This is a genomic window from Bradyrhizobium sp. NBAIM03, from assembly GCF_020194055.1.
Classification (GTDB): domain Bacteria; phylum Pseudomonadota; class Alphaproteobacteria; order Rhizobiales; family Xanthobacteraceae; genus Bradyrhizobium; species Bradyrhizobium yuanmingense.
This window is the reverse complement of sequence record NZ_JADYVS010000001.1, coordinates 339392-397062: the sequence shown is the minus strand read 5'-3', so window position 1 is coordinate 397062 and position 57671 is coordinate 339392. Positions and strand designations below refer to the sequence as shown.

The window sequence follows — 57671 nt, the reverse complement described above, 5'->3', positions numbered from 1 at the left end:
ACGTCTCCGGCTCGATGTCCGAGCACATGAAGGACCTGGCGAAACGCTTCTACATGCTGCTCTACGTGTTCCTGAAGCGGCGCTACAAGCACGTCGAGATCGTCTTCATCCGCCACACCGACCGCGCCGAGGAGGTCGATGAGCAGACCTTCTTCTACGGTCCGGCCTCGGGCGGCACGCTGGTCTCCAGTGCGCTGCAGGCGATGCACGAGATCGTGCGCGAGCGCTTCAACCCGTCGGATTGGAACATCTACGCCGCGCAGGCTTCCGACGGCGACAATTCCTATTCCGACGGCGAGCTCACGGGGCTCCTCTTGACCGAGAAGATCCTGCCGGTCTGCCAGTTCTTCGCCTATCTCGAGGTAGGCGAGGCCGGCGGCAGCGCCTTCGATCTCTCCGACTCCTCGCTCTGGAGCCTCTACGAACGCCTGCGCAACAGCGGCGCCCCGCTCTCGATGCGCAAGGTCTCGGAGCGCAGCGAGATCTTCCCGGTATTCCACGATCTGTTCCAGCGCCGCGACACTGCCCAGGAGAAGGCCGCTCCATGAAGGAACGTTTGTTCGAAGGCGCCGATTGGGATTTCCACACCTTGCAGCGCATCACCGATGCCTGCGAGGAGGTGGCGCTGAAGGATCTCGGCCTCGACGTCTATCCGAACCAGATCGAGGTCATCACCGCCGAGCAGATGCTGGACGCCTATTCGTCGGTCGGCATGCCCCTGTTCTACAAGCACTGGTCGTTCGGCAAGCACTTCGCTTTCCATGAGGCGTCCTACCGCAAGGGCCTGATGGGACTGGCCTACGAGATCGTCATCAACTCCTCGCCCTGCATCTCCTATCTGATGGAGGAGAACACGGCGACGATGCAGACGCTGGTGATCGCGCACGCCGCCTTCGGCCACAACCATTTCTTCAAGAACAATTATCTGTTCAAGCAGTGGACCGATGCCGACGGCATCCTGGACTATCTCGACTTCGCCAAGAACTACGTCATGCAGTGCGAGGATCGCTACGGCCGCATCGAGGTCGAGCGCACGCTCGACGCCGCGCACGCGCTGATGTCGCACGGCATCGACCGTTATCCCGGCAAGAAGAAGCTCGATCTGCGCGCCGAGGAGAAGCGGGCAGGGCGTCGCCGCCAGCACGAGGAGGAGGTCTTCAACGATCTCTGGCGCACCGTGCCGAAGGGCGCCGCCAAGAGCCGCTCCACGCTCAGCATCGAGCGCCGCCGCAAGCTGCTCGGCCTGCCGCAGGAGAATTTGCTCTATTTCCTGGAGAAGAGCGCGCCGCGGCTGGCGCCCTGGCAGCGCGAGCTGCTCCGCATCGTTCGCCACATCGCGCAATATTTCTATCCGCAGAGCCAGACCAAGGTCATGAACGAGGGGACGGCGACCTACGTCCATTATCGCATCATGACCAAGCTGCACGAGCAGGGTCGCATCAGCGACGGCAACTTCCTCGAATTTCTGGGGTCGCACACCAATGTGGTGTTCCAGCCCGAATTCGACGACCCGCGTTTCTCCGGCTTCAACCCCTACGCGCTCGGCTTCGCGGTGATGCAGGACATCGAGCGCATCGTCGCCAATCCGGAAGACGAGGACCGCGAGTGGTTCCCCGACATCGCCGGCAAGGGCGACGTCATGGGCGTGCTGCGCGACGTCTGGGCCAATTACCGCGACGAAAGCTTCATCGGGCAGTTCCTGAGCCCGAAGCTGATGCGGCACTTCCGCATGTTCCATCTGCACGACGATCCCGAGGAGCGCGCCGGCATCCGGGTCGACGCCATCCACGACGAGCGCGGCTTTCGCCGCGTCCGCCGCGAGCTGGCGCGGCAGCACGATGTCGGCTTCATCGACGCCAATATCGAGGTGGTCGACGTCGATCTCTCCGGCGACCGCCGCCTGATCCTGCATCACCACGTCATCAAGGGCTCGCAGCTCAACGAGACCGACGCCAAGCGCGTGCTCCAGCACCTGGCCGATCTCTGGACCTACGACGTCGCACTGATCGAGGTCGACGCCAACGACAAGGTCCTGCGCGAATACGTCGTCAGCCCGCGCCCGATCGCGGCGGCGGTGGCGTGACGGGGGCTGCCTACATGGGGCACCACGCGAGGTGCGCATTGATGTGCCCTCGCCCCTTGCGGGAGAGGGCAGCGACGCCGGCAGACATAAGCTCACTGGGGTGAGGGTATCTCTCCGCACTCTCCCGTGCCGATGGAGACCCCTCATCCGGCGCTTCGCGCCACCTTCTCCCGCAAGGGGAGAAGGAAGGCACTTGTGGCGGCCCATCGCGTCTACGAGGCTGATCGCTTCCCCGGCTTCTTCTTGCTCGCATTCAGCTCCACCGCCGCGCGGATCAGCGCCTTCAACGCATTCTCGTTGATCGTTTCGCCCTCGCGAATATCGATCGCGCGGCGCACATTGCCGTCGAGGCTGGAATTGAAGAGACCTGCGGGATCCGCCAGCGCGGCGCCCTTGGCGAAGGTCAGCTTCACGACCTCCTTGTAGGTCTCGCCGGTGCAGATGATGCCGTCGTGCTCCCAGACGGGAACACCGCGCCATTTCCACTCTTCGACGACATCAGGGTCGGCCTCCTTGATCAGCGCGCGAACCCGCCCCAGCATCTCGCCGCGCCAGTCGCCGAGCTCCTTGATCCTGCCGTCGATCAGCTTGGATGGCGAGGTGGTACCTGCTTGCTTCGCGCTGCTCGTCTTCGCCGCCACGGGCTTCTTCATCACCGCCTCGTTCACGTGTTGCTGCGGCCGCGATAAGGCAGCGCGAACAGATAGAGCCCGGTCGCGAGCAGCGGAATCAGCGGCACCAGCGCCAGGAAGCCGATCCACACGGCCTCGACCTGCATCGTCATCGCCACGATGTTGGCGATGACGGCAAGCGTGAAAGCCATCGACAGCCAGCGATGAATCTGCCGAATCCACATAGGCGTGCTCATTGGGACCTCCTTTGAGAATGATCGGAATGGGTGGTGGAGCTAGCTCGCCCGCGCCAGCAAATCGTCCAGCTTCGCCAAAAACTGCTTCCAGCCGGCATGCGCGCCGCCGAACGCCTGTTTCTGCGTCGGGCGGAAGCCCGCCTGCTCGACGCGCAGATGCGTGCCCGCGCTCGTCGGCGTCAGCGTGAAGGTGACGATGCTCTTGAGGTCGAAGGCGGCGTCCTCATGCGAGAAATTCCAGGTGTAGGCCAGCGTCCTCTGCGGCTCGATGGTGAGCACCTCGCAATCCAGCACGCCGCCCCATTCGCCGCGCAGATTGAAGCGATGGCCGACGACCGGCTTGAAGTCGTTCTTCATCAGCCATTCCTCGATCAGATGCGGCTGCGTCAGCGCGCGCCAGAGCCGCTCGGCGGGATAGGCAAATTCGCGCTCGATCACGACGGAGCGCGTCTCGGCGGGTTCGTTCATTGGTCCATCCTCTTCAGGAGATCGTCGAGGGCATCTAACCTTTTCTGCCAGAACCCGGCCATCTGGCCGGTCCAGTCGATCAGCGGATTGAGCGCACCGGGCTGCGCGCTGTAATGGGTCTGCCGACCTTCGTGCCGGTCGCGCACCAGGCCCGCCTGCTTCAGGGCGCCAAGATGTTTCGACACCGCCGGCTGCGACACGCCTGATCGCGCCGTCAGCGCCCCGACCGTCTGCTCCCCCTCACGGCACAGCCGCTCGAAGATCGCGCGCCGGGTGGGGTCGGCGAGCGTTCTGAACAGAAGGTCGGGGGTGGGAGTCATGAAAAATCCATAACCGGGAGGTTATGGGTAGACTCATAACTGTAGAGTTATGGGTGAGTCAAGTGGACTTGGAGGGAAATGGCTGTCGCTCGCGCAACGTCCTCCGCCGTCATTGCGAGCGCAGCGAAGCAATCCAGAATCCCTCCTCGGAGACAGTCTGGATTGCTTCGTCGCAAGGGCTCCTCGCAATGACGGAGAATGTGGAGGCGCCCCGCGAAACGCTACGGCCGCAAATACAGATACCCCTGCGACTGCAGCTCGGCGAGCCGCACCACGCCGCCGTTCTCGGCGTTGACGAAGCCTGGCAGCAGCTCGCTCAGCGTCACGTTCTGCGCCTTCATCGTGTTGCCGCAGGCGGCGAGCTCGACGCCGCCCTTGGAGAAATCACTGATCCGCTTGCTGACGTCGGGGTTGGCCTGCGCCGAGTGAAATGCCTTCAGCGCCGGGCCGTGGATCACCAGCGCGATCGTCACATGTTCTGGGCCGCCGACGCCGTCGAAGTGGTTCTGGATGTTGCCGAGCACGAAATGGACCTTCTCGGCGTCGCTGAGGTGATAGACCACCTTGAGCTTGTTCGACGGCGCGGTGGCGGTCGTGGCTTTCGCGCTGGAGGCGCCAAGCGCCGCACCCAAAGCCGAGACGGCGCTCCACAAGATGCTGCGGCGGTTCATGGCATTCTCCCTGGATTGCCTGACATTGCCTCAGGCATATCACTTGTGGCGCAGCGCCGCGAGTTCCTTGCGGTCGGTCACCAGCGAGGCGCACTCGCGATTGTCGGCCCGGTCGAGCCGGAAAATCTTGTCGTCGGCGCCGGCGGTCAGCGAATGCTCGGCGTCATCGTCCGGCTTGTTGTTCTGCCAGACCCTGACACGTTCGAGCCGCACGATCGCGGACTTGTCGTCCTTGGAGAGCGCAACGCCGATGCCGCCGCCATCGCAGTCGACGCCGCAGCCGAGGCGCACCTCGTCGCTGCTCTTTGTGAATACGGCGTGGTTGCACGAGCCGCTGGAGTCGAAATCGCCGCTGCGATGACGGTACCTGAAGCCGAGGCGGAAGGAATGGTGAAGCTCCTTGTCCTCCTTGTCGAATTCCGCGGAGATCAGCAGCTTCATCGCGGCGACCTTCTGCTTCGGATGCCGCGCCAGATGGTCGGCATCGTAGCGGCGGACGAAGCAGGCATAGGCCTTGTCGCCGGGAGGCTTCGCATACATCCGCGTATTGAAGGTCTCGGCCTCGGCCTTACCGGCCTCGCGGATATCGTCGACTTCCTCGGCGCGGCCGACGCTGGTCAGCGCAGCAAAAGTGAGGGCAGCAAGGATGACGAGCTTCATAAGGGCCTCGTGCACACGACAATTTCGTCGCAGCAGGACAGAGCTGCTGTCTGTTAGACGCAGAATTGGTGACCCGCGTTCAACCGTCGCAAGCCGCTCGAGCGGTGGTCGCGGTGCGGATTCGCGCAACTCGCTTCACGCTCCGCCTTAGTCACTGATGGGCTCGAGAAGGTTCAAGCGGTGAAGCGGGCGGCTCTTCGGAACTTGAAGCCTGCAATCGCTGCGACATTGTCTCGGTTCGTCAATGTGATAGCCTTCACAGACGATCGCCTTTGGCGGTCGTAGGCTGGGGCTGCCTTGTAAGTTTGTGGAGTCCCCCGCATGGGCGAAATTCGCAACTTCAGACCCGGAAATCCCGACGAGCCGCCGCCGCACAGCGGAATGCCTCGCCGTCTCGCCGCGATCATCGTCGGCGATATCGTCTCCTACAGCCGGTTGATGCAGGCCGACGAGGAAGGCACGCATGCCCGCGTCAAGCGGATCGAGCGCGACATCATCCAGCCCAGCATCATCGAGCACCATGGAAGTCTGGTGAAGACGACCGGCGACGGCTTCATCGCCATATTCGACAGTCCCGTGGAAGCCGTTCGATGCAGCATCGTCATCCAGCAGAATCTCGTCGGCCGCAACGCCTCCATTCCCAAGCATTCCCGGCTCGAATATCGGATCGGAGTCAATCTCGGTGACGTCATCGTGGAGCCGGACGACATCTACGGTGACGGCGTCAACATCGCCACGCGTATCGAGGGCATCGCGGAGCCGGGGCAGGTCTTCATATCCGGCGCGATCTACGAGCAGATCAAACACAAGATCGTATGCGGCTATGAGTCGCTCGGCGACCGCAAGGTCAAGAACATCACCGATCCGGTGCGCGTGTATCGTGTGCTGCCGGACGCTGATGCGGTCGGCAAGACAAGAAGCCGGCGTGAGAACGCGCTGATCTTTTTGCTGGCCATTACAGTGCTGATGATGGCCACCGGCGTGCTCTGGTATTTGCTGGCGCAGCCCGGCAGGATCGGCGAGCAGGCTGCCGCGCCGCCCACCGCTCCGGTCGTCTCACCGGTTCCTCAGCCATTGCCGAGCGAGGCGGCGAAGCAGACGCCGCAACCCTCTCCGTCATTGGCTTCGTCGCCTTCGGCCCCGACTCCGGCTCCGGCTCCCAGCCCATCGGCAACGCCGGTGCGCGAGCCCGAAATGATCGCCATTCGCGGCGGCAGCTTCGCCATGGGAAGCAACGACGATCCGACCGAGCGTCCCGTCCATCAGGTCACGATCAAGCCGTTCTCGATCGGAAAATATCCGGTAACGGTGCAGGAGTGGAACGAATGCGCTGCCGCCAAGGCGTGCGGATTCACGGCCACTGGCAAGGACGATGCCCCGGTCAGCAATGTGAGCTGGACCGATGCGCAGCAATATGTCGCCTGGCTCGCGCAAGCGACGAAGAAGCCCTACCGGCTTCCCAGCGAAGCCGAATGGGAATATGCGGCACGCGGCGGGACACAGACCAAATATTGGTGGGGCGACAAGCTCCAGCCGGGCATGGCGGGCTGCAAGGATTGCGGTGAACTTGCGGCCGAGCAGCCGGCCAAGGTCGGCAGTTTCAAGCCCAATCCATTCGGGCTTTACGACATGGGCGGCGGCATCGATCAGTGGGTCGCAGACTGCTGGCACCGGACGTATCAGGGCGCGCCCAGCGACGGCTCGGCGTGGACTAGCCCTGACTGCGGCTCTCATGTCCTGCGCTCAGGCTCCTGGAAGAACGATTCGAGATATGTGCGGCCGTCAAACCGCGGTGGATACGACACCGGCGTCCGTTACCCCACGCATGGATTCCGGATCGCGCTCAGTCCGTAGGTACTGGAGTCAATTTGATGAAGATCGTTTCCTGTATCGCGCTCGCGGCCGCCATCGCATTGCTCCCCGGCGCGGCCTATCCGCAAGGCAAAACTGCGCCAAAGGACGCCAAGCTTTATTTCATCTCGCCGTATGACGGCCAGAAGATCCGTGGTGGGTTTTGGGTCCGTTTCGGCCTGCGCAACATGGGCGTGACGCATGCCGGCGACGACTACCACAATGCCGGCCACCATCATCTGTTGATCGATGTGAAAGACCCCATTGATGCCAAGGAGCCGATTCCGCAGGACAAGTCCCATCTGCATTTCGGAGCCGGACAAACCGAAACGTTTCTCGAGCTTCCGCCGGGCACGCACACGCTGCAACTGGTGCTTGGCGACGCCAAGCACTATCCGTTCGAACCACCCGTCGTGTCGGAGAAGATCACGATACGCGTTAGGCCGGCGGCATCAGCGCGAAGATGATCACCGCAGGCTGGCGTTGATCTTGTCCAGCACCGCCGAGCCCGGGCAGAGCGTGTCCGCCTCCAGCGCGTTGAGCGGCGTCTCGACCGTGTTGAGATGCTCGTGCAGGTCTTCGGCCTCAGGGTCGACGTACAGAAGACCGGTGACGATCTGGCCCTTGGCGGCGTGCCTTGCGAGGAAGGTCTGGGCGCCCAGGCGGTCGTGCGGATCGTAATCCGCATCGATCTTGCGCAGCGCGATCTTGCTGCCGTCGTGCTGCTCGACCACCTGCACCGTGCCGGGCGCGTAGTCCACCGCAATCGGGTCGCGGCCGACCAGCACGTCGAGCCGGTTCACGGCGTCATTGTGCTCGCGGACATAGTCGAAGCTCTTGGTCGAGCCGGCATGGTTGTTGAAGGCGATGCAGGGGCTGATCACGTCGATGAAGGACGCGCCCTTGTGGCCGATCGCGGCGGCGATCAGCGGCACCAGCTGGCTCTTGTCGCCGGAGAACGAGCGCGCCACGAAGGTGGCCCCTAACTGCAGCGCGATGGCGACGAGGTCGATGGCGTTGTCGGTGTTGGTGACGCCCTTCTTGCTCTTCGAGCCGCGATCGGCGGTCGCCGAGAACTGGCCCTTGGTCAGGCCGTAAACGCCGTTGTTCTCGACGATATAGGTCATGTTGACGCCGCGCCGGATCGAATGCGCGAACTGCCCGAAACCGATCGAGGCGGAATCGCCATCGCCGGAGACGCCGAGATAGATCAGCTCGCGGTTGGCGAGGTTGGCGCCTGTCAGCACGGATGGCATGCGGCCGTGCACGGAATTGAAGCCGTGCGAATTGCCGAGGAAATAGTCCGGCGTCTTCGACGAGCAGCCGATGCCGGAGATCTTCGCCACCCGATGCGGCTCGATCGAGAGCTCGTAGCAGGCTTCGATGATCGAGGCCGTGATCGAATCGTGGCCGCAGCCCGCGCACAGCGTCGAGATCTTGCCCTCGTAGTCCCGATGCGTGTAGCCGAGCGCGTTCTTCTTCAGGCCTGGATGATGGAATTTGGGCTTTGCGATGTAGGTCATGACACGGCCTTGCGGAGCGGGGTCACCTTGAGGTGGTCCTGGTGGTCGCCAATGGCTTTGGCGATGAAGCGGGCGGTGATCGGCGTGCCGTCGTAATGCACGATCGGCACCAGCCGGACGGGATCGATGCCGTTCTCGTTGACGATGAGCTGGCGCAGCTGGCTGTCGCGGTTCTGCTCGACGACGTATACGAAATCGTGCTCGGCGAGGAAGCTGGCCACGCTGGAATGGAACGGGAAGGCGCGGATGCGCAGACGGTCGAGCTGATGCCCGCGCGCTTCCAGCAGGCCGATCGCCTCGTCCATCGCCGGCGAGGTCGAGCCGAAATATATCACGCCATATTTGGTCGGCCGTTCCGCATTGGCCTGCAGCGGACGCGGCACCAGGTCCTGCGCGGTCTCGAACTTGCGCATCAGGCGCTGCATGTTGTCGGCGTAGACCGTGCCTTCCTCGGAGTAGCGCGCATAGCGGTCCCGCGACGTGCCGCGGGTGAAGTAGGAGCCCTTGGTCGGATGCGTGCCGGGATAGGTGCGGTAGGGAATGCCGTCGCCGTCGACGTCGAGATAGCGGCCGAAGTCGCGGCCTTCCTCCAGCATCGCCGCCGTCATCACCTTGCCGCGGTCATATTGCCTGGCATCGTCCCACTTCAGCGGGCGGCAGAGCCGGTGGTTCATGCCGATGTCGAGATCGAGCATCAGGAAGATCGTCGTCTGCAGCCGCTCGGCGAGATCGAAGGCGGCGGCCGCGAACTCGAAGGCCTCGGCCGGGTCCTCGGGGAACAGCAGCACATGCTTGGTGTCGCCATGCGAGGCATAGGCGCAGGCGATGATGTCGCATTGCTGGGTGCGGGTCGGCATGCCCGTGGAGGGGCCGGCGCGCTGGATGTTCATGATCACGGCCGGAATCTCGGCAAAGTACGAGAGGCCGATGAACTCCGTCATCAGTGAGATGCCGGGGCCGGAGGTCGCCGTGAAGGCGCGGGCGCCGTTCCAGGACGCGCCGATCACGATGCCGATCGACGCGAGCTCGTCCTCGCCCTGCACGATCGCGTATTTCGCCTTGCCCGTTTCAGGATCGTGCCGGTACTTCTTGCAATGGGCGGTGAAAGCCTCGGCCACCGACGAGGACGGCGTGATCGGATACCAGGCACACACGGTGGCGCCACCATAGACCGCGCCGAGCGCGGCGGCGCTGTTGCCCTCGATGAAGATGCGGTCGCCGACCTTGTCGGACTTCTTCACGCGCAGCCCAATCGGACATTTCAGGTTCTGCAGCGCCCAGTCGCGGCCGAGATGCAGCGCATGGACGTTGGAGGAGAGCAGCTTCTCCTTGCCTTTGTACTGCTCGCCGATCAGCTGCTCGATCAGCTTGGGGTCCATGTCGAGCAACGCGCTGAGCGCGCCCAAATAGATGATGTTCTTGAACAGCTGTCGCTGACGCGGATCGGTATAGGTCGAGTTGGTGATCGCGGTCAGCGGCACGCCGATCACGGTGATGTCGTCGCGGAATTTGGTCGACGGCATCGGCTTGGTGGAATCGTAGAACAAATAGCCGCCGGGCTCGATGCCGGCGACGTCCTTGTCCCAGGTCTGCGGATTCATCGCCACCATCATGTCGACGCCGCCGCGTGCGCCGAGATGGCCGGCTTCCGTCACGCGCACCTCGTACCAGGTCGGCAGGCCCTGGATGTTGGAGGGGAAGATGTTGCGTGGGCTGACAGGCACGCCGTGGCGCAGGATCGCGCGCGCGAACATCTCGTTGGCGCTGGCCGAGCCCGAGCCGTTGACGTTGGCGAAGCGGACGACGAAGTCGTTTACGCTGCTGATCGGCTTTTTGTCGGACATGTCGAACCTGCGTGGGTCATCTCGATGAAATATTTCTGCATGTCCCAGGCGCCGGTGGGACAGCGCTCGGCGCACAGCCCGCAATGCAGGCAGACATCCTCGTCCTTCACCATCACCCGCCCGGTCTTCAGGTCCGAGGAGACGTAGAGGTCCTGGTCCGGATGCGCGGAGGGCGCCTTCAGGCGCTGGCGCAGATCGCTTTCCTCGCCGTTGGCGGTGAAGGTGATGCAATCCATCGGGCAGATGTCGGCGCAGGCGTCGCACTCGATGCAGAGCGAGGTCGAGAACACGGTCTGCACGTCGCAGTTCAGGCAGCGATGCGCTTCGCCGAGCGCCAGCTTGACATCATAGCCGAGCTCGACCTCGGCGCGGATGTCCTTCAGCGCAACGACCTTGTCGCGATGCGGCACCTTGTAGCGCTTGTCGGGCGAGATGTCGTTGTCATAGCTCCATTCGTGGATGCCCATCTTCTGCGAGGAGATCTGCACCTCCGGCAGCGGCCGCTCGTCGACCGCTTCGCCCGAGAGCATCTTGTGGATCGACAGCGCGGCGTCATGGCCGTGCGCGACCGCCCAGATGATGTTCTTCGGGCCGAACGCGGCATCGCCGCCGAAGAACACTTTCGGGTTGGTCGAGGCGAAGGTCTTCGGATCGACCTTCGGCATGTGCCATTTGTCGAACTCGATGCCGCAATCCTGCTCGATCCAGGGGAAGGCGTTCTCCTGACCGACCGCGACCAGCACGTCGTCGCAGGGAATGGTCTGATCGGGATCGCCCGAAGGCACGAGGTTGCGGCGGCCTTTGGCGTCGTATTCGGCTTTGACGTGCTGGAAGGTGACGCCGATCAGCTTGCCGGCGACATGCTTGAAGGCCACCGGGACCATGTAGTTGAGGATCGGGATATCCTCGTGGATCGCGTCCTCCTTCTCCCAGGGCGAGGCCTTCATCTCGTCGAAGCCGGAACGCACGACCACCGTGACTTTCTCGCCGCCGAGCCGGCGTGCGGTGCGGCAGCAATCCATCGCGGTGTTGCCGCCGCCGAGCACGATGACGCGCTTGCCGATTTTGTCGACATGGCCGAACGACACGTTGGCCAGCCATTCGATGCCGATATGGATGTTGGCGGCGGCCTCTTTCCGGCCGGGAAGCTCGAGCTCGCGGCCGCGCGGCGCGCCGGAGCCGACGAAGATGGCGTCGTATTTCTCGGCAAGCAGCGCCTTCATGCTGTCGATGCGGTGGCCGCCTTTGAACTCGACGCCGAGACCCAGGATGTAGCCGGTCTCCTCGTCGATCACCGAATTGGGCAGGCGGAATTTCGGGATCTGCGTGCGCATCATGCCGCCGGCTTCCGGGTCGGCATCGAACACGGTGCAGTGATAGCCGAGCGGCGCGAGATCGCGCGCCACCGTCAGCGAAGCGGGACCGCCGCCGACCAGCGCGACGCGCTTGCCGTTCTTCGGCCCGGGCTTCGGCAGCCGCTGCCTGATGTCGTCCTTGAAATCCGCGGCGACGCGCTTGAGGCGGCAGATCGCGACAGGGTTTTCCTCGACGCGTCCGCGCCGGCACGCCGGCTCGCAGGGACGATCGCAGGTGCGTCCCAGAATGCCGGGAAACACGTTCGATTTCCAATTGATCATGTAGGCATCGCTGTAGCGGCCTTGGGCGATCAATCGGATGTATTCGGGAACCGGGGTGTGCGCAGGACAGGCCCATTGACAATCGACCACTTTGTGAAAGTAGTCGGGGGCCGCGATGTCGGTCGGTTTCATTCCTACCCTGTCCGCGCAGGTCCGAAGACCCCGCGGCCTTTTTTGTTTGAGCTTGGCGAGCGCTTAATGCGCTTTGATCTGGTTTCTGAATGACGTCATTGGGTTAGCTTATTAGAACCGTTCCGAAGTACAACGGCAAATTTGCGCGCGTCACCGCTTTCATGGGAGCTACGCGTGCACGGCATTAACGCGCGGCGCACGAGATGCGTGCGGTGCAATATGCTGCGATGCGGATGCCGTTCAGCCGCGCGCGACATCGCTCTTGGCGAGGTCCCACATCAGGCAGTAGGTGCCGACGGAGATGGGGAGCGGGAAGGGCGCCGCAGCCGGGCCGGTGAAGCGCTCGGCGATAACGGCGGAGACGGCATTGACGTGCGTGCCGTCGATCAGCACGAACCAGTCGCGCGCGCCCTCGTTGCGCACCGCCGGAATTCCCGCCGTTGCGCCCGACAATTCCGGCTCGCTTTCGAGCAGGTGCATCGAGATGATGCCGTCGCGGTCCTGCGGCGCCAGCTTTTCTTGCAGCGCATCACGCCACGCACCGGCGTTGTCGGGCGTCGGCCGCAGCCGCACCAGGCCGAGCGACGCGCCGCGGCCAGTACCCTTGCTGATTGTGATGCGCGCGACCACGCGCAGCATGTCCCTGAAGCGCGCCATGGATCGCCGCGACCATTCGGTCTGGTCGGCGAGGCGCGCCCGGTAGGCGGGGCTGTCGAGCACGCCGAGCGTTTCGGTCGAGTACAGCGAGAGATATTTGGGGTTGGCGGCATGCGCGACATAGCGCCGCGCTTCGAGAAATCCGTCGATTGCGACACGCTCTTCCAGATGCTCGCGATCGTACCAGCGGTTGAAATCGGCCTCGTCCGCAGCGTCGATGTTCATCGACGTCAGCAGCATGCCCTTTCCGGCGAGCGGCATTCTTCTTGTCCTCTCATCGCCCGATCTTCGACGCAAGGTCCGCGATCGACTTCATGACGGCGTCCCTCACGCCGCCATCATAGAGCGAATGCCCGGCTTCTTCCACGATGCGAAGCTCGGAACCGGGCCATACTTTCGCAAGGGCCTGCGCTGTCGCGGGAGCACACAACAGATCATAGCGCCCCTGCACGATCATGCCGGGAATGCCGTCGAGCCGGCCCGCGTTCCGCAGCAGCTGGTCCTCGTTCATGAAGCTGTCGTTGGTGAAATAATGCGCTTCCATGAACGGCGTCGCCGGCAATGTGCGCCAGACGTTCAGCCCGGCGAGGTCGAGCCGCGTCCGTGCCGGCTTGTGCTCGGACAAGACGCGCTCGGTGTCGTGCCAGGCCTTCGCCGCCGGGCCATGCACGGCAGGGTCGGCATCGAGGATGCGGCGCCAATAGGCATCCACCGGCCGGTCACGCTCCTCTGGCGGCAGCACGCTGAGGAAATCCTCGTACAGCGCCGGATGGAATTGCGACAGGCGCGAGGTGAAGGCCGTCTCGACCTCGTCCCGCGTGCCGAGAAACGTCGCGCGCAGCGCTATGCCGGAGACGTGCTCGGGATGCGCCTCTGCATAAGCCAGCGCCAGCGTCGCGCCCCAGGAACCGCCGACCACCATCCAGCGTTCGAAGCCGAACTTTTCGCGGATCGTCTCCATGTCCGCGATCAGATGCTGTGTGGTGTTGTGCTCGCGCGATCCCTTGGGCCGGCTGCGGCCGCAGCCGCGCTGGTCGAACAGCACGGCGCAGAAGCGGTCGGGATCGAACAGCCGGCGATGGTCGGGCTGGCAGCCGCTGCCGGGCCCGCCGTGCAGATAGACCGCGGGGATGCCGTCGCTGCGGCCGACGCTCTCGACATAGAGCTCATGGCCATCGCCGACGTCGAGCATATCGGAGGTCAGCGGCGCAAAGGGATCAGTGCGTTTGGCCGCTGAGCCCGCGTCGGCGTCAGGCGTCATTCTCGGATTCCAGGGTGCCGCCGGCAAAGTTGCGATAGAGGAAGCGGCTGGTCTCGCCCTCGGCTTCGGCTTCCGCCTGCTTGAAGATGGTCTCGTGCAGCGGCGACAGCGCGCAGGCCGGGTCGGTGTTGGCGGCGTCCCCGGTCAGCGCGAAGGCCTGACAGCGGCAGCCGCCGAAATCGATCTCGCGGAACTCGCAACTCTTGCACGGCTCCTTCATCCAGCCGGTGCCGCGATAGCGGTTGAAGGCCTCCGAGTTCTGCCAGATCCAGGCGATCGAATGGTTGGAGCGCACCGATTCGAAATCGAGCCCGGTGATGCTCTCGGCGGCATGGCAGGGCAGCACCTTGCCGGCGGGCGAGATGTTGAAGAACTGCCGGCCCCAGCCGCCCATGCATTTCTTCGGCCGCAGCGCGTAATAATCCGGCACCACGTAGTCGATGGTCAGTCGGCCCTTCAGCCGCTCGCGCGCCTCCTCAACGAGGCGGGTACACTCATCGAGCTGCGCCACGGTTGGCATCAGCGCGGCGCGGTTCTTCAGCGCCCAGCCGTAATATTGCACATTGGCGACCTCGAGCCGGTCGGCGTCGAGATCGAGCGCCATCTGGATGATGTCGGGAAACTGGTGCAGGTTCTGCCGGTGCATCACCGCGTTCACGGTGAGCGGCAGGTCGAGCTCGCGCGTCCATTTCGCGACCTCGAGCTTCTTGCGGTGGCCGCCCTTGTAGCCGGCGACGCGATCGGCGAGGCCGTCTTCGATGCCCTGGAACGAGATCTGCACATGGCAGAGCCCGGCATCTGCGAGATCGCTGAGCCTCTCGCGCGTCAGCAGCACGGCCGAGGTGATGAGATTGGTGTAGAGCCCGGCGTCGCTGGCATGCTTGACCAGCTCGACCAGATCCTTTCGTGCCGTCGGCTCGCCGCCGGAGAAATGCACCTGGAGCACGCCGATCTCGGAGAGCTCGCTCAGCACCTTCTTCCACTCGTCCGTCGTCAGCTCCTTGCCGGAGCGGTCGAGCTCGACCGGGTTGGAGCAATAGGGACATTGCAGCGGGCAGCGATGGGTGATCTCGAGCAGCACGGCCAGCGGAATGCCGAAGGTCTCCGCCGTCGAGCGTTGCTTCTCAAGCACCGCGAGGCTGTCGCTGGGCGGGATGGTCACGTCGCTCATGACGTCTTCTCCCTGATCTCGGTGAGAAAGCCCTTGTCGGCGAGATCCTGCAGCATGGCGATGACGTCGGCCAGGATCGCCTCGCGCGGCGCTGCGTACTTTGCGGCGAGCTGATCGGCGACGTCGCCGACATTGCGCTCGCCGTTGCAGAGTTGCAAGACCTCGACCGCAATCTCGTCCGGCGCCAGCACCCGCTCCGGCGCCAGGATCACCCAGACCTTGCGCGTCTCGTCATATTTCAGCTTGGCATGCCGCGGCAGCACGGGGCGGCTCGCCTCGCTGACGCTGATGTTCCGCGGCCCGGCCATCGCTTTAATCCTCAGCTCGCTTTGGGCACGAACGCGCCCGGCGGAATGTGGCCCTCGACATAGGCATGCTGGAGCGCATCCAGCTGCACCCACAGCACGTTGGTCTTGAAGATCAGCGCGTTGCAGACCTGCGCGCGCTGCTCCGGCGTCGTGGCCTGCCTCTTGACATAATCGAGCGCAAAATTGGCGTCGCGCGGCGCCTGGGTCAGGCGGCGCTTGAAGTAGCTCATGATATCGGGGTTGACGAAGTCGTAGTGCTCCAGCATGCCCGAGATGCGTTCTTCATGCAGGTTCGGCGCGAACAACTCGGTGAGCGAGGAGGCGATCGCCTCCAGCGGGCTTTTTTCGCGGCAGAAGTGCACATAGGCTTCGACCGCGAAGCGCGTCGCCGGCAAGATGCCTTCGGTGGATTCGACGTAAGCGGTGTCGAGCCCGAGCCCTTCGGTCAGCTTGATCCAGCGCTCGATGCCGCCTTCGCTGCCGACGTCGCCGTCATGGTCCTCGATGCGATGGCGCCATTCCAGCCGCGTGGCGCGGTCGCGGAAGCGCGAGATCACCACCGCGTCCTTGATCGGGATCGTGCTCTGGTAATAGTAGCGGTTGAGCGCCCAGGCCTGCACCTGGCCCTTGTTCAGCTTGCCGCCATGCAGCAGCTTATGGAACGGATGCAGGCTGTGATAGCGCGTGGCGCCGATGTGGCGCAGCGTTGCCTCCAGCTCCTCGGCGGAGTTGAGCTTCAAGTCCTTGCCGATCGAGAGCGCGGTCATTCCAGTCAGTGATGCGGCGTTCACAGCACGATCTCCGTTCCATCCGCGGGTATCTGCCAGCCCGCCTCCTCAGTGAGCTTGCGCTCGGGCGAGCCGGGCAGCAGCGCCGGATTCGAGTTGTTGATATGCAGAAACAGCTTCCTGTCGATATTGAGATCGGCCAGCCGGGCGATGGCGCCGTCCTCGCCGGACATGGCGACATGGCCCATGCTCTTGCCGGTCTTGTGGCCGAGGCCGGCCCTGATCATCTCGTCGTCGCGCCAGACGGTGCCGTCGAAGAACACCAGTGAAGCGCCGTCGATCTCGGCCTTGAGCGCGTCGGTCACTTCGGCGCAGGCCGCGATGAAGTAGAAGAACTTGCCCGTGGCCTTGTCGGTGATCTTCAGGCCCAGCGTGTCGCCGTCGCCGCTCTCGCCGCCCGGATGCACCTTGCCTTCGAGATACCAGGCCGACTTGCCCGGCACGGCAAAGGGCAGCACCTCGAGCCCCGAGCGCGCACCGTCGGGCAGCCGCGGCTCGAACGGCTCGCGGAGAGCAATCGGCTGGCGCCGCACGTTCTTCTCGTTCAGCACGTTGAAGATGCTGTTGGAGCTGAGGATCGCCAGCACCTTCTCGTGCGCATAGATCGTGAAGGGCGAGCCTTCGCGCATCGACAGCAGGCCGGCCACCGCATCGACTTCGCTGTTGGTCAAGATCACGCCCGCAATCGGCGTGTGGCGCAGCGCGCCCGCCTTTGGGTGCAGCTGCGGCGTGGCGTTCAATTGCTGGCGAAGATCGGGTGAGGCGTTGATCAGGAACCAGTGCTCGCCGTCGCCGCTGAAGGCGACCGAAGCCTGGGTTCGAAACAGCTCATGTCCCTTCGCACGAGCCGCGCGGCAGCCTTCGCAGCCGCAATTCCACTGCGGAACTCCGCCGCCGGCCCCGGCGCCCAGGACGACGACGCGAAGCATGATCCGTCTCCTGGAGGCGAATTGGCGAGGTGGATCTCAGGCCGAGACAGTTTCGGACAAGGTTTCTCTCTGCCGGAAACGTATCGTGACCGAAAGAACCACCTGCGCAGAACGCGTTTCCACCAGCCGCTTACTTGCGGGTGGCGCTCACATACATATTGATTTCCATGCCGCAGGGCACTTCGACGATCTTAGGGGCTTTCCAGGCCATTTGGCTCTCCATTTTCGCGAATTCGGACGTATCCGCCCATTGGACAAATTAGTGCGGACGGCAAAGTTCGCCAGTGAAATTTTCCCGACCTAGGTAGTAGGCTGCGGGAATTGTTGCACTGCAAAGATGGCGTATTGCGGCCGCAAAGATGAGCGGATCAGATACGCAAAATTGCCGATAGGTCGTGATCCCTGTCGGGATAAACCAGTTGTGAGTATGGACCGGCTTCTCATCGGCGACAGACGACCCCAATGGATCAGGCATGCCCAGATATTTCTTCAACACCCGCATCGGAGACGAACTGATCGTGGATCCTGACGGCGAGGACCTGCGCAACCCCGATCGCGCCTGGGAGGTCGCGCGCCAGATGATCCTTGAGGTCGTGAAGTCGGAAGGAACCCAGCCGGCGCTGCTGGAGGCCGTCATCGAGGTCACCGACGCCGACGGCGAGATCGTGCTGGAGTTTCCCTTCACCGAAGCGCTGCTCGACATGCCGGACCAGTCCGCGACGAGGCATTAGCCGGACGCGATAGGTAAGGGGCTCACCGCTCTCTCCACGTCATTGCGAGCGTAGCGAATCAATCCAGAATCCCTCCCCCCGGAGGCAGCCTGGATTGCTTCGTCGCAAGGGCTCCTCGCAATGACGGAGAATGAGGCAACGCCCGGCGCAAAACCCGCCTTTCACCCCCGCGAAATCCGCATGGCTTTGCCGCGTTCCCGGCGCTAAAAGACGCCTGTCATACGGAGCAAGCCATGCAAGATCTCTGGCGCCTGTCGGCCGCCGACCTCGCCACCCTCGTCAGGTCCAAAAAAGTCTCCGCCAGGGAGGCCGCCAAGGCCGGTCTCGCGCGGCTCGATGCCGTCAATCCCCAGCTCAACGCGGTGATCGACCACCGGCCGGATGACGTGCTCAAGCAGGCCGATGCCGTCGATGCCGCAATTAGCCGGGGCGAGGACCCCGGCGTCCTCGCGGGCGTGCCCGTCACCATCAAGGCCAATGTCGACCAGGAAGGCTTTGCCACCACCAACGGCCTCAAGCTGCAGCGCGACCTGATCGCGCGCGAGGACAATCCGGTGGTCGCCAATTTCCGGAAATCGGGCGCCATCCTGCTCGGCCGCACCAATTGCCCGGCCTTCTCCTACCGCTGGTTCACCACCAATCTCATCCACGGCGACACCAAGAACCCCCGCGACGCTTCGCTGACGCCGGGCGGCTCGTCCGGCGGCGCCGGCTCGGCGGTCGCGGCCGGCATCGGCCACATCGCGCACGGCACCGACATCGCCGGCTCGATCCGTTATCCCGCCTATGCCTGCGGCGTGCACGGTCTGCGCCCGACGCTCGGACGCATTCCCGCCTTCAACCCGGCGCTGCCGGAGCGCCCGATCGGTCCGCAGATCATGGCGGTCTCGGGCCCGCTGGCGCGCACGGTCAACGATTTGCGCATCTCGCTTGAAGCGATGTCGGCCCGCGACATCCGCGATCCCTGGTTCGCGCCGGTGCCGCTGCAAGGACCCGCACGGGACAAGCGCGCTGCGCTGTGCCTCAATCCGGGTGGCCTTGCCACCGCACCGGAGGTGAAGGCCGCGGTGAGCGATGCCGGCAAGCGGCTGGAGCGCGCGGGCTGGACCGTCGATGTGATCGAGGACACGCCGCCGATGCGCGAAGCGGTGGAATGGCAGATCAAGCTCTGGCTCGGTGACGGCTATGAGGCGCAGCTGGAGATGGCCGAGCGCGAGGGCGATCCCGGCGCACTGGCCTGCCTGCGCGGCAACCGCGCCAGGGTCACGCCGATGGATCAGGCCAATTACGCCAAGGCGCTGACCCGGCGAGCCACGCTGACCCGCGACTGGATGCTGTTCTTCGAAAAATACGCCGTGCTGCTGACGCCGGTCTCCGGCGAATTGCCGTTCCCCGACCATCTCGATCGCAAGGACGAGGATTCCTTCAAGCGGGTCTGGGAAGCGCAGCTGCCGCAGATCGCGATTCCCTTCATGGGATTGCCGGGCCTCGTGGTCTCCACAGGTCTCGTCGGCAGGGCGCCGGTCGGCGTGCACATCGTCTCTGGCCGCTATCGCGAGGATCTGTGCCTGCTCGCGGGCGAAGCGATCGAGGCCGGCGGCGTGCCGCCATCGCCGATCGATCCCGTGGGCTAGCGATGACCGCCATCTACGACTTCAAGGCCAACTCGCTGGCCGGCGAGGAGGTCGCCCTGCGGCGTTTCGAGGGGCAGGTGCTCTTGATCGTCAACACCGCGAGCAAATGCGGTTTCACGCCGCAATATCGCGGCCTCGAGGATCTCCATCGCGACCTCTCTCCGCGCGGCTTCTCGGTGCTCGGCTTTCCCTGCAACCAGTTCGGCGCGCAGGAACCGGGGCAGGCGAGCGAGATCCAGGAATTCTGCTCCTCGAACTACGACGTCACGTTTCCCTTGTTCGAGAAGATCGACGTCAACGGGCCGAAGGCGCATCCACTGTATGAGTACCTGAAACGCCAGCAATCCGGCCTGTTAGGGGCCGCCATCAAATGGAATTTCACCAAATTCCTGGTGGACCGTAAGGGCCGCGTGGTCGCGCGCTACGCGCCGACCGCCCGGCCCGAAGGATTGCGCAATCAAATCGAAACACTATTGTGAGCGAGACAATCATGAGCGACGAATTTCCGGACCGCCTGTCGGTCGACCCGAACAGCCCCTATTACAACGCGGAGATCCTGTCGCGCGACGTCGGCATCCGCTTCAAGGGCATCGAGAAGACCAATGTCGAGGAGTACTGCATCAGCGAAGGCTGGGTCCGCGTCACCGCAGGGAACGCCAAGGACCGCCACGGCAACCCGCTGACAATCAAGGTGCACGGTCCGGTGGAGCCGTATTTCAGGGATAAGAAATAGGCTTGACCTGAGCGCGCGCCGTTCGCTTCTCGTCATTGCGAGGAGCGCGCACTCTCTCCTCGTCATTGCGAGCGCAGCGAAGCAATCCAGGATCTTTCCGCCGAGGCAGTCTGGATTGCTTCGTCGCTTCGCTCCTCGCAAAACCACTGAAGGCCCACCCCATGTCCGTCCGCATCGTCGACGTCCGCGAAATTACAAAGCCGATCTCTTCGCCGATCCGCAACGCCTATATCGACTTCACGAAGATGACGACCAGCCTCGTCGCCGTCGTCACCGATGTCGTCCGTGACGGCAAGCGCGTCGTCGGCTACGGCTTCAACTCCAACGGCCGTTACGGGCAGGGCGGCCTGATCCGCGAGCGTTTTGCTCCGCGCATCGTCGAGGCCGATCCAAAGTCGCTGCTCGACGCGGCCGGCGACAATCTCGACCCCGACAAGGTCTGGGCCGCGATGATGACCAACGAGAAGCCGGGCGGCCATGGCGAGCGCTCGGTCGCGGTCGGCACCATCGACATGGCGGTGTGGGACGCGGTGGCGAAGATCGCGGGCAAGCCGCTGTTCCGTCTGCTCGCCGAACGCCACGGCGTCAAAGCCAATCCGCGCGTCTTCGTCTACGCCGCGGGCGGCTACTATTATCCCGGCAAGGATCTCTCGATGCTGCGGGCCGAGATGCGCGGCTATCTCGATCGTGGCTACAATGTCGTCAAGATGAAGATCGGCGGCGCTGATATCGACGAGGACCGCAGGCGCATCGAGGCAGTGCTGAAGGAAATCGGCAAGGACGCGCAGCTCGCCGTCGATGCTAACGGCCGCTTCAACCTGGAGACCGCCATCGCCTACGCCAAGATGCTGCGTGACTATCCCTTGTTCTGGTACGAGGAAGCCGGCGATCCTCTCGACTACGCGCTGCAGGCCGCGCTCGCCGAATTCTATCCGGGCCCGATGGCGACGGGCGAGAACCTGTTCAGCCATCAGGACGCCCGCAATCTGATCCGCTACGGCGGCATGCGCCCCGACCGCGACTGGCTGCAATTCGATTGCGCCTTGTCCTATGGCCTGTGCGAATACCAGCGCACGCTGGAGGTGCTGAAGACCCACGGCTGGTCGCCGAGCCGCTGCATCCCGCACGGCGGCCACCAGATGTCGCTCAACATCGCCGCCGGCCTCGGCTTAGGCGGCAACGAAAGCTATCCCGACCTGTTCCAGCCCTATGGCGGCTTCCCCGACGGCGTCCGCGTCGAGAACGGCCACATCACCATGCCCGAGCTTGCAGGCATCGGCTTCGAAGGCAAGTCCGATCTCTACAAGGAGATGCAGGCGCTGGCGGAGTAGGAGTATCGTTGGAGCGCGACGTCCGCGCCACACACTCCGTCATTGCGAGCGCAGCGAGGCAATCCAGAATCTTTCCGCGGAGGCAGTCTGGATTGCTTCGTCGCAAGAGCTCCTCGCAATGACGGTGGAGGGGCCACTGCCGCTCGCGGGCGTCTGGCCCGCAGCCCAATGTGCCGAATTGCGCGAGCTGTCGCCACACACTCCGTCATTGCGAGCGCAGCGAAGCAATCCAGAATCTTTCCGTGGAGGCAGTCTGGATTGCTTCGTCGCAAGAGCTCCTCGCAATGACGGTGGAGGAGCCACTGGCCGCTCGCGGGCGTCTGGCCCGCAGCCCAATGTGCCGAATTGCGCGAGCTGTCGCCACACACTCCGTCATTGCGAGCGCAGCGAAGCAATCCAGGGTCTTTCCGCTTCGGCAGTCTGGATTGCTTCGTCGCAACGGCTCCTCGCAATGACGCTGGCGAAAGCCTCGTAGTCATCTCCTGGTTGTGCTATTGTAGAAGCTGTCCTCAGCCGAGTACGATTATGAAGCAACCCTGCGTGTACATGTTCGCCAATCGTCGCAACGGAACGATCTACACGGGCGTCACCTCCAATCCGCCGCGCCGCGTTCGAGCATCGCGAAGGACTGGTAAAGGGTTTTTCATCGAAGTACGGCTGCAAGCTCCTCGTCTGGTACGAGCTGCACGCGACCATGTCCGACGCGATTGTGCGCGAGAAGCAGATCAAAGGTGGCAGCCGGGCGAAGAAGCTTGCGCTCATTGAGAGCCTCAATCCGAATTGGGACGATTTGTACGAGACGCTGATCTGACCGGCAGGAGATCTGCGGCTACTCGGCGAGCCGCTGCCACGTCCTCCGTCATTGCGAGCGTAGCGAAGCAATCCAGGATCTCTCCCCGGAGGCAGTCTGGATTGCTTCGTCGCAAGGGCTCCTCGCAACGACGGGGAGGGAGCGGAAGTCATCCGGTCGTCGTCCGAGCCTGCAGCGGGCGGTCGTTGGGTTTCGCAAGCTGTCACCACATACTCCGTCATTGCGAGCGCAGCGAAGCAATCCAGAATCTTTCCACGGCGGCATTGCTTCGCTGTGCTCGCAATGACGATGTGGTAAGCGTCCGCCCCCTACGACAGCCGCATATCCAGCAGCCTTCGCCCTTCGCCCTTCAGCAGCTTCTTCACCGCGCTCGACGCCACGACCTCGCCGTCATTGGCATAGGCCTCGTGGTTCTTCTCGATGTCGTCGAGGCGGTAGAGGTAGTTGACCATGACGCCGGCGGACTCGCGCATTCCCTTGGGCGAGAGGTCGCCCAGCCAGTTGATGCGCTCCAGCCGAGCGCCGTTGCCGAGATGGAAGCGGGCGACGGAATCGATCAGCTTGCCCTTCGGCGTGCGCGCCTTGAGGAAATAGTGCGCCGCGAGCGGCTCCAGCACGGCGCGGAGCAGCGCCGCCGTCTCCGGGCTCTCGAACCATCTGGGATCGTCGAGGCGCCTCAGCACCTCGCGGTCCTCGTCCGACAGCGGCAGATCCTTGTCCTGCTTCACCCAGGCCATGAAGCCCGGCACCGGCGACAGCGTGACGAAGGTGTCGAGCTTCGGCAACTCGCGGCGCAGCTCTTCCACCACCTGCTTGATCAGGAAGCTGCCGAAGGAGATGCCGCCCAGGCCGCGCTGGGTGTTGGAGATCGAATAGAACACGGCGGTGCGCGCGCGCTCGATCGGCAGGTGCTGGCGGTCGACTGCGAGCAGGGGCTGGATCGCGCCGGGGATCGTCTCGGTCAGCGCCACCTCGACGAAGATCAAGGGCTCGTCCACCATCGCAGGATGGAAGAAGGCGTAGCAGCGCCGGTCGACCGGATCGATGCGGCGGCGCAGATCATCCCAGTCCGAGATCTCGTGCACGGCCTCATAACGGATGATCTTTTCGAGGATGTTGGCCGGCGTCGACCAGTCGATCCTGCGCAGCACGAGAAACCCCCTATTGAACCACGAAGAAAGAAGATGCGAGACGTCGCGGTCGAGCGCGGCGAGATCGGTGTGCCCGTTCATCATGCCGAGCAGATCGGCGCGCATGTTGACGAGATCACCAGTACCGCCGGGCGCGCGATTGAGCCGGCGGATCAATTCCTGCCGCCGCGGCTCGGAAGCGAAATGCAGCGAGCTTGCGTCTTCGTCGCTGGGCGCGGCCCGCCATGTCTCGATCGCCTTGGACAGGCGCTCCCGGTCGGGACCGAAATCGCGCACCAAGCCCTCGAAGAAGGCGCGGCGTGCCGCCGCGTCCAGCTCCCGGTAGATGTCGAGCACCTCGCGCGCCATCGCGGTGCCCGAGGCTTCGCCCCGGCCCGACAGCAGCGCATCGCAGAGCTCGAGCAGTCCGTCGGCATCATGCTTGGTATCGGCGGCGTCCCCCCGGCGAAGCAAGGTGCGGCCGCGCTCGGAGATGGTGGCAAGCAGGTCGGAGAAGAAGGCGTTGGCCATCGGGACTTTCGTATCAGGTCTGTGCGATGCGGCAAGCTTACACGGGATTTGGGTGCAAGCCGATCACAATCAAGCAGGCGAATGCGGCATCTTTCGCTCCGCCGTGCGTTTGGAGAATGAGGGCATGCCGGAACGGGTCGATGATATGCCGGGCAGTGCTCATTCCAACGCGCTTTCATGCCCCGGCTTGACCGGGGCATCCAGTACGCCGCAGCTTCTCGATCCTAGCCGAGCCGTCTCGGCGTACTGGGTCGCCCGGTCAAGCCGGGCGACGACACCGCGTGTGCTGCAAACTCCGTCGGCGTCCGACCCGTCACCTGGCGGAATGCGGCCGAGAACGCCGGCACGCTGGCATAGCCGAGCTGGGTCGCGAGCTGCTTCACCGACACGCTCGCATCCGTCGATATCCGCTCGATCGCCGCCGCAATCCTCGCGCGCTGGCACCAGCTCTTGAAGCTCAGCTGCGTCTCGCTCGAAAACAGCCGCGACAGCGTACGCGCGGAGGTTCCGACCGCGCGCGCCAGCGTGTCGATGTCGTGCAGGCCGGTGGGATCGTCGAGCACGATCATCGCCGCGCGGCGGCAGCGCGCTTCGCTCGGCAGCGGCACGAAGGTCGCGGAATCCTCGGCCTGGTGCAATTCCAGCATCACCAGGCGCACCAGGAGCTCGGTGCGCTCTTCGGTGTTGCGCCCGTCGAACAGCGCGAGAATCGCCTGATTGAGCAGCGGCGACACCCGCACCACGAATTCCCTGGTCAGGCCGTCATAGCGCTGCTCGCGCTTCAGCCAGGACAGGTCGAAATACAGCGTGCGCATCTCGATGTCGGCCAGCAGGTCGATGGCATGCTCGAGCCCGGCCGGCACCCAGACCGCGCGGTCCGGCGGCACCAGCCAGCGTCCGGCGGGCGTCGTCACCTGCATCGTGCCCTTTGCCGCATAGATCAGCTGCGCCTCGCGGTGCATGTGCAGATCGATCCGCATCCCCTTGGGATAGTCGCGGGCGACCAGGTGCACGCCCGCGGGCGAGCGGTGGTTGCTCCGGACCTCCCGCAGGATTGGCGTTTCCAAGACAGTCATTGGCAGCATCCCGTCATGGGGAGGACATATAACTCATTTCGGAGCAGGAGAGGATTCGGGAATGAACAGCCCCAGTCGGGTCATCGGTTTCGTCAACGCAGGTCATTTCATCGACCATTATTCGATGCTGATCTTCGCCGCCGCTGTCATCATCATGGGCCCGGCGCTCGGCATGGCCTATTCGGAACTCTTGCCCTACGCGACGCCGGGCTTCGTTGCCTTCGGCGCCGGCTCGCTGCTCACCGGCTGGCTGGGCGATCGCTGGAGCCGCCGCCACATGATGCTGATCTTCTTCGTCGGCATCGGCCTTTCGATGATCGCGGTCGGCTTCGTGCAGACCCCCGTGCAGCTCGGCGCGGCGCTGCTTGCGATCGGCATCTTTGCGTCGATCTATCATCCCGTCGGCACCGCCATGATCGTGTCCTACGCCGACCGGCTCGGCCGCGAGATGGGCATCAATGGCGTCTGGGGCAATCTCGGCGTGGCGTCGTCGGCCCTGGTCACCGGCGTGATCGGCCAATATCTCGGCTGGCGTTTTGCGTTCATCGTTCCTGGCGCGGTTACGGTCCTGATCGGCATCGCCTTCGCGCTGAGCGTCGTGCATGAGGACCGCAAGGGCTCGAAGCAAGCGGCGGCGCAGGCGCGGGTGGCCAGGCAGGACATGTGGCGCGTGATCCTGGCGCTGCTGATCGTGGTGATCGCGATCTCCACGACCTTCAACGCCGTCACCGTGGCGCTGCCAAAGCTGTTCGCCGAGCGCCTTGCGGACCTGACCAAGAGCCCGGCTCTGTTAGGTGTCATCGCCGCCGGCGTCTACGTGTTCGGCGCGATGACGCAGTACACGATCGGCCGGCTGCTCGACCGCTACTCCCTGAAGACGGTGGCGCTGCCACTTTCCTTCATGCTGGCGCCATTCCTGTATCTGGCCGCGAGCCTGTCCAACCTGCCGCTGATCGTCGTTTCGATCGGCATCGTCATGGGTGCGTTCGGGCAGGTGACGGTCAACGACGCCATGGTCGGCAAATACACCACGGAAGAGTGGCGTTCGCGCGCCTATGCCGTGCGCTATTTCGTCGGTTTCACCGCGGCCGGCGCCTCCGTCGGTCTGGTCGCCTGGCTCTATGAGCGGGGCGGATTCGTCACCATGCTGCACGCCTTCGCCGCCCTCTGCCTGCTCGCCATCGCCGCCGCGCTGATCCTGCCGCGCGAGATCCGCACGCCGCAGGTGGTGTGAGGGAGACTCTCTCCACCGCATTGCGAGGAGCCCTTGCGACGAAGCAATCCAAATTGCCGCCGCGGAAAAATTCTGGATTGCTTCCGCCTTCGCCAAGGCTTCGGCGGACAAGTCGCTGCGCTCGGAATGACGGAGAATGAGGAGGCACCCTCGCCATGCCACCCACGATGCCATTCTGCCAGTGTTTTGCCCGACGGAGCAAGCCGTTTCGGCAAAGCCGAACTTTTTTTGAACGTTTTCAACGGCATCCCTACTGTGCATGGGGTTGTTTTCGCGTTTGGCGTTTTTGCCCCCTCCGTCCCGTCGTGCGCGGCAGGAACTCCCGCCACCTCCCGCGGGTTGTATCCCCGTGGCCCCGACAGCGGGGCCGGGTAAAGGGGAAATGACGCCTGCATGCTGTGGACCTTGCTCCGGCCGGTCGGCCTCGTCCCCGCGGCGCTCATCCTCACCACGATTGCGGCCGGCGCCGAAGCGGGCAAATCGGCCGGCCCGTCCGAATTCCTGCTGGTGGCGCAGATCGTCCTGCTGATCGCGGTTGGTCGCGGCCTCGGCGAGATCATGATGCGCATCGGCCAACCCTCGGTGATCGGCGAGCTGCTCGCCGGCATCATCCTGGGGCCGTCATTGCTCGGCTGGATTTGGCCCGAGGCGCAAGCCGCGATCTTTCCCAACACGCCCGAGCAGAAGGCGATGATCGCCGGCATCGCCCAGTTCGGCATCCTGCTGCTTTTGCTGCTGACCGGCATGGAAACCGACCTCAAGCTGGTCCGGAAGGTGGGCAGGGCCGCGATCGCGATCTCGATCGCTGGCATCGTCCTGCCGTTCGCCTGCGGCTTCGCACTCGGCGAGTTCCTGCCGGATGCGCTGCTGCCCAATCCGCAGGAGCGCCTGGTGGCGTCGCTGTTCATGGGCACGGCGCTGTCGATCTCCTCGGTGAAGATCGTCGCGGTCGTCGTGCGCGAGATGAACTTCATGCGCCGCAACGTTGGGCAGATCATCGTCGCGACCGCCGTGATCGACGACACCATCGGCTGGATCATCATCGCCGTCATTTTCAGCCTCGCTTCGCAAGGCTCGCTCGACATCGCTTCCGTGACCAAGTCGGTGCTGGGAACGCTCGCCTTCCTCGCGGTCAGCTTCACCATCGGCCGCCGCCTGGTGTTCCAGCTGATCCGCTGGGCTAACGACAATCTCGTCAGCGCGGCCGCGGTCATCTCCGTGATCCTGCTGCTGATGAGCGTCATGGCGATGATCACGCATCTGATCGGCGTCCACACCGTATTAGGTGCCTTCGTCGCCGGCATCCTGGTCGGGGAATCGCCGATCCTGACGCGGCAGATCGACGAGCGCCTGCGCGGGCTGATCTCAAGCTTCTTCATGCCGGTGTTCTTCGGTCTCGCCGGGCTCAGCGCCGATCTCTCTGTGCTGCGCGATCCCAACCTCCTGATGCTCACCGGCCTGCTCGTCGTGATCGCCAGCGTCGGCAAGTTCGGTGGCGCGTTCGTCGGCGGCACCGTGGGCGGGTTGAACGGGAGGGAGTCGCTGGCCCTCGCCAGCGGCATGAACGCGCGCGGCTCGACCGAGGTCATCATCGCGACCATTGGCCTGTCGATCGGCGTGCTCAGCCAGAACCTGTTCACGATGATCGTGACGATGGCGATCGTGACCACGATGGCAATGCCGCCGATGCTGCGCGCGGCGTTGGCCAGGCTGCCGATGAGCGCGGAGGAGAAGGAGCGGTTGGAGCGCGAGGAGTTCGAGAGGCGCGGCTTCGTCGCCAATCTCGAACGTCCCTTGCTCGCCGTGGACGAGAGCGTCAACGCCACCTTCGCCGCGCATGTCGCCGGACTGATCGCCGGCATGCGCGGCCTGCCGATCACGGTGCTGCATATCGGCAAGCGCGCCGAGGAACAAGAGAAGGGGCGCGGCGAGGAAGTGAGCCACGAAGCCGTGGTGAAGAAGGCGGCCGAAACCGTCTCCGCCAACAGCGACAACGATGCCGGCAGCGTCGATGTCATCAGCCGCACCAGGCGCGCGGAGCTTGGCGAGACCATTGCCGACGAGGCGCGCAAGGGCTTCGATCTCCTGGTCGTCGGCATCGCCAAGGTCGCCGCCACCAAGGACCGTTTCGATCGCAAGGTCGACGATATTGCCGCGAAGTTCGAAGGACCGCTTGCGATCGTGGCCGCCAAGGGCAAGCACCTGAAACAGCCGATGCCCGAGGCGCTCAACATCCTCGTTCCCGTGTCCGGCAGCGCCGTCTCCAAGCGCGGTGCCGAGGTCGCCGTGGCGCTGGCGCAGGCCGGCTCAGGTTCGCTCCGGGTGGTCTATGTAGCGACGACGCGCGACAAGGGCGCGCAGCGCGGTAGCTCGCGCGGGTTGAGCCAGGAGACAGGCATCCTCAAGGACACCAGCGATCTCGCCGCCCGCTACGACGTCGACATCACCACGACCCTGCGCGTGAACCGCGCGCCGGAGGCGGCGATTCTGCGCGAGATCGACACCACCGACGTCGACCTCGTCGTCATGGGCGTTGACCGGATCCAGGCCGACCATCTCTCCTTCGGCGGCGTCGCCGATGCAGTGCTGCGACAGTCGAAGGTCTCGGTGCTCCTGGTCTCGAGCGGCGAGGCGCGGCAGGCGCCGGCGGAGCAGGGTTAGGGCTTCACCTCCGCCACCGCCTGCGGCTTCTTCTTCGACGCCCGCCAGTTCTCGAAGCGCTGCACCACCACGAAGAAGGCCGGCACGAACAGCACCGCAAGGCAGGTCGAGGCCAGCATGCCCGAGAATACCGTGATGCCGATCGACTTGCGCGCGCTGGCGCCGGCGCCGGTGGCGAGCACCAGCGGGACGACGCCGAGGATGAAGGCGAACGAGGTCATCAGGATCGGCCGGAAGCGGGCGCGCGCGGCCTCGATCGCGGATTCGATGATCGGCTTGCCGTCGCGGCCGTGCAGCTCGAGCCCCACCTCGACGATCAGGATGGCGTTCTTGGCCGAGAGCGCGATCAGGAGGATCAGGCCGATCTGGCAATAGAGGTTGTTGTCGATCTTGAGGGCGGAGAGGATCAGCATCGGCCCGAGCAGCGACAGCGGCACGGCGAGAATCACCGAGATCGGCGCGTACCAGCTCTCGTACTGGCCGGCGAGCACGAGATAGACCAGCAGCATGGCGAGCCCGAACACCCAGTAGATCTGGTTCGAGACCGCCTTCTCCTGATACGACATCGCGGTCCATTCATAGCCGGTGCCCGGCGGCAACGTCTTGTCCGCGATCTCCTCCATCAGCTTCAGCGATTGGCCCGACGAATAGCCCTGCGCCGGCAGGCCGATCACGGTCGACGACGGATAGAGATTGTAGAGGCTGATCAGCGACGGCCCCGTAGCCGGCGTGATCTTGGCGACGGTGCCGAGCGGGATCATGTCGCCGTTCGAGTTGCGCACCTGCATGTTGGCGATGTCGCGCTCGGTGACGCGGAAGGCGGGATCGGCCTGGGTGTAGACCTGGAACACGCGGCCGAACTTGTTGAACTGGTTGACGTAGGACGAGCCGAGATAGGTCGACAGCGCCGAGAACACCTGATCCGTCGTCACGTGCAGCGTCTGGGTCTTGATGCGGTCGATCTCGACGTTGAATTGCGGCACCGAGGAGCGGAACGAGGACTGCACGCGCTGCAGCGCGCTCTGGCTCTGTGCGTTGGACACCATCGCGCCGGTGATGGCCTGCAGCTTGGCGAAATCGCTGTTGCCGTCGCGCAGCTCGACCTGCATCGAGAAGCCGGCGGCGTTGCCGATGCCCTGGATCGGGGGCGGCGGCAACACGATGGTGCGCGCCTCCATGATATCAGCGAGCTTGTCGTTCAGGCCAAAGACCAGCGAGCGCAGATCCTCACCGGGCCCTTTACGCGCGTCCCAGTCCTTCAGGATGATGTAGGCGACGCCGGCATTGGCGAGGCTGGCGCTGTTGTCGAGCGCGGAGATGCCGGCGATGGTGATGACCTGCGCCACGCCGGGCGTGTCCTTGATCAGCCCGCTCGCTTTGTCGAGCACGGCCTGCGTCCGCTCCAGCGCGGCGCCGTCGGGCAGCTGCACCGCGGCGATCAGATAGCCCTGGTCCTCGATCGGCAGGAAGCCGGTCGGCACCCGCGACAGGCCGTAGCCGCTGGCGGCGATGATCAGCAGTGCGAACGCGACCGAGATGGTGGCGTGCTTCACGAGGAACGTGATCAGCCTTGTGTAGCCGCGCTCGACGCGGTTGTAGACCGCATTGAAGCCCCGATAGAAGAAATTGCGCTGCTCCGGCGGCACCGCCGGTCGCAGCCACAGCGCGCATTGCGTCGGCTTCAAGGTCGCCGCGTTGATGGCGGAGAGCAGGGCGGTCGCGGCGATCACCAGCGCGAATTGCGAATAGATGCGCCCGGTCAGTCCGGCGAGGAACGAAGCCGGCAGGAACACCGAGATCAGCACCAGCGTGATGCCGACGATCGGCGCGAACAGCTGGTCCATCGCGCGGATCGCGGCGTCGTGGCCGTTCATGCCCTGCTCGATGTTGTGGGCGGCGCCCTCGACCACGACGATGGCGTCGTCGACCACGATGCCGATCGCGAGCACGATCGCGAACAGCGTCGACATGTTGATGGTGAAGCCGAGCGCCGCCATCGCGGCGAAGGCGCCGATGATGGTCACGGGCACGGTCGTCGCCGGCACCAGCATCGCGCGCCAGTCCTGCAGGAAGATGAGGATCACGACCAGCACCAGCAGGCCGGCCTCGATCAAGGTCATGTAGACCTCGTGCACCGAGGCCTCGACGAACTTGGTGGTGTCGAACGGCGTGTCGTACTTGATGCCTTCGGGGAAGCGCTTGGCGAGCTCCGCCATCTTCTTCTCGACGGCCTGCTCGACCTGCAGCGCGTTGGCGCCCGGCGACTGGAACACGCCGATGCCGACCGCGGGTTGCTTGTTGAGCGAGAAGATTTGGCTGTAGGTCTGCGCGCCGAGTTCGACCCAGCCGACGTCGCGCACCCGCGTGACGTCGCCGCTCGTGCCCGTCTTGACGATGATGTTCTCGAACTGGCCGGAATCGTCGAGCCGTCCGTTGACGTTCAGCGTGTACTGGAACGCTTGTCCCGGCGGCGTCGGCGGCGCGCCGACCTGACCGGCGGCGACCTGCTGGCTCTGCTGCTGGATTGCCTGGATCACGTCCTGCGGCACCAGGCCACGCACCTGCAGCTTGTTGGGATCGAGCCAGATCCGCATCGAGTATTGCCCGGCGCCGAATACGGTGACGTTGCCGACGCCGGGCAGGCGCGAGAGCTCGTCGCGGATGTTGATGGTGGCGTAGTTGCTCAAGTAGAGGCTGTCGTATCGCGAATCGGGCGAGGTCAGCGTCACGAACAACAGGATCGAGGTCGACCGCTTCTGCACGGTGACGCCCTGGTTCTGCACCGCTTGCGGCAATTGCGACAATGCGCTGGAGACGCGGTTCTGCACCAGCACCTGCGCGAAGTTGAGGTCGGTGCCGATCTTGAAGGTCACGGTCAGCGTGTAGGTGCCGTCGGAGCCGCTGTAGGACTGCATGTAGAGCATGTCCTCGACGCCGTTGACCTGCTGCTCGATCGGCAGCGCCACGGTGTCGATCACGGTCTTGGCGCTGGCGCCGGGATAGCGCGTGGTGACCTGCACGGTCGGCGGCACCACGTCGGGGTATTGCGCGATGGCGAGATTGAACAGCGCGACGCCGCCGATCAGGATCATCAGCAGCGCAATGACGTTCGAGAGGACCGGCCGCTCGATGAAGAACCGTGAGATCATGGCTGGCAGCCCCTACTTGCTCGAGGCCTGCGTCTGCTCGATCTTCGTCACCTGCGGGTCGATCTTCTGGCCCGGGATGACGCGCAAGAGCCCCGCGGTCACGACGCGATCCTCTGGCTTCAGGCCGCTCTCGATCACGCGCAGGCCGTTGTCGACCGGGCCGATCTGTACCTTGCGCTGCTCGACGACGTTGTCGCTGTTGACGACGAGGAGATAGCGGCCGCCCTGGTCGCTGCCGAGCGCGGTGTCGGGAACGAGCAGGGCGCTCTTCTCCTGGTCGAAGGGCACGCGGACCCGGACGAAATAGCCAGGCAGCAGCACCCGCTTGTCGTTGGGAACGAGGCCGCGCACGGCCAGCGTGCCGGTCGACTGGTTGAGGGTCGGCGAGACGTAGTCGAGCTTGCCCTCATGAGGGTAGCCGGTATCGGTCTGCAGCCCCACTTGAATCGGGAAGTGCTTCATGTCCGCGGGCGTCAGTCCGCGACGGGTCGCCTCGGCGCGGATGCGCAGCACGTCCTGCTCGTTGACGGTGAAGTTCACATAGATCGGGTCCATCGCCACGATGGTGGCGAGCTGGGTCGGCGAGGAGACGCCGACGAGCTCGCCGATCGAGACCATGTGCGCGCTGACGATGCCGTCGAACGGTGCCGTGACCTTGGTGTAGCCGTAATTGACCTCGGCCAGCTTGGTGTTGGCCTGGGCCTGCTGCAGATTGGCCTGGGCGTTGTCGCGGCTCGAGGTCGAGGTGTCGAGCGTGGCTTGCGAGACGGCCTGGCGCTGCACCAGCTCGGCCTGCCGCTTGTAGTCGGCCTCCGCCTGCCGGAGCGAAGCCTGCGCGCCAACTTCGGCCGCCTGCGCCTGCTCGAGCTTGAGCTTGTAGGTCTCAGGCTCGATCGTGAACAGCTGGGTGCCCTGCTTCACGAACGTGCCGTCCTGATAATCGATCGTTTGCAGAAAGCCCTGCACGCGCGCGACGAGATCGACGCTCTTGATCGGCGCCGTGTTGCCGGTGGCCTCGATGTAGCGCGTCACCGGACGCTGCACCGGCGTCGCGACGTCGACCTTGGGCGGCGGCGGCGCCACGAACGTGTTCTTGTCCTCGCAGCCGGCGAGCGCAGCCAATGCCGCGGTTGCGGCGAGTGCCCGACCGATATGTTTCCTCGCTGCTCCATTGCGTTGTGCGGGAGATGCGGGATTGGCGCGCGTCATTCGGTGGTCCCCGATTGCTGTCTGTCGGTGCGGCAGGCTACCAACAAACGGGCAGTCGTGGAACACCATAGCCATGGCGGTCACGGGTCTTGCACCGAAAACGGCAGTGTGGCCTTTGACAGATTTGTCACGACAAGGCGCTTTTCACCGGCGAACGATTGGCCCGTCCGCACCTAGAGCTGGCGCGCATGCCACGCCGCGAGCACATCCTTCTCGTCTTCGGCAGTGAGACCGACGACGGGCCCGTTGACGGCGTTGAGCCAATCAAGCGTATCGCGCGCGGTGTCTCCCGGCGGTCGCGAGGTCAGGCCGGCCGCGCGTGCCGGCGAGGTATCGCGCGTCAGGAAGCCGGCGTAATCAGGCAATGGCAGCCACGTCGGTAAGGACCGCGGGCCCGCCCAACGCCTGACGTCATGCGCTTCCAGAAAGGCGCGATCGATCCAGGTGAAGGTGCAGGACGCGTTCAGCGCGGATGCGCATTCGCTCAGGAATCCGCCGCGCGTGCGGATCGGCCCAATCCCATCATAGATGCCCGTGAGATCGGTCTCTGCCGCATGCACGATCCATTGCGCGAGATCGCGTACGTCGATGAACTGGACCGCATCCTCCGGCGATCCCGGCGCCAGCACCTCGCCGCCGCGCGCAAGCCGTGCCGGCCAGTAGGCGAACCGTCCGGTCGGGTCCTCGGGACCAGCGATCAGTCCGGCGCGGCAGATGAAGGCATCATCGCCGACGGCCTGCTCGCAGGCCACCTTGGCGGCGCCGTAGATCGCGTCGGTGCTGTGCTCGACATCTGCCCCAATGGGCTCGCGCAGCGGCGCCGTGTCGGCCCGTTGGCCCGGCACGCGGTTGTCCGCATAGACACTGACGGTGGACACGAAGGTCCAATGCACGCCCGGCCGCTTCAGCGCGGCGACCGCACGGCGGACCTGGCCGGGATGACGCGAGACGTCGACCACGGCGTCGAACGTCTCACCCGTGAGTGGCCCAAGTCCGTCGGCCAGGTCGCGGTCGATCTGCATGAAGCGCGCACCCGTAGCGATCGGCCCCGCGAGTCCGCGCGCGGCGCAGGTCACGTCGTGACCGACCGCGCAAGCATGGCTTGCTATCGCGCGCCCAAGAAACTGGCTGCCGCCGAGGATGAGAATGCGCATGAAACAGTCCAGTGTTGCCGATGAGGCCGCGAGACTACAACCTCCACCGGCGGTTGCAACGATCCCTCAGCGCGGCTTGATCTCGGCGTATTTCGCTATCGCTTTCTCGAACTTCCGGTTGAACAGCCACATCGCGGCGAAGATCTCGCGGTAGCTCGCCGAGGTCTTTGCCCGGTCGGCCTGTCCGAAGGCAAAAATGCTGTTGTTGCGCAGGTACCTCATGATTCTGGGGCTCGACACCCGATAGTTCAGGAGATCGCCCGATTTGAGCGCGGACCGCGTCGGGGTAGGAACGATCTGGATCAGCTGGAAAAGCTTCATCTGGTCGATCGTATCAGGCAGCGTCTTGACGATTCCCGGAATCTCGCGGAACAGATCGGCGTGCGCGTTCATCAACCCGTTGCGGACGTTGGTCCAATGGTTGAAGCGCTGGTCGGTGCCACGGGCGCGCGCCTCTTCCCTGTCGTTGCGCGCGCTCAGGTGCGGATCGATCGCAGCGACGTCGGCCTTGATCTTCTCCCATTTCCGACGGCCGTTGCGGTCCTCGGAGGGGCCGGTCTGGAAGCTGCCCATATAGGTGTTGGAGCGCGCATTGCGGACATTCTGCTTGCCGTTGGTCTCGGCAAAGAAGAGCCCGAGGCTGATGCGCCCCGCCGTCTCGGCATGTTCAGGCGCGAGCCCCTTGGCGCGCGCGATCGCAACCGCGAGGTCGACGACGTCCTTGAACGGCGTCGGCGAGCTCTGCGCGCCGGCAGGCGGCGCCTCCATGATGTCGAACAGCCTGCCGTATTCCTCGACCAGCGGCTCGATGTCGGCGTCGAAATAGGCCGGGGGAATCTCGAACTTGTTGGGCCGGCCGATCCGCGACGGCGTGACGTCGGTCAAGTCCTTGTAGCTGCTGATGACGGCGACGCGTGCGAGATACAGCGCCTGCCCCGGCAGGTTCGGCAGCGGCTGCTTCGCCTCGATCTGGCGCCGCCGCTCGGCGAGCACGGATTTGAAGTCGCCGAGCGCGCGCTCGTAAGTGGCGAGCGCCGCCGATTGCTGCGGCGACGGTGCCTTCTGCGCATCGACCGGCGCCGCCACGAAGAAGGCAACGGCCGCAAGCGCCGCGGCGGCAAGTCGTCTCGATCCCATGACCGATCCTGTGGCTGGTTCCCGTCGATTCGATGGCCAGCGAGATCGTAGACTCCGGAGGCGAGCTGCCGCAATTCTCCTCTCACGCCGCCCGATAGTCCGGCGCCGTCGCGAGGAATTTGCCGTAAGCATCCGCATCCGGAGGTTGGAAGCGTCCTTTGAGCCCGCCGGTCTTCTGGTTCTTCGCGCCGATATCGGCCATCAGCTCGTCGAAATGGCGGTAGTGATAGGGTGCGACGCACAGCCCGCCATAGACGCCTGCGGCCGGCCGTTCGACGCGCTTGAAGTGCAGCATCATCTCGATGTTGTCGCGCATCGCCTGTGCCGTCGGCTGGTTGGCGAGTTGGCCGTCGGCATAGCGCACCAGCCAGTTGGCGGCGAGGTCGGCACAGAGCACGGTGCAGAACGACGAGTTGAATCCGACGAAGCCCATGTCGGGCAGGTCGGGGTTGGCGATCAGGCGATAGAGCCGGTATTGCCCGTCGGCGTCGACCAATTTCGCTTGATAGGCCTCGGGCAGGAACGGCACGCCGAGCTTGTAGCCGATCGCGAGCACCGCGACGTCGGCGCCGACGCGCTCGCCGCCGCTCATCACGATGCTGTCGCCTTCATAATGGTCGAACGTGCCGAACACGGCCTTGATGCGGCCGTCGGCGACCATCGGGTAGAAGCCCGGCGTTGCGATGGGCACCGAGCAGTTGACGCCGTCCTCGATGCGCTCCTTCGGCACCATGTTGCAACGGCCGAGCTTGAGCTGCGCCTTGAGCAGACTCTCCAGCCCGCGCCAGTTCGCCCAGACCAGCGGCGCGGCGATGCGGTGCGCGAGCCGTCCCATCGCGCCGATGCCCCAACCCGGAAACATCTCCTCCTGGGCGCGGATGTAGAGGATGCGCTTGAAGTTCACGAGACCGCCGATGAAATAGGGAATGCGCCAGACCGGCTCGCGCATCACGATGGTGACCTCGCGCGCGCCTGACTTCACCGCATTCACGGCGATGTCGGTTGCGGACTTCGAGCCGCCGAGCACGACGACGCGGCGTTCCTTGGCCAGGGTCGGATCGCCGTATTTCGACGAGTGCAGGATCTGGCCGCCCTGCGCCAGAAAGCCGTCCTCGCCGGGGCAATGCAGCTCGCGTGGCTCGTTGAATTGCCCGGTGCAGACCGCGACGAAATCGAAATCCTCGCTCGTGGTCGTGCCGTTCCTCTCCTTCAAGGCAAGCGTCCATCCCGGCCTGCCGTCGCCACGGCGCGCCATGCCGGCGACTTCGGTGTTGAGCCGCAGCATGCGCTCGAGGCCAAAACTCTTGGCATAGTCGGCGAGGTAGGCGTGGACCTGCGGCCCGGTCGGCCATTCCGGATAGGCATCCGGCATGGCGCGGTCGGTGTAGCGGTAGAGCTCCTTCGGGCTCTGGGTCTGCACCTCGGGGTAGGAGCGCGCCGGCTCCCAGACGCCGCCGAGATCCGAGCTGCGCTCGACGATCGTGACGCGGTGGCCTCGGGTGGAGAATGCTTTCGCGGCGGCAAGGCCGGAGACGCCGGCGCCGATCACGCAGACATGTTTTGGGCTGACCATGGGTTTGCTCGATGTGTTGCGCGCAAGCGGCCGCGTTCGGCCGCAAGGCGCGGCCGGCCGGACTGCAAGCCGATGGAAGCGGAGGAAGCGGCGACGGCTAGTCGTTGGCCTCGGGCGGCAGGAAGTCGACCTCATGCAGCGCCGAGATGCGCACGACCTCGGCCGGGTCGGTCAGATTGTGCAGCTGGTTGAACAGCGCCTCCAGCTTCTGCATCGGTGAGACCCAGAACAGCGCGCGGCACGGCTTGTCGGACTTGTTGAAATAGCCGTGCGGGATGCCGCGTGGCATGCGCACGAGGTCGCCGGCATTGGCCTTGACCCATTGACCGTCGAGCTTGAGATCGAGCGTGCCTTCCTGCACCAGGATGAACTCGTCCTGGGTCGGATGGATATGCACCGGCACGAACTGGCCGGGATCGCTGTTGGTCTCGAACGCGAAAGTGGAGTCGGTGACGGCCTTGGGGAAATAGACCTGGCCAAGGATGTTCCAGCTCTTGCCGCCGTAGCCTTTCCCGTTTGCGGTGATGCCTTTTTCGAGTGCAGTCATGGCTTGCTCCTCATGGATTCCGGCGGGGACGGAGCATCGGCCGGGGACGGACCGCCTGTCTATCCGCTAAACGAATCCGGATGAACCTATTGCCATGCAGCACGACGAATTTGCGAGCTACGGCCCTTTTCGCTCCCGCGGAACTATTATAGGCTTAAAGGAATTCCGGGCGCGAAGCATGGTCGACGATGTCCGCAGCCGAGCTGGAAATGAGCGCAACAGCCTCTGCAGCCGAACGGCTTGCGGCCTTCGCCCGCGTCACCACTGATGACGTCGACGAGGCGGCCGAGCAGATCGGGCGCATCTTCTGCCCGCATGATCTCAAGCCGACGCAGGCGCGGGCGGCCGGCTTCTCGGCCCGGCACAATTGCGCGGCCTTCGATGGCTTCTCCATCAACTACGTCGCCTATGGCGGATCGGTCAGCATCGATCCGGGCTGCCTCGAGCGCTTCTTCCTGGTGCAGGTCCCGCTCGCGGGCAGCGCCCGCATTCGTGCCGGTGGTCGCGAGCTCGATGCAGCGCCGGGCCGGGTCGCCTCGCTGCTGTCGCCGACGATTCCGACCCGGATGACGTGGAGCGATTGCGCGCAGGCGATCCTGCTGCTCGATCGCCGCATGGTCGAGCAGCGCGCCGCGGCCTTGTCGGGCAGGGCGGCCGGCGTGGTCGAGTTCGATCCGGTGATCGAGCTGGATGCGCCGTCCGGGCGGGCCCTGCAGACGAGGCTCGCCGAGCTGATGACACTCGCCGAGCGTCTCGGACCATCAGGCCGGCTGTCGCCGGCCGCAATGGCCGATTGGCGCGAAGCGCTGCTCGATCATCTGCTCAACCGGCAGCGGCATGGCCTGTCGGATGCGATTGAAACTTTCTCAGGACAGGCCGAGCGTTTGCCGCGTGCCCTTCGCGCCGCGCGCGACCACCTTGCCGACCATGCCGGCGAGCCGCTCGACCTCGCGCAGCTCGCCTGCGCCTCCGGCATCGGCATCCGCGCGCTGCAGCTCGGCTTCCGCCGTCACTTCGGCGTGTCGATCTCGCAGATGCTGCTCGACATGCGCCTCGCCGGCCTCAATGCGCGCCTCGCGCAAGCCGCACCCGATGTTTCCATCACCGAGATGGCCTTCGATCTCGGCTTCACCCATCTCGGCCGCATGGCCGGCGCCTACCGCGAGAAATTCGGCGAGACGCCGTCAGCCACGCTGCGGCGAAGGATGAGCTAGATCCGTCTCGCCAGACCTTGATGCCGGACTCAACCCGCCGGCGAGTCGGTCTGGCGCAGCGTCGTCACCCAGATCACGCGCGCCACCTGCTGGGTCGGGTTGTCGAACATGTGCGGCACGATGCTCGGAAAACGAAAGCTGTCGCCGGCTTCCAGCACATGGGCCTGGTTGTCGAGCCACAGCCGCAGGCTGCCCGAGAGAATGTAGCCCGCCTTCTCGCCGGTGTGCTGCAGGAAGTCGGTGCCGGAGGAGGCGCCGGGGTTGAGCGTGAGCTCGTAGAGCTCGAGCTGGCCTTTGCCTTCCGGCGTCAGCGCTTCCTTGACGACGCCGCTGGCGGTGAGCCGCAGCAGCCGCCTGGCGTTCTTGCGCACGGTGTAGCGCGGCGCTTCGGCAGGATCGCTGCTCTCGAAGAAATAGGAGATGGGAACGTCGAGCGCGATTGAGAGCAGGCGCAGCGTGCGGATCGACGGCATGGCGCGCGCACGTTCGAGCTGGCTGATCATGCCGGTCGACAGGCCGGTCTTGTTGGCGACGTCCTGGATCGACAGGCCGGCGCGCTGCCGCAGCAGCCGCACGGTTTCACCCAGGCGCTGGTCGACCGCATCTTCGGCCTCGGTCGTCGGAGCGTCCTTCAGACTGTTCGTGTCGCCGCGACCATCCATGTCGCTCTCCCATGCATCATCTCAGCGTCGGGGATCGAGCCCCGCGCCTTCAGTCAGAGTGAAAAGCTGGCGCATTCTAGCAATGCGATTGACAGCTGTATTTAGTCGTGATGAACTTTTGGGAGAAAAATTTAGAAGCACTAAAGCCCACTCCTGTCCCTTTGCCGGGGTCTCGGGGGCGCGGGAGACGGTGCCGCGTGCGGAAACGGAGAGTGGGTCATGGCGGACGACACCGGCAAGTTCGGCGTTGGGGCAGGACATCTCGGCATCCCGAATCGCCGTCAATTCTTCCAGCTCGGCGCGGGCGCGGCCGCAGGCTGGACGCTTTCAGGGAACGCTTCCGCGCAGACCGAACGTCCCTCCAATCCGCCGGACAAGCCGCGCGGCCAGGTGATCGCGGCGCTGTCGCAGGAGCCGACCGTCTTTCATCCCTTGATGCCGGGCATCGAGGTCGATCAGGGCATCTGGTGGCAGGTGTTCTCGCCGCTCTGGTACATCGAACCCGACGGCAAGTTCGTTCCCGACCTGGCCCGCGAAGTCCCGACCATCGAGAATGGCGGCCTCTCCGCCGACGGGCTGACCTGGAAGATCAAGCTCCGCAGCGACGTGAAGTGGCACGACGGCACGCCGTTCACGGCGGAGGATGTCAAATTCTCCATCGAGCTGATCAACAATCCCGGTTTCCGCGCGCGCAGCCGGGTCGGCCATAGCCTCGTCAAGGACATCACTGTCGTGGCGCCCGACGAGATCCATTGGCGGATGGAGTCGCCCTATTCGCCCTATATGTCGATCCTGGCGTCGTTCACCTTCATCGTGCCCAAGCACATCCTGGAGAAGGTGTCCGATCCGAATGCCTCACCGTTCCACAATGCGCCTGTCGGGACCGGCCCGTTTCGCTGGGGCGAGCGCGTGCCCGGCGACCATATCCAGCTGAACGCCCACACGGGCTATCATGGCAAGGGGCCGTACCTCGAACGCGTGGTCTTCAAATACATCCCTGATCTCACCGTGCTCTACACCCAGTTCCGCACCGGTCAGGTCGACTACACCGGCCTGCAAGGCATCCTGCCGAACTTCGTGCAGGAGGCAAAGACGCTGAAGGGCCGCAAGATCTTCGTCTCTTCGACCTCCTCGGTAGAGCATATCGCGCCGAACCTGGATTTTGGCCCTTTCACTGATCGTGCCGTGCGCGAGGCGCTCTATCTCGGCATCAACAAGCAGGCGATCATCGACGCGCTCTATTACGGTCTGCCGACTCAGACCGAGAGCTTCGTGCCGCAGCAGGCCTGGTCGTTCCAGCAGGGTCTGCCGCGGCACAAATACGATCCTGCCAAGGCCAACGCGCTGCTCGACGCCGCGGGCTGGGTTCGCGGCTCCAGCGGCATTCGCGAGAAGGGCGGCGTCAAGCTCGAATTCACCAATTCGACGACGTCGGGCAATGCGGTGCGCGAGCAGACGCAGCAGCTCCTGATCCAGGACTGGCGCGCGATCGGCGCTGCGATGCGCGTCAACAACATGCCGGCGGCGGTGATCTGGGGCGAGTTCTGGCAGCAGTCGAAGTTCAACTCGGTGCTGGTGTCGGTGAACTTCATGCTCGGCAGCGACCCCGACGTGACGCCGCGCTTCGGCTCCGGCGCCATTCCCGCCAAAGGCGGCCGCGGCTTCAACACCTATCAGTACAGAAGCCCGGAGGCGGATCGTCTGCTCGCTGAAGGCGCCAAGCAGTTCGAACTCGCCCAGCGTAAGACCACTTATGGCGACCTGCAGAAGCTGATCCGCAACGATTTTGCGATCCTGCCGCTGTTCCAGGGCTTCATTGCGGAGGGGGTGAAGGAGGGGCTGCAAGGCTTCCGTCCCAACATCAACACCTCCATCAATTGCTGGAATATCCGCGAATGGTATTGGGCCTGATGTCTCGGGCTGGTCGGATCGCCTGAGATGGCCCGTTACGTCGTCAATCGCCTGGCGCAGGCGATCATGCTGCTCGTGATCGTCTCGGGGATCGGCTTCGCCATCCTGCATCTGGCGCCCGGCGGGCCGCTGTCGCAGTTTGCCGTCTCAAGCCAGATGACGCAGGAGGATCTCGACCGCGTCACCAGGCAGCTCGGCCTCGATCGTCCGCTGCCGGTCCAATATCTCGACTGGTTCGGCCGCATGGTGCGGGGTGATTGGGGCAAGTCGTATCGCGACGGCGAGGCGGTGCTGTCGGTGATCTCCTCGCATCTCGGCGCCACGCTGGAGCTGATGGCGACGGCGACCATCATCGCGGTGCTGCTCGGCTGCTGGATCGGCATCCTTGGCGCGCTACGCCGCTACTCGCTGTTCGATACGCTCGCCACCGTCGGTGCCATGATCGCGCTGTCGATCCCGACCTTCTGGTTCGGCCTCGTCACCATCTACGTCTTCTCGGTCAAGCTCGGCTGGCTGCCGGCGGGCAACCGGCATACCATTGGCGACGGCTCCTTCCTCGACCTGCTGCATCATCTGATCGCGCCGGCCATGGTGCTGGCGCTGGTCGAGACCGCGATGTGGGGCCGTTTCATGCGCTCCTCGATGCTCGAGGTCATCAACCAGGACTACATCCGCACTGCACGCGCCAAGGGCATGCCGGAATGGCGCATTCTCACGGTGCACGCGCTTCGCAACGCGCTGCTGCCGATGATCACGGTCGCCGGCCTGCAGTTTCCGACGCTGCTGGGCGGTGCGCTGGTGGCGGAGACCGTGTTCACCTGGCCGGGCATGGGCCGCCTGTTCCTGGATTCGATTGGTTACCGCGACTATCCCGTGGTGATGGGCATCCTGATGTTCTCGGCGACGATGGTGCTGATCGGCTCGCTGCTGGCAGACATCCTCTATGCCGTCGTCGATCCGCGCATCCGGGTGGGCTGAAGCGATGGCGACCGCAGCCTTCTCCACCGTTCAGCTCGCGCCCGGCCAGGCCGCGTGGCGGCGCTTTCGCCGGCATCGGTTGGCGCTCGCGGGCGCCTTGATCATCCTCGTGCTCGTGCTCGGTTCGACGTTCGGCCCCTACCTGCTGCCGTTCGACGACACCTACATCGACATCATGAAGCGGTTCGCGCCGCCGCTCTCCGGCGCGCATATTCTCGGCACCGACGAGCTCGGCCGCGACGTGCTGGCACGGTTGATGATGGGCGGGCGGGTCTCGCTCTCGATCGGCATCGTCGCGATGGTGATCGCGATGGCGGTCGGCATTGTCGTCGGCGCCTTTGCCGGGTTCTATGGCGGCGCGGTCGGCGCGGTGTTGATGCGGCTCGTCGACGCCGTGCTGTGCTTTCCGACCATCTTCCTGCTGCTGGCCCTCGCAGCGCTGACCGAGCCCGGTCTCGTCACCACCACCATATTGATCGCCGCCACGGCCTGGATGGCGGTGGCCCGCGTGGTCGAAGCCCAGGTGCGTTCGCTGCGCGAGCGTGAGTTTGCGGTCGCCGCGCTCGCGTTCGGCTCCTCGAACCTGCGCATCATGTTCCGCGAGCTCGTGCCCAACGCGATCGCGCCGATCGTCGTTGCCGCGACGCTCAACGTCGCCAAGGCGATCCTGCTCGAATCCTATGTCAGCTATCTCGGCTACGGCATCCAGCCGCCGGCGGCGAGCTGGGGCAACATGCTCAACAATGCGCAGATCTATCTCACCAGCGCGCCCTGGCTCGCGATCGCGCCGGGCGTCGCCATCACGCTCGCGGTGACCAGCTTCAACTTTCTCGGTGACGGCCTGCGCGATGCGCTCGATCCGCGAATGAACATCCCGTGACGCGCAAGACCTCTGACGCGCAAGAACTCGAACTGAACTCCAGGAGTGCCCCATGTCCCCGCCGCTCAACCGCATCAACAGCGACGAACGCCTGCCGGCGCAGGTAGATGTCGTCGTCATCGGCGGCGGCGTCATCGGCGTCTCGGCCGCCTATCATCTGGCGAAGAAGGGGCACTCCGTCGCGCTGGTCGAGAAGGGCCATGTCGGCGGCGAGCAGTCGAGCCGCAATTGGGGCTGGTGCCGCCAGCAAGGCCGCGCACGCGAGGAGATCCCGCTCGCGCGCGAGGCGCTGCTTCTGTGGGAGGACATGCAGAACGATGCCGGCGTCGATGCCGGCTTCCGGCGAACCGGGGTGTTGTTCCTGACCAAGAGCAAGGACGAACTCGCCAGGTGGGAGCGCTGGGCCGCGGTCGCGCGCGAGATGCAGGTTCACTCCACCGTGCTGACGCCGGCCGAGGTCGCCGAGCGCATGCCCGGCAACGCCGACACATGGGTCGGCGGCCTGCACACGCCGAGCGATGGCCGCGCCGAGCCGTCGATGGCCGTCCCTGCGCTCGCCACCGCCGCACGCAAGCACGGCGTCACCATCCACCAGGGCTGCGCCGCGCGCGGGCTGGAGACGACGGGCGGGAGGGTCAGCGCCGTCGTCACCGAGAAGGGCACCATCCGCACGCAATCCGTGCTGCTGGCGGGCGGCGCGTGGTCGTCGCTGTTCTGCCGCCGCCACGGCATCGAGCTGCCGATCGGACTCGTCAACGCCACCGCGTGCCGGACCACGCCGGGACCGGAGATCACCTCCGGCGCGCTCGGCACCGATTTCTACTGCATCCGCCGCCGCCTCGACGGCGGCTTCACGCTGGCGCTGCGCAACCGCGGCACGGTCGAGCTGTCGCCGGACCTGTTCCGTTACGCGCGCACGTTCTGGCCGACCTATCAGCATCGCAAGAACGGATTGAAGCTTTCGTTCGGCAAATCGTTCTTCGATCAGCTCATGCGCGGCACCAGCTGGAGTTTCGACAAGCCATCGCCGTTCGAGGCCGAGCGCGTGCGCGATCCCGCGCCCGACATGTCGCTGGTCAATGCGGCGCTGGCGGCGCTGATCAAGTCGAATCCGGAATTGAAGGACATCGAGATCGCCGAAGCCTGGGGCGGCACCATCGACTGCACGCCCGATACGATACCGGTGATCTCACCGGTCGATGCGCTGCCGGGTTTCTTCCTCGCGACCGGCTTCTCCGGCCACGGTTTCGGCATCGGTCCCGCCGCCGGCAAGCTCGCCGCCGACCTCGTGACCGGCGCGACGCCGCTTGTCGATCCGGCCGCCTACAGCCACAAGCGCATGATCGACGGCCGCCGGCTCGCGCCGGTCAGCCCGTTCTGAGGCCGGCATGACGGTTCTCTACAAGGCCAATATGGTGCGCGGCGCCGAGTGGGCGCTCTTCTTCGCGGAGCGCGCGCCTGATGTGCCGTTCCGGCTCTGGCCCGACATCGGCGATCCGGCCGCGGTGCGCTATCTCGTGGCCTGGGTGCCGCCGGATGACATCACGACGACCTTTCCCAATCTCGAGCTGGTCTTCTCGGTGGGCGCGGGCGTCGATCAGTTCGACACCACGACAGTCCCGGCGCACATCCCGCTGGTCCGCATGCTGGAGCCCGGCATTGCCGAGACCATGGTCGAATACGTCACCATGGCCGTGCTTGCCCTGCACCGTGATCTCCTCGATTTCGTCAGTCAGCAGAGGCAGCAGGTCTGGCGCGAGATCCGGATCACGCCGGCCAGGCGCCGGCACGTCGGCGTGATGGGGCTCGGCCAGCTCGGCCAGGCCGTGCTGGAACGGCTCAAGACGTTCGGCTTTCCGCTTCTTGGGTGGAATCGTTCGCCGCGCGAGATCGAAGGCGTCACCTGTTACGCGGGGGCCGATGCCTTGCCAGAATTTCTGGCGCAGGCCGACATTCTCGTCTGCCTGCTGCCGCTGACGGATCAAACGCGCGGCATTCTCAATGCCGAGCTGTTCGCGCGCCTGCCGCGCGGGGCAGGGCTCGTCAATGTCGGACGCGGCCCGCATCTCGTCGAGGCCGATCTCCTCGCAGCCCTCGACAGCGGCGCGCTATCAGGTGCGGTGCTCGACGTCACCGATCCCGAGCCGCTGCCGGTAGGCCACCCGTTCTGGAGCCATCCGCGTATCCTGCTGACGCCGCACAACGCCAGCATGACCACGCCCGATACGGCCGTCGATTTCGTGCTCGACGTCATCGCGCGTCACCGCCGCGGCGAGGAGCTGCCGGGGCTGGTCGATCGCAGGCGGGGCTATTAGGGCAATCGCATGAGCATCGACAGAAGAAGATCTGATCAGGCCGTTGCCGAAGCACAGTCCTCCGTGCTTTCGGTCTCCGGCCTCACCACCTCCTTCATGCTGGAGCGGCAATGGATTCCCGTCGTTCGCAAGGTCTCGTTCGACATCGCAGCCCGCGAAACCGTCGCGATCGTCGGCGAGTCCGGCTCGGGCAAGAGCGTCACCGCGCTGTCGATCATGCGGCTCATTCCGAGCGAGATCGGCCGGGTCGAGGGCCGCGTCATGCTGGCGGGGCGCGATCTGCTCGCGCTGCCCGAGGCTGATATGAAGGATATCCGCGGCAATGACGTCGCCATGATCTTCCAGGAGCCGATGACGAGCCTCAATCCGGTGCTCACCATCGGCTTCCAGATCGCGGAGGCGCTGATCCAGCATCGCGGCCTGTCGCGCGCGGCGGCGGAGGCGGAGACCGTCCGCCTGCTCGATCGCGTCCGCATCCCTGCGGCGGCGTCGCGCTTCCACGAGCACCCGCATCGCTTCTCCGGCGGCATGCGCCAGCGCGTGATGATCGCGATGGCGCTGGCCTGCAAGCCGAAGCTTCTGATCGCGGACGAGCCGACCACCGCGCTCGACGTCACCATCCAGGCCCAGATCCTGGAACTGCTCAAAGAACTTCAGCAGGAGGAGGGCATGTCGATCCTCTTCATCACCCACGACATGGGCGTGGTCGCCGAGATCGCGGACCGCACCGTGGTGATGTATGGCGGGCAGGCGGTGGAGACGGACGCCACCGCGCGCATTTTTGCCGCGCCTGCGGATCCCTATACGCGCGCGCTGCTCGCGGCGGTGCCGCGGCTCGGCTCGATGGACGGGCGGATGCGGCCGATGCGGTTTCCGATCGTCGACAAGGTGACGGGCACGTCGGACGAGCCGGCCGAGACGCCCGATACCGTCTCGCCCGCCGAGCGGCCTCTGCTGGAAGTCTCAAACCTCACGACGCGCTTTCCGATTCGCTCGGGCCTGTTCGGCAAGGTCTCGGGCCGCGTCCATGCGGTCGAGAACGTCTCCTTCACCTTGCGCGCCGGCGAGACGCTGGCGCTGGTCGGCGAATCCGGCTGCGGCAAGTCGACCACCGGCCGCTCCATCCTGAAGCTGACGCAGCCGGACAGCGGCACCGTCCTGATCGACGGCCAGGATGTGCTGGCCATGAACGGCCGGGCTTTGCGCGATGTCCGCAAGCACATGCAGATCGTGTTTCAGGATCCGTTCGCGAGCCTCAATCCGCGCATGTCGGTGGGAACGGCGATCGCTGCGCCTTTGCTTGCCAACGGACTGGCAACGGCGTCGCAGGCGCGCGACAAGGTCGCCGACCTGCTCGTCCGCGTCGGCCTCTCCGCTGACATGGCCGCGCGCTTCCCGCACGAATTCTCCGGCGGCCAGCGGCAGCGCATCTGCATCGCGCGCGCGCTCGCGCTCGGGCCGAAGCTGATCGTCGCCGACGAAGCTGTCTCCGCGCTCGACGTCTCGGTGAAGGCGCAGGTCGTGAACCTGATGCTCGACCTCCAGGCCAGCATGGGCCTCGCCTATCTCTTTATTTCCCACGACATCGCCGTGGTCGAGCGCATGAGCCACCGCGTCGCCGTGATGTTTCTCGGCGAGATCGTCGAGATCGGCCCGCGCGCGTCGGTGTTCGGCAACCCCCAGCACCCCTACACCAAAAAGCTGATGGCCGCCGTGCCGGTGCCCGATCCGTCACGCCGCGGCACGCCGCGTCCAACCTCCAACGACGAGATCAGAAGCCCGGTCCGCGCGCCGGATTATCAGCCCCCCGTGCGGCGCTATCGCGAAGTGTCGCCCGGTCACGTCGTGCAGATGTGGGGCGAGGAATGGTCGGCCTGAGGCTGCGAGCTTCACGAAACCAAGCGCGTATCTTTGATTTCGGCCAGACGCGGGCAGCGTGCTGACCAACCGCGCGTTGCAGATCCAGCATGTTCGCCGTCCGTTATCGCGAAATGAGATGCGTCCTTCGGAAATTGTGACCGAATAGAGCGACAGGGAGGACCGTGTGTGAACCGCTTCATACGCGCTCGCTCTCTTTCTGAATTACCACTCTCGCAACGAAAATTGCCGCACCCGGATCATTTGAAACACGGGTGAGATGCAATGCCTGCGCAGCCACATGCTCGCAGCTTTGGATTGGTTCCGTCTCGCTCACGAGCAAAGCCAGTCCCATCACTCAGCAAAGATTCTTCAGAAATTGGAATGAAAGGGCATCGCGCAACTCACGCAGCTTCTGTTCGGGGTCGGCCGGTAGGCTGCTACTTACTCAGAAGGAGCTCCTATGAAGATAAGCAGCGCAATTTTCAGCGCCTTTTCTGCAACAAGGCGCGTCGGCAATCTTCGGATCGCCCGTTCAAGTCTGATCAAATCGGCTCATCTTCTTGAAAGAATCGGGCTGGCCGCCGTTGGTGCATCTGGCGGCCTCTATGTTGGGGCGGCCCTGTTACGTCAGAAAGCCGGACTATTCGAAAGCGGCTGGATCGTCCTGATAACAATGCTCTACGGAGCTGTCGGCTATTACGTCGGAATTGATATGGCTGGCCATGGCGCACAGAGGTCGACATCGAGCATCTCGGAAGAATGGAACGGTTCCGAGCCGGTCGAGATTATGAGTGCGGCTGGCACGTTCGGTGCGGCAATCGCTGCGACTCTGTCCGTCAGCATTCTTGTCCTTGATCAAAATCTGCCTAACGGCCTGATCGGCTTTGTTGCCGGCTGCTGGGTAATCGGTTCTTCGCTCCAGGTTGCGGCGGGCACGATGGCTCGCAGCTATGAAGCGCCTATCGGCGAGCAATGAAGGAGCTGCGGTCGCGAAAAATATCCGCTTGGCACAAGCCTCAGTTTCTGGTTCGGAACGACTGCGACGAGACTCATCGCAACCTCTGCCGTCCAATGCTGCGTGCCGACGATGTTTAGGTGCGAAGCCGTTCGCCTCGCGCAGCTCACTGGTTCAATGCGATATCGGGATTGAGAAGCCTAGGTGGTCGCGCAACAAACATGACGTGCCATAATGGTAACGTTGGTATATTGTCCGCGCGCGCCGTGGTCCAAAATTCTGCTAACCGCCAACCACACGATCGGTGGAGCCAATGCAGATTGCGGAGTGGCTTGAGAAGCTGGGGCTTGCGCAATACGCGGAGCGCTTTGCCCAAAATGGAATCGACATAGGCGTCCTTCCCGAACTGATGGACGAGGACTTCGATAAGCTCGGAGTCCTGCTCGGCCATCGCCGCAAAATGCTGCGTGCTATCGCTGACCTCGATCCGGCCGCGTTGATCGCATCGTCCGCTCCTCCTCAGGACGCCGAGCGGCGTCACCTGACCGTCATGTTTTGCGATCTGGTCGGCTCGACTGCGCTCTCCGCGCGTCTCGATCCCGAGGATATGTGGGAGGTGATCCGGGCCTATCGCGCTGCCTGCGCGAGCGTGGTCGCCGCTTATGACGGCAGGATAGCCAGATTCGTCGGTGACGGAATACTCGTCTATTTCGGCTATCCGCGCGCCCACGAAGATGATGCCGAGCGCGCGGTGCGCGCCGGCCTCGACATGATCTCCGCGATACGCCAGCTCAAGACAGGAACTGACGAACGAGCTGAACTGCGGATCGCAATTGCGACCGGACTTGTGGTGGTCGGCGACCTCATCAGCGGAGATGCGTCGGAGGAGCACGCAACCATCGGCGATACACCAAACCTCGCCGCCCGGCTCCAGAGCCTGGCGGAGCCCGGGGTCGTCGTTGTTGCTTCATCGACGCGCCGGCTGCTTGGCGATCTCTTCTCCCTCCGCAATCTCGGCCGCCGGGAGGTCAAGGGAATGGCAGACCCCATCGCAGTCTGGGCGGTGGAAGGAGCGACCGCATCCGAGAGTCGCTTCGAGGCAGTCCGTGCCGCGCGCTCGATCGGCTTTGTCGGCCGCAAGAACGAGATCGAGTTCATCCTCTCGCGCCAGCGGGAGGCATGGCAGGGGCGGGGCCAGTTCGTATTGATTTCCGGCGAAGCGGGCATCGGCAAGTCGCGTATTGTAGCAACGCTGTCGGAAAGCCCCTCGTTGGGGTCGCACCGTCGCGTGCGATATCAGTGTTCGCCTTACCACATCAATAGTGCGCTTCATCCCTTCGTCGCGCAGCTCGAGCGCGCCGCCGGAATTCGCTCGCACGACACGGCGGATCAAAAACTCGACAAGCTCGAGGCAATGCTGGCGATAGGAACCCAGCAGGTCGCCCGGGCAACACCGCTCATTGCCGCTCTGCTTTCGATTCCCACCGGCGACCATTGCCCGCCCCTCGGCTTGAGCCCGGCGCAGCAGCGGCGGCAGACTTTTGCCGCCCTTCTCGATCAGCTTGAGGGACTGGCGCGAGGCCAGCCGCTGCTGATCATCTGCGAGGATATGCATTGGGCCGATGCCACGACACTTGAACTGTTCGATCTCGCGGTCGATCGGATCAGGGGACTGCCGATACTCGTGCTCTTGACGTCGCGGCCGGAGTTCGAGCCCTCCTGGTCGGGCCTTGCCAACGTCAGTCTGTTGCGGCTCGACCGGCTCGATCGGCAGGACACGCGCGCGCTCGTCGAGCAGATTGTCGTCGGTCGCCAGCTGCCACGCGAGATGATGGAGCAGATCATCGACAAGACGGATGGCATTCCGCTATTCGTCGAGGAATTGACCAAGATGGTGCTGGAGTCCGGGCTGCTCGTTGAGGATGCCGGGCGCTACCGCTTGAATAGTCCGCTGCCGCCGCTTGCTATCCCTGCGACGCTGCAGGATTCGCTGATGGCGCGGCTCGATCGGCTCGCCCCGGTCAAGGAGGTGGCTCAGATAGGCGCCGCCATTGGCCGCGACTTCTCGTACGCGCTGCTGAAAACCGTGGCGGCACGCGACGATCTGACGCTGAGCGCTGCGCTGGGACAACTTGAAGAGGCCGAACTGCTGCTGCGTCGTGGGACGCCGCCCGAAGCAAATTACAGTTTCAAGCATGCCCTTGTTCAAGAAGCGGCCTACGAGAGCCTGCTCAAGAGCAAACGGCAGGTGCTTCACACAAGGATTGGCGATGTCCTGCGCGACAAGTTTCCAATCGTCGCCGAGACCGAGCCGGAAGTTCTCGCGCACCACTTCACCGAGGCGGGGCTGAGCGAGATCGCCCTCGAATGGTGGCGCAAGGCGGGCCAGCAGGCGTTGAAACGCTCGGCCTATTCCGAGGCGATCGCGCATCTCGGCAAGGCCATCGCGATCGCCGATCAATTGCCTGGCGAGCCCCACCGGATGATGAGCAGGCTGCATCTTCAAATCGCATATGGCCGTGCCTTGCGGGGCAGCCTCGGCCACAGCGCTCCGGAAACGGTCGCCGCATGGACGCGCGCGCGACAATTCGGAACCGGTATCGATGATCCCGTTGAACTTGCGCCGGTCCATTCCGGCCTCTTCAATGCCTGCCTGACCCATGGCGAACTTGCTCCGATGCGGGAGCTGGCGGATGCCATCAGGAGCGCCGCTGAGCGACGGCCGGACTCGCCGGTGGCCGCCGTCGTGGCCCATTGGACTGGGGGCGTGACCTGCTGGTTCGCCGGCGAGTATTTGAACGCGCGTACGCATCTTGAGCGGGCGCTGGCGATCTATCGGGCCGAACCGGATCCCGCGACCTTCAGGGCGTCGGCGCTGGATCTCCCGTTCGTGATCATGCGATTTCTCGCTTTGGTGCTCTGGCCGCTCGGCGACATCGCTCGTGCGCGCAAGCTCGCCGCGGAAGCGGTGGGTACTCCGGGAGAAAAACGGGCGCTGTCCCAGGCCAATGCGTTGGTTCATCGCGCGGTGTTCGACGGAGTATGCGGGGGCATGTTGCAGCAGACAGAGACGATCCTGGCGCTCGGTCTCGCACGCGACCACACGATGCCGCTGTACGTGGCCGCCGGCACCTACCTGAACGGCCTCGCCAAGTGGCGTGCAGGAGACCGAATGACCGGACTGGCGGACATGCGTCACGGCTGGACCTTCCTGCACGAGAACGATTGCTACCTCTGCGAACCGTTCTGGGGGATGCATGTCGCCCTGGCGATTGCAGATTTAGGCGACGTCGAGACCGGGCTGGAAATCCTGGACGAATTGATCGCCGGGACGGGACAATCCGGCCAGCATTGGCTTGATGCCGAGCTGCATCGTGTCCGCGGTAAACTCTTATCGCGCCATAATCCTTCGGACGAATCCAGTGCCGAAGACGCCCTCAAGCGGGCGCTGGACATCGCACAACATCAGCAGACCAAGACCTTTGAGCTGCGCAGCGCTCTTGAACTTGCACGCCTGTACAAGACAAATGGCCGAGCGCGTACGCTAACCGAAGTGCTTGCGCCCGTGGTCGCTCAATTCGAGGCGGAGCATGGTCTTCCCGAATTCGCGGAAGCGAAAGAGCTGCTTAGGAATGGGCGTTAGCCGCGCCGCCATTCGATCAGTACAAGCGCCGCGCCGACTTCAAGCCAGAATAGGTCGGCATCTTGTTCTCGATTCCCGAGCCGTAGTTCTCCGGTTTTGACACGTCTTAACCTGCTGTGGTGAAAGCTAGATATGCTTCTCGTGGTTGCGAGGGGGAGTCTGCTGCGGCGGCGAATCCTGATTTCGGCAAGCAGCTGTTGTCGGATTGCTCATTGTCTCAAGGCGCAGGCTTCATGCCAACACCTGGGCCATGCGGTGATAGGCTTGCCTTCGCAAGGGCAGGCGGAGCGACCAAAGCCCATTTGGAGATCCAGTCGTGGTTCGCCTGCATGTCGAACGTTTCATTCGCAGCCGGATCGCTCGGCGGTCCCTGGCGCTCGGGATCATCGCTCTCAGCGGATGGGCCCTGTTGCCGTATGTGACCTACCGAATCGCGCCCTCCGCCTATGTCAATGCCGAGCTCATGCGGGTGACTGCGCCGATGGCGGGTCAGCTCTCGTCAGATCTTCCCCGCAAGGGCGAATATTTCGAGCACACCCGGATGGTGCCGCTGGTCGAGGCGCGTTCGCCGGATCGCCGGCACCTCATGGACCTTGATCAGCAGCTGGCCATGTCCACCAAACGCGCCGAGCTCGCACGCCGGCAACTCGAGGAAATCGCCGAGCTCGATCGCAAGCTCCGCGAGCGAAGCGAGGACTATCGTTCGGGGATGGTAGCGCGCCTGCGCCACGAGATAGGTGAAACGGAAGTTGAAAAAGGCGGCTGTCTCGCTGAGGCGCGGCAGCGGAACGATGTCGCGGGCCGGATGGAGAGGCTCGTGAAGCTCGGCATCAGTTCGCAGATCCGCTCCGGTGAGGCCCAGGCCTCGCAGGAGGCAACCGCAACGCGGTGCCAGATGGCCGATGAACGCCTGCGGCGCCTCAAGACGGAATTGGGGGCGGCCGACAAGGGCATTTATCTTCGTGGCGATGCCAACGACGTGCCCTATTCTCAGCAGCAGCGCGAGCGGCTTGTCCTCCGCCGCCAGGAGCTCGAGACAGACCTGTTGCAGAACAGCTCACGTGCCGCGCAGTTGGCCGCGGAAATTGCAGAGGAACGCACTCGACTTGATCGTCTCGATCACTACGATCTGTCCTTGCCCGCAGCCCATGTGGTCTGGTCGGTCGCGGCCAGCCCGGGCTCGATGGTCACGGAAGGGCAGTCGGTCTTCGATTTCGCAGATTGCAAACGCCGGTTTATCGTCGTTGAACTACCCGAGCGCGATTTCGAGAAGATCAAGGCTGGAGATGCGGCTACCGTCCGTCTGATTGGGAGTCGCGAATGGAAGAGCGGCCAGATCCGGCAGGTCCGCGGATCGGCCGCGTACGGCGATGATCGGCTGCTTGCGGCTCGGGTGCCGCGGCCTGATCCGGGCAACATTACCATTGAGATATCGCTTCCGCCCAATGAGACGTCGGCCGACCGCAACGGCTCCTGCGATATCGGACGATTGGCTGAGGTGCGCTTCGAGCGCAGAGCCGACGGCCTGCTACGATTGGTCAGCTCGAAGTTGAAATGGCTGACCGCTCGCCTGGAACTCGACCAATCGCTCCTGTGAGCGAGATGTTCCATGCAAGCCATGACTCTGCCTCTCTCTCAGCTGTTCGCGCCGATGCTGGGCATCTTTGCTGCGATGTATCTGTTGGCGCCGACCTTTCCGGTCGCGCGCCCTTGGGCGCGTCTTGCGGTCTTTGTTGTGGTTTGGCTTGTGGTTGCCCACTATCTCGAATGGCGTATTTTCACCACGGTGCTGCCGGCAAGCGGGACCTGGTATCAGGTCGGCTGGATCTGGTTCTGTCTGTTCGTCGAGCTTCTGACTTTCACAGATCAGTTCATTCTCTATCTGACGTTCCTTCGCAGGACCGATCGCCGAAGCGAAGCAGATCAGCACGAGCGTCGGCTTCGCAGCCTGCCGGATGATGAGCTGCCCTCGGTCGACGTCTTTATTCCGACCTACGACGAGCCATTCGAGGTGCTGGAAAAGACGATCACCGGCGCGCTGTGCCTGGACTATCCGAACGTCCAGGTGTGGGTCTTGGATGATGGTCGCAGGCCTTGGCTCAGGGCACTCTGCACGCAAAAGGGCGCCGGCTATCTCACGCGCGCCGACAATTTGAATGCCAAGGCCGGCAATATCAATCATGCCCTGACCAAGACGAGCGGCGAGTTCTTCGCGATCTTTGATGCGGATTTCGTGCCGCAGCGCAATTTCCTGATGCGCACGATGGGCTTCTTCGCTGATCCAAAGGTCGGAATCGTTCAGATCCCGCACGCCTTCTACAATGAGGACCCGATGCAGGCGAATCTCGGCCTGCACAGGGGACTGCCGGACGAGCAACGGTTCTTCTTCGATTCCATCATGCCCGCGCGCGACGGCTGGGATGGTGCCTTTTGTTGTGGGTCCAACTCCGTCACGCGTCGCGCAGCACTCCGCGCGGTAGGCGATGCCTTGCCGACCCAGTCCATTACGGAAGACATCCTGCTGACGCTCGTCCTGCTGCGCAAGGGATACGTCACCCGCTATCTCTGCGAACCGCTGGCGATTGGACTGGCGCCGGAAAGCCTTGATGCCTTTTTCGTGCAGCGGCAACGCTGGGCGCGTGGCGCGATTCAGACGCTGTACCTCGCCGCCGGTCCGCTCGGCCCCGGACTGGGCTTGATGCATCGGCTCCTCTTCTTTCCGACGCATTGGCTCTCATTGGGCTTGCGGGCGCTCATGGTCGTGGTGGTTCCGATCGTGTTCATGTGGACCGGCTTGGCGCCTGTCGTCGATGTCACCCCCGAATCGGTGTTCTACTACTTGTTCCCCGCGATCCTGGCGCTCAACGGCGGCATCTCCTGGTTCGCGCCGCACGTGCATTTTCCGCTCGCCGCTCAGGTGTCGGCGACGATCCAGAGCTTCAAGATATTGCCGACGGTGCTGGGGACTCTCGTCAAGCCGGCGGGACATGCGTTCAGGGTGACGCCGAAGGGGGCTGCCGCGCGGCGCGCAAGTTACGCTGCGGAGATATTCTGGCCGTCGGCGGTCTTGATGGCGTTGACGGTTGTCGGTGTGGTTCTGAACACGATCCCGGAATGGCGCATCATCGATCATCCGGCCGCTCTACCGATGGTCGCCTTCTGGTCGGTCGTGAACATCGTCGTGCTTTTCTTCGTCTGCATGACCTCGCTGCAGGCGCGGATGGGACGTACCGAGGAGCGTTTCGACATCGACGAAACTATCTTGATCCAGACCGTGACCGGCGAGCAGCTTTCTGGACGCGTGAGCAACATCTCCCTCTCTGGCGCCGGCGTTCTGCTTGGCTCCGGTATTGACTGTCCTCGCGCCGGAGAACCGCTGCGCGTGCACATCATGCAGGTCGGATGGGTCGATGCGGTGATTGCGCAACAAAGGGGCCGGCTCATCGGGGTGCAGTTCAAATTGCCGCAGTCGCTTGAACGAGACCTGCTGATCCGCAAGCTCTTTACCGTCGCCCGTCTGAAGCGGAAAGGTGTCGTCGCGTGCTCGGTGAATAGGGCGATGCTTAAGAACATCTGGTTGATGGCCGCACCGTTGCCCCACATTGTTGCAGGCGGCGCGAAGCCCGCGTCGGTCTCGCCGACCGAGCGTCTGCCGGCAGAGAGCATGGTCATTCGGCCTCAACCGCGGACAGACGATTTTGCAGTTCTTGCCGGAGCTCGAAGCCTGCATCCGACGAGTTTTACTGAACCTGGCTTTGGCCGAGTGGCCGGCACAGTAATCGAAGCCGTCGCGCCGAGTTGATTGCTGTGTTGTCCTTCTCGCCGGACCAGTCCATGCGCTATCGATCGACGGTCAAGCCGCTCATCGATGCCGTCAATCTCCTTCCGGTGTTCTCCCAAAAAATCACAAGCGGAACGAGCAACCATCCTTTAGCCCAAGGCGTTTACGGGTTGAGGGTGCAGGGAGCATCTCTTGATCGATCACCGCAGCGATCTTCGGAAGGGGCGTCTGACGCTCTGGGCCTCCGCGTTCGTGGCGGTCGCTTGCTTGGCGATTGTCGCGCTCAGCGGCTGGCGGGAGTGGTCCCAGCGACAGACGCTGCTGAAGGGCTCCGAAACAGACGTGGCCAATCTGGCCCGCTCGGTGACGCAACACGCGGACGATACGTTCGAACTCGCGGACACCGTTCTCAATGTGTTGGTCGGCCAACTCGAACTCGAGGGGACCAGCCCGGCGGCGATCGCGAAGATTCAGACCTTTCTTTCCCGGCGCAAAGCCGCGAACCGGATTCGAGCTGTGTTCGTCTATGACGAGACCGGCCGCTGGCTCGCAACCAGCGAGCCCGTGGATTTCGCCGGCCTCAACAACAGCGACCGCGAGTATTTCCAGCATCATCGCGCCGTGGCTGAGCGAGGAACCTTCATTGGGGGCCCAGTGAGGAGCAGATCGGGGGGGCAATGGATCATCACAGCGTCAAGGCGCTTCGATCATCCTGACGGCAGTTTTGCCGGAGTGGCTCTTACCACGATCGATGTCGACTATTTTTTGCAATTCTATCGCGGATTCGACGTTGGCCAGAACGGCTCAATTGCACTGGCGACCGCGAAGGGCGTTGTCCTCGCGCGTAGCCCGGACAACGGATATACGGGTCGCGATCTGTCGAATGCACCGCTTTTTAGGAATTTCCGCGAGCGGCCAAGTGCGGACGTCTACTACTTCACGTCGCCTCTCGACGGCGTTCGGCGTCTGAGCTTTTATCAACTCAGCAGTCGCTACCCTGTTGTCGTGGTTGCGACGGAATCGGAAGACGACGTCTTGGCCCCCTGGCGCAAAGCGGCGCTGACGCGCGTGGTTGCGGTGCTGGGACTGATAGGAGGGCTCGCTGTTGCAGGGGTTTGGCTGGTGCGCCAGTTGCACATGCGGCAGAAGATGGCCGCTGCTCTGATCGCCAAGGAGGCGGATTTTCGTCTCCTCGCGGAGCAGTCGGGAGACATGGTCATGCGTATAGCGGTCGATGGACGGATTCTCTATACGTCGCCGTCCAGCGCGCGAGTCCTCGGCTGGGCTCCGAACGAATTGGTGGATACGTCGGCCCTCGCCGGCATAAATCCGGCGGATCTGGCGCGGGTTGAGGAGACGATCTCCGCGTTGATGAACGGCGAAGCCGAGGAGGCGAGAATCACTTATCGCACTCGGCATCGCGAGAAAGGCGAGGTCTGGATCGAAACCGCGCTGCGCGTCGCCAGGAGTGCGCAGAGTGGAGACATCAACGGCGTGGTGGCGATCTCGCGCGACATGACCGAACGTAAGGACCTGGAGGATAAGCTGGCAGCTCTCGCCAGTTCGGATGGCCTGACGGACTTGGCAAACCGCAGACACTTCGACGAGCGGCTAGAGGCGGAATGGGACCGCGCCAGGCGCGAAGGAAGGCCTCTGTCAC

Annotated in this window: 48 protein-coding genes and 1 pseudogene (2 of these 49 running past the window's edge); 24 read left to right on the top strand and 25 right to left on the bottom strand. The window is 64.3% G+C overall.

Translation table 11 applies throughout. The features are described 5' to 3' along the window. A protein-coding gene (locus I6F21_RS01815) for a YeaH/YhbH family protein (protein ID WP_193374965.1) crosses the window boundary here: on the top strand, positions 1-548 show its 3' end. 730 nt of this gene lie to the left of the window's left edge; the window shows 548 of its 1278 coding nt (coding positions 731-1278); its start codon lies beyond the left edge, outside the window; its stop codon occupies positions 546-548. Then, complete coding sequence (locus I6F21_RS01810) at positions 545-2083, top strand: SpoVR family protein (protein ID WP_225112114.1); 1539 nt, start codon at positions 545-547, stop codon at positions 2081-2083. Before I6F21_RS01815 ends, I6F21_RS01810 begins: the two co-directional genes overlap by 4 nt. A 212-nt stretch (positions 2084-2295) precedes the next feature. Here I6F21_RS01810 and I6F21_RS01805 read toward each other — a convergent pair whose 3' ends face one another. The 6 genes from I6F21_RS01805 to I6F21_RS01780 all read right to left on the bottom strand — a co-directional run bounded on the left by I6F21_RS01805 (position 2296) and on the right by I6F21_RS01780 (position 5070). After that, entirely contained in the window at positions 2296-2736 is a 441-nt protein-coding gene (locus I6F21_RS01805; RefSeq protein WP_225182721.1) for a DUF1801 domain-containing protein, read from the bottom strand. 11 nt (positions 2737-2747) lie between these two features. Further along, positions 2748-2951, bottom strand: a complete 204-nt coding sequence (locus I6F21_RS01800) for a hypothetical protein (protein WP_225149127.1) — start codon at positions 2949-2951, stop codon at positions 2748-2750. A 39-nt stretch (positions 2952-2990) separates the two neighbouring features. Further along, positions 2991-3419 (bottom strand): SRPBCC domain-containing protein, encoded by a 429-nt coding sequence (locus I6F21_RS01795; RefSeq protein WP_225182720.1) that lies wholly within the window; start codon positions 3417-3419, stop codon positions 2991-2993. Next, a complete protein-coding gene (locus I6F21_RS01790) occupies positions 3416-3739 on the bottom strand; it encodes a metalloregulator ArsR/SmtB family transcription factor (RefSeq protein WP_036027285.1) in 324 nt (107 codons plus the stop codon). Before I6F21_RS01790 ends, I6F21_RS01795 begins: the two co-directional genes overlap by 4 nt. A 221-nt stretch (positions 3740-3960) precedes the next feature. Next, positions 3961-4410, bottom strand: coding sequence for a DsrE family protein (locus I6F21_RS01785; protein ID WP_036042249.1), 450 nt, complete (start codon positions 4408-4410; stop codon positions 3961-3963). Between the two features lie 39 nt (positions 4411-4449). Then, positions 4450-5070 carry a hypothetical protein gene (locus tag I6F21_RS01780; protein ID WP_225182719.1) on the bottom strand — a complete coding sequence of 207 codons (621 nt, stop codon included), beginning with the start codon at positions 5068-5070 and terminating at the stop codon, positions 4450-4452. A gap of 321 nt (positions 5071-5391) precedes the next feature. Between I6F21_RS01780 and I6F21_RS01775 the strand changes: the two genes are divergently transcribed. Both I6F21_RS01775 and I6F21_RS01770 read left to right on the top strand, forming a co-directional pair. After that, the gene (locus I6F21_RS01775) at positions 5392-6924 is read left to right on the top strand and encodes an SUMF1/EgtB/PvdO family nonheme iron enzyme (RefSeq protein WP_225155301.1); all 1533 of its coding nucleotides are present in this window, start codon (positions 5392-5394) and stop codon (positions 6922-6924) included. A 17-nt stretch (positions 6925-6941) separates the two neighbouring features. Continuing rightward, the gene (locus I6F21_RS01770; RefSeq protein ID WP_036007306.1) at positions 6942-7388 is read left to right on the top strand and encodes a DUF4399 domain-containing protein; all 447 of its coding nucleotides are present in this window, start codon (positions 6942-6944) and stop codon (positions 7386-7388) included. Here I6F21_RS01770 and I6F21_RS01765 read toward each other — a convergent pair whose 3' ends face one another. From I6F21_RS01765 to pqqA, 10 genes are all read right to left on the bottom strand, one after another. Beyond that, positions 7389-8444 (bottom strand): 2-oxoacid:ferredoxin oxidoreductase subunit beta, encoded by a 1056-nt coding sequence (locus I6F21_RS01765; RefSeq protein WP_225112120.1) that lies wholly within the window; start codon positions 8442-8444, stop codon positions 7389-7391. It lies immediately after the preceding gene. Then, a complete protein-coding gene (locus I6F21_RS01760; protein ID WP_225112121.1) occupies positions 8441-10288 on the bottom strand; it encodes a 2-oxoacid:acceptor oxidoreductase subunit alpha in 1848 nt (615 codons plus the stop codon). Before I6F21_RS01760 ends, I6F21_RS01765 begins: the two co-directional genes overlap by 4 nt. Beyond that, complete coding sequence (locus tag I6F21_RS01755) at positions 10258-12057, bottom strand: FAD-dependent oxidoreductase (RefSeq protein ID WP_036007315.1); 1800 nt, start codon at positions 12055-12057, stop codon at positions 10258-10260. The genes I6F21_RS01760 and I6F21_RS01755 overlap by 31 nt, the downstream gene beginning before the upstream one ends. 240 nt (positions 12058-12297) lie before the next feature. After that, positions 12298-12975 carry a DUF4286 family protein gene (locus I6F21_RS01750; protein ID WP_036027271.1) on the bottom strand — a complete coding sequence of 226 codons (678 nt, stop codon included), beginning with the start codon at positions 12973-12975 and terminating at the stop codon, positions 12298-12300. Between the two features lie 13 nt (positions 12976-12988). Continuing rightward, complete coding sequence (gene pip / locus I6F21_RS01745) at positions 12989-13975, bottom strand: prolyl aminopeptidase (RefSeq protein ID WP_225139140.1); 987 nt, start codon at positions 13973-13975, stop codon at positions 12989-12991. Next, the gene (gene pqqE, locus I6F21_RS01740; RefSeq protein ID WP_225139139.1) at positions 13965-15146 is read right to left on the bottom strand and encodes a pyrroloquinoline quinone biosynthesis protein PqqE; all 1182 of its coding nucleotides are present in this window, start codon (positions 15144-15146) and stop codon (positions 13965-13967) included. Before pqqE ends, pip begins: the two co-directional genes overlap by 11 nt. Further along, a complete protein-coding gene (pqqD, locus tag I6F21_RS01735; protein WP_057026049.1) occupies positions 15143-15454 on the bottom strand; it encodes a pyrroloquinoline quinone biosynthesis peptide chaperone PqqD in 312 nt (103 codons plus the stop codon). The genes pqqE and pqqD overlap by 4 nt, the downstream gene beginning before the upstream one ends. An 11-nt stretch (positions 15455-15465) precedes the next feature. After that, positions 15466-16245, bottom strand: a complete 780-nt coding sequence (gene pqqC / locus I6F21_RS01730; protein WP_225139138.1) for a pyrroloquinoline-quinone synthase PqqC — start codon at positions 16243-16245, stop codon at positions 15466-15468. After that, positions 16242-17171: a pyrroloquinoline quinone biosynthesis protein PqqB gene (gene pqqB, locus I6F21_RS01725; protein ID WP_225126078.1), complete on the bottom strand. Its 930-nt coding sequence runs from the start codon at positions 17169-17171 to the stop codon at positions 16242-16244. Before pqqB ends, pqqC begins: the two co-directional genes overlap by 4 nt. 130 nt (positions 17172-17301) lie before the next feature. Beyond that, complete coding sequence (pqqA, locus tag I6F21_RS01720) at positions 17302-17382, bottom strand: pyrroloquinoline quinone precursor peptide PqqA (protein ID WP_007595659.1); 81 nt, start codon at positions 17380-17382, stop codon at positions 17302-17304. Between the two features lie 262 nt (positions 17383-17644). Here pqqA and I6F21_RS01715 point away from each other — a divergent pair, with 262 nt between their 5' ends. From I6F21_RS01715 to I6F21_RS01690, 6 genes and pseudogenes are all read left to right on the top strand, one after another. Continuing rightward, positions 17645-17902 (top strand): hypothetical protein, encoded by a 258-nt coding sequence (locus tag I6F21_RS01715; RefSeq protein WP_036007354.1) that lies wholly within the window; start codon positions 17645-17647, stop codon positions 17900-17902. A gap of 233 nt (positions 17903-18135) precedes the next feature. Then, the gene (locus I6F21_RS01710; protein WP_036027256.1) at positions 18136-19536 is read left to right on the top strand and encodes an amidase family protein; all 1401 of its coding nucleotides are present in this window, start codon (positions 18136-18138) and stop codon (positions 19534-19536) included. Between the two features lie 2 nt (positions 19537-19538). After that, on the top strand, positions 19539-20015 hold the full coding sequence (locus I6F21_RS01705; RefSeq protein ID WP_225139137.1) for a glutathione peroxidase: 477 nt from the start codon (positions 19539-19541) through the stop codon (positions 20013-20015). A gap of 11 nt (positions 20016-20026) precedes the next feature. After that, positions 20027-20269: a DUF3297 family protein gene (locus I6F21_RS01700; protein ID WP_036007363.1), complete on the top strand. Its 243-nt coding sequence runs from the start codon at positions 20027-20029 to the stop codon at positions 20267-20269. 161 nt (positions 20270-20430) lie between these two features. Continuing rightward, positions 20431-21600: a D(-)-tartrate dehydratase gene (tarD, locus tag I6F21_RS01695; protein ID WP_225112127.1), complete on the top strand. Its 1170-nt coding sequence runs from the start codon at positions 20431-20433 to the stop codon at positions 21598-21600. Between the two features lie 525 nt (positions 21601-22125). Next, a pseudogene (locus I6F21_RS01690) lies at positions 22126-22411 on the top strand (GIY-YIG nuclease family protein). A gap of 308 nt (positions 22412-22719) precedes the next feature. On the opposite strand, the gene I6F21_RS01685 reads toward I6F21_RS01690, so the two are convergent. Together I6F21_RS01685 and I6F21_RS01680 are read right to left on the bottom strand one after the other, a co-directional pair. Further along, entirely contained in the window at positions 22720-24072 is a 1353-nt protein-coding gene (locus I6F21_RS01685) for a malonyl-CoA decarboxylase (RefSeq protein WP_057026055.1), read from the bottom strand. A gap of 224 nt (positions 24073-24296) precedes the next feature. Beyond that, entirely contained in the window at positions 24297-25148 is an 852-nt protein-coding gene (locus tag I6F21_RS01680; protein ID WP_225139136.1) for a helix-turn-helix transcriptional regulator, read from the bottom strand. A gap of 61 nt (positions 25149-25209) precedes the next feature. Between I6F21_RS01680 and I6F21_RS01675 the strand changes: the two genes are divergently transcribed. Together I6F21_RS01675 and I6F21_RS01670 are read left to right on the top strand one after the other, a co-directional pair. Next, positions 25210-26382: an MFS transporter gene (locus I6F21_RS01675; RefSeq protein ID WP_036027240.1), complete on the top strand. Its 1173-nt coding sequence runs from the start codon at positions 25210-25212 to the stop codon at positions 26380-26382. A 393-nt stretch (positions 26383-26775) separates the two neighbouring features. Further along, positions 26776-29043, top strand: a complete 2268-nt coding sequence (locus tag I6F21_RS01670) for a cation:proton antiporter (RefSeq protein ID WP_225182718.1) — start codon at positions 26776-26778, stop codon at positions 29041-29043. On the opposite strand, the gene I6F21_RS01665 is transcribed toward I6F21_RS01670, so the two are convergent. From I6F21_RS01665 to I6F21_RS01640, 6 genes are all read right to left on the bottom strand, one after another. After that, a complete protein-coding gene (locus tag I6F21_RS01665) occupies positions 29040-32192 on the bottom strand; it encodes a multidrug efflux RND transporter permease subunit (protein ID WP_225182717.1) in 3153 nt (1050 codons plus the stop codon). The genes I6F21_RS01670 and I6F21_RS01665 overlap by 4 nt on opposite strands. Before the next feature lie 12 nt (positions 32193-32204). Further along, complete coding sequence (locus tag I6F21_RS01660; RefSeq protein ID WP_225182716.1) at positions 32205-33401, bottom strand: efflux RND transporter periplasmic adaptor subunit; 1197 nt, start codon at positions 33399-33401, stop codon at positions 32205-32207. A 173-nt stretch (positions 33402-33574) separates the two neighbouring features. Continuing rightward, entirely contained in the window at positions 33575-34555 is a 981-nt protein-coding gene (locus tag I6F21_RS01655) for an NAD-dependent epimerase/dehydratase family protein (protein WP_225182715.1), read from the bottom strand. Between the two features lie 66 nt (positions 34556-34621). Next, positions 34622-35692 (bottom strand): hypothetical protein, encoded by a 1071-nt coding sequence (locus I6F21_RS01650; RefSeq protein ID WP_225182714.1) that lies wholly within the window; start codon positions 35690-35692, stop codon positions 34622-34624. Positions 35693-35774: 82 nt separating this feature from the next. Beyond that, on the bottom strand, positions 35775-37265 hold the full coding sequence (locus tag I6F21_RS01645) for an NAD(P)/FAD-dependent oxidoreductase (protein WP_225182713.1): 1491 nt from the start codon (positions 37263-37265) through the stop codon (positions 35775-35777). A gap of 97 nt (positions 37266-37362) precedes the next feature. Further along, positions 37363-37812: a cupin domain-containing protein gene (locus I6F21_RS01640; protein WP_036027225.1), complete on the bottom strand. Its 450-nt coding sequence runs from the start codon at positions 37810-37812 to the stop codon at positions 37363-37365. Positions 37813-38000: 188 nt separating this feature from the next. Between I6F21_RS01640 and I6F21_RS01635 the strand changes: the two genes are divergently transcribed. After that, a complete protein-coding gene (locus I6F21_RS01635) occupies positions 38001-39026 on the top strand; it encodes an AraC family transcriptional regulator (protein WP_225182712.1) in 1026 nt (341 codons plus the stop codon). A gap of 29 nt (positions 39027-39055) precedes the next feature. On the opposite strand, the gene I6F21_RS01630 is transcribed toward I6F21_RS01635, so the two are convergent. Next, complete coding sequence (locus I6F21_RS01630; RefSeq protein ID WP_057026064.1) at positions 39056-39688, bottom strand: cupin domain-containing protein; 633 nt, start codon at positions 39686-39688, stop codon at positions 39056-39058. 219 nt (positions 39689-39907) lie between these two features. Between I6F21_RS01630 and I6F21_RS01625 the strand changes: the two genes are divergently transcribed. The 11 genes from I6F21_RS01625 to I6F21_RS01575 all read left to right on the top strand — a co-directional run. Next, on the top strand, positions 39908-41599 hold the full coding sequence (locus I6F21_RS01625) for a peptide ABC transporter substrate-binding protein (RefSeq protein ID WP_225182711.1): 1692 nt from the start codon (positions 39908-39910) through the stop codon (positions 41597-41599). Between the two features lie 27 nt (positions 41600-41626). Continuing rightward, positions 41627-42577, top strand: a complete 951-nt coding sequence (locus I6F21_RS01620) for an ABC transporter permease (RefSeq protein ID WP_036028549.1) — start codon at positions 41627-41629, stop codon at positions 42575-42577. 4 nt (positions 42578-42581) lie between these two features. Continuing rightward, positions 42582-43457 (top strand): ABC transporter permease, encoded by an 876-nt coding sequence (locus I6F21_RS01615; protein ID WP_074447543.1) that lies wholly within the window; start codon positions 42582-42584, stop codon positions 43455-43457. Positions 43458-43509: 52 nt separating this feature from the next. Then, the gene (locus I6F21_RS01610; protein WP_225182710.1) at positions 43510-44838 is read left to right on the top strand and encodes an FAD-binding oxidoreductase; all 1329 of its coding nucleotides are present in this window, start codon (positions 43510-43512) and stop codon (positions 44836-44838) included. A gap of 7 nt (positions 44839-44845) precedes the next feature. Then, positions 44846-45772: a glyoxylate/hydroxypyruvate reductase A gene (locus I6F21_RS01605; RefSeq protein ID WP_109144733.1), complete on the top strand. Its 927-nt coding sequence runs from the start codon at positions 44846-44848 to the stop codon at positions 45770-45772. Positions 45773-45781: 9 nt separating this feature from the next. Further along, a complete protein-coding gene (locus tag I6F21_RS01600) occupies positions 45782-47650 on the top strand; it encodes an ABC transporter ATP-binding protein (protein ID WP_085972359.1) in 1869 nt (622 codons plus the stop codon). 442 nt (positions 47651-48092) lie between these two features. Then, positions 48093-48608, top strand: a complete 516-nt coding sequence (locus I6F21_RS01595) for a hypothetical protein (RefSeq protein WP_036013136.1) — start codon at positions 48093-48095, stop codon at positions 48606-48608. Positions 48609-48900: 292 nt separating this feature from the next. Beyond that, a complete protein-coding gene (locus I6F21_RS01590) occupies positions 48901-52230 on the top strand; it encodes an adenylate/guanylate cyclase domain-containing protein (protein ID WP_036013140.1) in 3330 nt (1109 codons plus the stop codon). A 316-nt stretch (positions 52231-52546) separates the two neighbouring features. Further along, the gene (locus I6F21_RS01585) at positions 52547-53827 is read left to right on the top strand and encodes an HlyD family secretion protein (protein ID WP_225112145.1); all 1281 of its coding nucleotides are present in this window, start codon (positions 52547-52549) and stop codon (positions 53825-53827) included. Between the two features lie 12 nt (positions 53828-53839). Beyond that, a complete protein-coding gene (locus I6F21_RS01580) occupies positions 53840-56032 on the top strand; it encodes a glycosyltransferase (RefSeq protein WP_225182709.1) in 2193 nt (730 codons plus the stop codon). Positions 56033-56203: 171 nt separating this feature from the next. Beyond that, positions 56204-57671 carry the 5' portion of a diguanylate cyclase gene (locus tag I6F21_RS01575; protein ID WP_225182708.1) on the top strand. The gene runs 437 nt beyond the window's last position, so only the first 1468 of its 1905 coding nucleotides appear in the window; its start codon is at positions 56204-56206; its stop codon lies off the right edge, out of view.

Bases quoted from the DNA above. Each gene is read 5' to 3' on its own strand.
- I6F21_RS01810 (WP_225112114.1), top strand. From the start codon at position 545: ATGAAGGAACGTTTGTTCGAAGGCGCCGATTGGGATTTCCACACCTTG.
- I6F21_RS01805 (WP_225182721.1), bottom strand. From the start codon at position 2,736: ATGAAGAAGCCCGTGGCGGCGAAGACGAGCAGCGCGAAGCAAGCAGGT.
- I6F21_RS01800 (WP_225149127.1), bottom strand. From the start codon at position 2,951: ATGAGCACGCCTATGTGGATTCGGCAGATTCATCGCTGGCTGTCGATG.
- I6F21_RS01795 (WP_225182720.1), bottom strand. From the start codon at position 3,419: ATGAACGAACCCGCCGAGACGCGCTCCGTCGTGATCGAGCGCGAATTT.
- I6F21_RS01790 (WP_036027285.1), bottom strand. From the start codon at position 3,739: ATGACTCCCACCCCCGACCTTCTGTTCAGAACGCTCGCCGACCCCACC.
- I6F21_RS01785 (WP_036042249.1), bottom strand. From the start codon at position 4,410: ATGAACCGCCGCAGCATCTTGTGGAGCGCCGTCTCGGCTTTGGGTGCG.
- I6F21_RS01780 (WP_225182719.1), bottom strand. From the start codon at position 5,070: ATGAAGCTCGTCATCCTTGCTGCCCTCACTTTTGCTGCGCTGACCAGC.
- I6F21_RS01775 (WP_225155301.1), top strand. From the start codon at position 5,392: ATGGGCGAAATTCGCAACTTCAGACCCGGAAATCCCGACGAGCCGCCG.
- I6F21_RS01770 (WP_036007306.1), top strand. From the start codon at position 6,942: ATGAAGATCGTTTCCTGTATCGCGCTCGCGGCCGCCATCGCATTGCTC.
- I6F21_RS01765 (WP_225112120.1), bottom strand. From the start codon at position 8,444: ATGACCTACATCGCAAAGCCCAAATTCCATCATCCAGGCCTGAAGAAG.
- I6F21_RS01760 (WP_225112121.1), bottom strand. From the start codon at position 10,288: ATGTCCGACAAAAAGCCGATCAGCAGCGTAAACGACTTCGTCGTCCGC.
- I6F21_RS01755 (WP_036007315.1), bottom strand. From the start codon at position 12,057: ATGAAACCGACCGACATCGCGGCCCCCGACTACTTTCACAAAGTGGTC.
- I6F21_RS01750 (WP_036027271.1), bottom strand. From the start codon at position 12,975: ATGCCGCTCGCCGGAAAGGGCATGCTGCTGACGTCGATGAACATCGAC.
- pip (WP_225139140.1), bottom strand. From the start codon at position 13,975: ATGACGCCTGACGCCGACGCGGGCTCAGCGGCCAAACGCACTGATCCC.
- pqqE (WP_225139139.1), bottom strand. From the start codon at position 15,146: ATGAGCGACGTGACCATCCCGCCCAGCGACAGCCTCGCGGTGCTTGAG.
- pqqD (WP_057026049.1), bottom strand. From the start codon at position 15,454: ATGGCCGGGCCGCGGAACATCAGCGTCAGCGAGGCGAGCCGCCCCGTG.
- pqqB (WP_225126078.1), bottom strand. From the start codon at position 17,171: ATGCTTCGCGTCGTCGTCCTGGGCGCCGGGGCCGGCGGCGGAGTTCCG.
- pqqA (WP_007595659.1), bottom strand. From the start codon at position 17,382: ATGGCCTGGAAAGCCCCTAAGATCGTCGAAGTGCCCTGCGGCATGGAA.
- I6F21_RS01715 (WP_036007354.1), top strand. From the start codon at position 17,645: ATGCCCAGATATTTCTTCAACACCCGCATCGGAGACGAACTGATCGTG.
- I6F21_RS01710 (WP_036027256.1), top strand. From the start codon at position 18,136: ATGCAAGATCTCTGGCGCCTGTCGGCCGCCGACCTCGCCACCCTCGTC.
- I6F21_RS01705 (WP_225139137.1), top strand. From the start codon at position 19,539: ATGACCGCCATCTACGACTTCAAGGCCAACTCGCTGGCCGGCGAGGAG.
- I6F21_RS01700 (WP_036007363.1), top strand. From the start codon at position 20,027: ATGAGCGACGAATTTCCGGACCGCCTGTCGGTCGACCCGAACAGCCCC.
- tarD (WP_225112127.1), top strand. From the start codon at position 20,431: ATGTCCGTCCGCATCGTCGACGTCCGCGAAATTACAAAGCCGATCTCT.
- I6F21_RS01685 (WP_057026055.1), bottom strand. From the start codon at position 24,072: ATGGCCAACGCCTTCTTCTCCGACCTGCTTGCCACCATCTCCGAGCGC.
- I6F21_RS01680 (WP_225139136.1), bottom strand. From the start codon at position 25,148: ATGACTGTCTTGGAAACGCCAATCCTGCGGGAGGTCCGGAGCAACCAC.
- I6F21_RS01675 (WP_036027240.1), top strand. From the start codon at position 25,210: ATGAACAGCCCCAGTCGGGTCATCGGTTTCGTCAACGCAGGTCATTTC.
- I6F21_RS01670 (WP_225182718.1), top strand. From the start codon at position 26,776: ATGCTGTGGACCTTGCTCCGGCCGGTCGGCCTCGTCCCCGCGGCGCTC.
- I6F21_RS01665 (WP_225182717.1), bottom strand. From the start codon at position 32,192: ATGATCTCACGGTTCTTCATCGAGCGGCCGGTCCTCTCGAACGTCATT.
- I6F21_RS01660 (WP_225182716.1), bottom strand. From the start codon at position 33,401: ATGACGCGCGCCAATCCCGCATCTCCCGCACAACGCAATGGAGCAGCG.
- I6F21_RS01655 (WP_225182715.1), bottom strand. From the start codon at position 34,555: ATGCGCATTCTCATCCTCGGCGGCAGCCAGTTTCTTGGGCGCGCGATA.
- I6F21_RS01650 (WP_225182714.1), bottom strand. From the start codon at position 35,692: ATGGGATCGAGACGACTTGCCGCCGCGGCGCTTGCGGCCGTTGCCTTC.
- I6F21_RS01645 (WP_225182713.1), bottom strand. From the start codon at position 37,265: ATGGTCAGCCCAAAACATGTCTGCGTGATCGGCGCCGGCGTCTCCGGC.
- I6F21_RS01640 (WP_036027225.1), bottom strand. From the start codon at position 37,812: ATGACTGCACTCGAAAAAGGCATCACCGCAAACGGGAAAGGCTACGGC.
- I6F21_RS01635 (WP_225182712.1), top strand. From the start codon at position 38,001: ATGTCCGCAGCCGAGCTGGAAATGAGCGCAACAGCCTCTGCAGCCGAA.
- I6F21_RS01630 (WP_057026064.1), bottom strand. From the start codon at position 39,688: ATGGATGGTCGCGGCGACACGAACAGTCTGAAGGACGCTCCGACGACC.
- I6F21_RS01625 (WP_225182711.1), top strand. From the start codon at position 39,908: ATGGCGGACGACACCGGCAAGTTCGGCGTTGGGGCAGGACATCTCGGC.
- I6F21_RS01620 (WP_036028549.1), top strand. From the start codon at position 41,627: ATGGCCCGTTACGTCGTCAATCGCCTGGCGCAGGCGATCATGCTGCTC.
- I6F21_RS01615 (WP_074447543.1), top strand. From the start codon at position 42,582: ATGGCGACCGCAGCCTTCTCCACCGTTCAGCTCGCGCCCGGCCAGGCC.
- I6F21_RS01610 (WP_225182710.1), top strand. From the start codon at position 43,510: ATGTCCCCGCCGCTCAACCGCATCAACAGCGACGAACGCCTGCCGGCG.
- I6F21_RS01605 (WP_109144733.1), top strand. From the start codon at position 44,846: ATGACGGTTCTCTACAAGGCCAATATGGTGCGCGGCGCCGAGTGGGCG.
- I6F21_RS01600 (WP_085972359.1), top strand. From the start codon at position 45,782: ATGAGCATCGACAGAAGAAGATCTGATCAGGCCGTTGCCGAAGCACAG.
- I6F21_RS01595 (WP_036013136.1), top strand. From the start codon at position 48,093: ATGAAGATAAGCAGCGCAATTTTCAGCGCCTTTTCTGCAACAAGGCGC.
- I6F21_RS01590 (WP_036013140.1), top strand. From the start codon at position 48,901: ATGCAGATTGCGGAGTGGCTTGAGAAGCTGGGGCTTGCGCAATACGCG.
- I6F21_RS01580 (WP_225182709.1), top strand. From the start codon at position 53,840: ATGCAAGCCATGACTCTGCCTCTCTCTCAGCTGTTCGCGCCGATGCTG.